The 57,671-nt window shown below is 64.3% G+C and carries 47 protein-coding genes and 1 pseudogene (2 of these 48 cut by a window edge); 31 read left to right on the top strand and 17 right to left on the bottom strand.

Going from position 1 to position 57,671, the window contains the following annotated elements:
* Together A9Z00_RS01565 and A9Z00_RS01560 are read left to right on the top strand one after the other, a co-directional pair.
* A protein-coding gene (locus A9Z00_RS01565) for a bifunctional helix-turn-helix transcriptional regulator/GNAT family N-acetyltransferase (protein WP_296973618.1) crosses the window boundary here: on the top strand, window positions 1–253 show its 3' portion. 677 nt of this gene lie to the left of the window's left edge; the window shows 253 of its 930 coding nt (coding positions 678–930); the start codon falls outside the window, past its left edge; the stop codon is at window positions 251–253.
* Between the two features lie 110 nt (window positions 254–363).
* Window positions 364–2,253 carry a site-specific DNA-methyltransferase gene (locus tag A9Z00_RS01560; protein ID WP_296973617.1) on the top strand — a complete coding sequence of 630 codons (1,890 nt, stop codon included), beginning with the start codon at window positions 364–366 and terminating at the stop codon, window positions 2,251–2,253.
* A 128-nt stretch (window positions 2,254–2,381) separates the two neighbouring features.
* On the opposite strand, the gene A9Z00_RS01555 is transcribed toward A9Z00_RS01560, so the two are convergent.
* Window positions 2,382–2,699, bottom strand: a complete 318-nt coding sequence (locus tag A9Z00_RS01555) for a hypothetical protein (protein ID WP_296973615.1) — start codon at window positions 2,697–2,699, stop codon at window positions 2,382–2,384.
* Between the two features lie 501 nt (window positions 2,700–3,200).
* On the opposite strand from A9Z00_RS01555, the gene A9Z00_RS01550 reads away from it, so the two are divergent.
* The 5 genes and pseudogenes from A9Z00_RS01550 (at window position 3,201) to A9Z00_RS01530 (ending at window position 8,967) form a co-directional block, all read left to right on the top strand.
* A complete protein-coding gene (locus A9Z00_RS01550; protein ID WP_296973613.1) occupies window positions 3,201–5,270 on the top strand; it encodes a helix-turn-helix domain-containing protein in 2,070 nt (689 codons plus the stop codon).
* 615 nt (window positions 5,271–5,885) lie between these two features.
* A pseudogene (locus A9Z00_RS15750) lies at window positions 5,886–7,090 on the top strand (Gfo/Idh/MocA family protein).
* Window positions 7,087–8,181 carry a Gfo/Idh/MocA family protein gene (locus A9Z00_RS01540; RefSeq protein WP_296973609.1) on the top strand — a complete coding sequence of 365 codons (1,095 nt, stop codon included), beginning with the start codon at window positions 7,087–7,089 and terminating at the stop codon, window positions 8,179–8,181. The pseudogene A9Z00_RS15750 and the gene A9Z00_RS01540 overlap by 4 nt, the downstream one beginning before the upstream one ends.
* Window positions 8,182–8,266: 85 nt before the next feature.
* Window positions 8,267–8,494, top strand: a complete 228-nt coding sequence (locus A9Z00_RS01535) for a hypothetical protein (protein ID WP_296973606.1) — start codon at window positions 8,267–8,269, stop codon at window positions 8,492–8,494.
* A 110-nt stretch (window positions 8,495–8,604) separates the two neighbouring features.
* The gene (locus tag A9Z00_RS01530) at window positions 8,605–8,967 is read left to right on the top strand and encodes a DUF423 domain-containing protein (RefSeq protein ID WP_296973604.1); all 363 of its coding nucleotides are present in this window, start codon (window positions 8,605–8,607) and stop codon (window positions 8,965–8,967) included.
* A gap of 104 nt (window positions 8,968–9,071) precedes the next feature.
* Here the strand turns inward: A9Z00_RS01530 and A9Z00_RS01525 are convergent, their stop codons facing one another.
* The 7 genes from A9Z00_RS01525 to A9Z00_RS01495 form a co-directional block, all read right to left on the bottom strand.
* Window positions 9,072–9,461 (bottom strand): NINE protein, encoded by a 390-nt coding sequence (locus tag A9Z00_RS01525; RefSeq protein WP_296973601.1) that lies wholly within the window; start codon window positions 9,459–9,461, stop codon window positions 9,072–9,074.
* A 6-nt stretch (window positions 9,462–9,467) separates the two neighbouring features.
* Complete coding sequence (locus tag A9Z00_RS01520) at window positions 9,468–9,809, bottom strand: TM2 domain-containing protein (protein ID WP_296973599.1); 342 nt, start codon at window positions 9,807–9,809, stop codon at window positions 9,468–9,470.
* Between the two features lie 337 nt (window positions 9,810–10,146).
* Window positions 10,147–11,196, bottom strand: a complete 1,050-nt coding sequence (locus A9Z00_RS01515; RefSeq protein WP_296973598.1) for an ABC transporter substrate-binding protein — start codon at window positions 11,194–11,196, stop codon at window positions 10,147–10,149.
* A 42-nt stretch (window positions 11,197–11,238) separates the two neighbouring features.
* Window positions 11,239–12,207, bottom strand: a complete 969-nt coding sequence (gene yjfF, locus A9Z00_RS01510; protein ID WP_296973596.1) for a galactofuranose ABC transporter, permease protein YjfF — start codon at window positions 12,205–12,207, stop codon at window positions 11,239–11,241.
* The gene (locus A9Z00_RS01505) at window positions 12,200–13,243 is read right to left on the bottom strand and encodes an ABC transporter permease (protein WP_296973594.1); all 1,044 of its coding nucleotides are present in this window, start codon (window positions 13,241–13,243) and stop codon (window positions 12,200–12,202) included. Before A9Z00_RS01505 ends, yjfF begins: the two co-directional genes overlap by 8 nt.
* A 4-nt stretch (window positions 13,244–13,247) precedes the next feature.
* Window positions 13,248–14,756, bottom strand: a complete 1,509-nt coding sequence (locus A9Z00_RS01500) for a sugar ABC transporter ATP-binding protein (RefSeq protein WP_296973593.1) — start codon at window positions 14,754–14,756, stop codon at window positions 13,248–13,250.
* A 96-nt stretch (window positions 14,757–14,852) separates the two neighbouring features.
* Window positions 14,853–15,902 carry an ABC transporter substrate-binding protein gene (locus tag A9Z00_RS01495; protein ID WP_296973592.1) on the bottom strand — a complete coding sequence of 350 codons (1,050 nt, stop codon included), beginning with the start codon at window positions 15,900–15,902 and terminating at the stop codon, window positions 14,853–14,855.
* Between the two features lie 250 nt (window positions 15,903–16,152).
* On the opposite strand from A9Z00_RS01495, the gene A9Z00_RS01490 reads away from it, so the two are divergent.
* The 3 genes from A9Z00_RS01490 to A9Z00_RS01480 are packed head-to-tail and all read left to right on the top strand — an operon-like array spanning window position 16,153 to window position 20,085.
* Window positions 16,153–17,991: a sensor histidine kinase gene (locus A9Z00_RS01490; protein ID WP_296973591.1), complete on the top strand. Its 1,839-nt coding sequence runs from the start codon at window positions 16,153–16,155 to the stop codon at window positions 17,989–17,991.
* Window positions 17,972–19,096 carry a response regulator transcription factor gene (locus tag A9Z00_RS01485; RefSeq protein WP_296973650.1) on the top strand — a complete coding sequence of 375 codons (1,125 nt, stop codon included), beginning with the start codon at window positions 17,972–17,974 and terminating at the stop codon, window positions 19,094–19,096. Before A9Z00_RS01490 ends, A9Z00_RS01485 begins: the two co-directional genes overlap by 20 nt.
* Entirely contained in the window at window positions 19,093–20,085 is a 993-nt protein-coding gene (locus A9Z00_RS01480; RefSeq protein ID WP_296973590.1) for a sugar ABC transporter substrate-binding protein, read from the top strand. Before A9Z00_RS01485 ends, A9Z00_RS01480 begins: the two co-directional genes overlap by 4 nt.
* Window positions 20,086–20,176: 91 nt before the next feature.
* Here the strand turns inward: A9Z00_RS01480 and A9Z00_RS01475 are convergent, their stop codons facing one another.
* A complete protein-coding gene (locus A9Z00_RS01475; RefSeq protein WP_296973588.1) occupies window positions 20,177–20,569 on the bottom strand; it encodes a VOC family protein in 393 nt (130 codons plus the stop codon).
* Window positions 20,570–20,822: 253 nt separating this feature from the next.
* On the opposite strand from A9Z00_RS01475, the gene A9Z00_RS01470 reads away from it, so the two are divergent.
* From A9Z00_RS01470 to A9Z00_RS01415, 12 genes are all read left to right on the top strand, one after another.
* Complete coding sequence (locus A9Z00_RS01470) at window positions 20,823–22,466, top strand: MFS transporter (protein WP_296973587.1); 1,644 nt, start codon at window positions 20,823–20,825, stop codon at window positions 22,464–22,466.
* A gap of 375 nt (window positions 22,467–22,841) precedes the next feature.
* A complete protein-coding gene (locus A9Z00_RS01465; protein WP_296973585.1) occupies window positions 22,842–24,035 on the top strand; it encodes an MFS transporter in 1,194 nt (397 codons plus the stop codon).
* 156 nt (window positions 24,036–24,191) lie between these two features.
* A complete protein-coding gene (locus A9Z00_RS01460; protein ID WP_296973583.1) occupies window positions 24,192–24,968 on the top strand; it encodes a TerC family protein in 777 nt (258 codons plus the stop codon).
* A 257-nt stretch (window positions 24,969–25,225) separates the two neighbouring features.
* Window positions 25,226–26,752: a malate dehydrogenase (quinone) gene (gene mqo, locus A9Z00_RS01455; protein WP_296973580.1), complete on the top strand. Its 1,527-nt coding sequence runs from the start codon at window positions 25,226–25,228 to the stop codon at window positions 26,750–26,752.
* Between the two features lie 348 nt (window positions 26,753–27,100).
* Window positions 27,101–27,781 (top strand): hypothetical protein, encoded by a 681-nt coding sequence (locus A9Z00_RS01450; protein ID WP_296973579.1) that lies wholly within the window; start codon window positions 27,101–27,103, stop codon window positions 27,779–27,781.
* A 4-nt stretch (window positions 27,782–27,785) separates the two neighbouring features.
* Window positions 27,786–28,670: a glycosyltransferase family 8 protein gene (locus A9Z00_RS01445; protein WP_296973577.1), complete on the top strand. Its 885-nt coding sequence runs from the start codon at window positions 27,786–27,788 to the stop codon at window positions 28,668–28,670.
* Window positions 28,671–28,731: 61 nt separating this feature from the next.
* Window positions 28,732–29,535, top strand: a complete 804-nt coding sequence (locus A9Z00_RS01440; RefSeq protein WP_296973575.1) for a LysM peptidoglycan-binding domain-containing protein — start codon at window positions 28,732–28,734, stop codon at window positions 29,533–29,535.
* 310 nt (window positions 29,536–29,845) lie between these two features.
* A complete protein-coding gene (locus A9Z00_RS01435; protein ID WP_296973574.1) occupies window positions 29,846–30,190 on the top strand; it encodes a hypothetical protein in 345 nt (114 codons plus the stop codon).
* The gene (locus A9Z00_RS01430) at window positions 30,187–31,539 is read left to right on the top strand and encodes a right-handed parallel beta-helix repeat-containing protein (protein WP_296973573.1); all 1,353 of its coding nucleotides are present in this window, start codon (window positions 30,187–30,189) and stop codon (window positions 31,537–31,539) included. The genes A9Z00_RS01435 and A9Z00_RS01430 overlap by 4 nt, the downstream gene beginning before the upstream one ends.
* Window positions 31,536–32,372 (top strand): nitrous oxide reductase accessory protein NosL, encoded by an 837-nt coding sequence (locus A9Z00_RS01425; protein ID WP_296973571.1) that lies wholly within the window; start codon window positions 31,536–31,538, stop codon window positions 32,370–32,372. The genes A9Z00_RS01430 and A9Z00_RS01425 overlap by 4 nt, the downstream gene beginning before the upstream one ends.
* Entirely contained in the window at window positions 32,365–33,177 is an 813-nt protein-coding gene (locus tag A9Z00_RS01420; RefSeq protein WP_296973648.1) for an ABC transporter permease, read from the top strand. The genes A9Z00_RS01425 and A9Z00_RS01420 overlap by 8 nt, the downstream gene beginning before the upstream one ends.
* Window positions 33,170–33,895 (top strand): ABC transporter ATP-binding protein, encoded by a 726-nt coding sequence (locus A9Z00_RS01415; RefSeq protein ID WP_296973568.1) that lies wholly within the window; start codon window positions 33,170–33,172, stop codon window positions 33,893–33,895. Before A9Z00_RS01420 ends, A9Z00_RS01415 begins: the two co-directional genes overlap by 8 nt.
* A gap of 81 nt (window positions 33,896–33,976) precedes the next feature.
* On the opposite strand, the gene A9Z00_RS01410 is transcribed toward A9Z00_RS01415, so the two are convergent.
* From A9Z00_RS01410 to A9Z00_RS01400, 3 genes are read right to left on the bottom strand one after another with little or no spacing between them, the layout of a single operon-like run.
* Window positions 33,977–34,984 carry a FecCD family ABC transporter permease gene (locus A9Z00_RS01410; protein WP_296973566.1) on the bottom strand — a complete coding sequence of 336 codons (1,008 nt, stop codon included), beginning with the start codon at window positions 34,982–34,984 and terminating at the stop codon, window positions 33,977–33,979.
* The gene (locus tag A9Z00_RS01405; protein ID WP_483316247.1) at window positions 34,981–35,991 is read right to left on the bottom strand and encodes a FecCD family ABC transporter permease; all 1,011 of its coding nucleotides are present in this window, start codon (window positions 35,989–35,991) and stop codon (window positions 34,981–34,983) included. The genes A9Z00_RS01410 and A9Z00_RS01405 overlap by 4 nt, the downstream gene beginning before the upstream one ends.
* A gap of 21 nt (window positions 35,992–36,012) precedes the next feature.
* Entirely contained in the window at window positions 36,013–36,915 is a 903-nt protein-coding gene (locus tag A9Z00_RS01400; protein ID WP_296973565.1) for an iron-hydroxamate ABC transporter substrate-binding protein, read from the bottom strand.
* 272 nt (window positions 36,916–37,187) lie between these two features.
* Between A9Z00_RS01400 and A9Z00_RS01395 the strand changes: the two genes are divergently transcribed.
* The gene (locus tag A9Z00_RS01395; protein WP_296973563.1) at window positions 37,188–37,736 is read left to right on the top strand and encodes an AAC(3) family N-acetyltransferase; all 549 of its coding nucleotides are present in this window, start codon (window positions 37,188–37,190) and stop codon (window positions 37,734–37,736) included.
* A 63-nt stretch (window positions 37,737–37,799) separates the two neighbouring features.
* Here the strand turns inward: A9Z00_RS01395 and A9Z00_RS01390 are convergent, their stop codons facing one another.
* Entirely contained in the window at window positions 37,800–38,558 is a 759-nt protein-coding gene (locus A9Z00_RS01390; protein WP_296973561.1) for an SDR family oxidoreductase, read from the bottom strand.
* 500 nt (window positions 38,559–39,058) lie between these two features.
* On the bottom strand, window positions 39,059–39,940 hold the full coding sequence (locus tag A9Z00_RS01385; RefSeq protein ID WP_296973560.1) for a LysR family transcriptional regulator: 882 nt from the start codon (window positions 39,938–39,940) through the stop codon (window positions 39,059–39,061).
* 118 nt (window positions 39,941–40,058) lie between these two features.
* Between A9Z00_RS01385 and A9Z00_RS01380 the strand changes: the two genes are divergently transcribed.
* Complete coding sequence (locus A9Z00_RS01380; protein ID WP_296973558.1) at window positions 40,059–40,730, top strand: type 1 glutamine amidotransferase domain-containing protein; 672 nt, start codon at window positions 40,059–40,061, stop codon at window positions 40,728–40,730.
* Window positions 40,731–40,915: 185 nt separating this feature from the next.
* Here the strand turns inward: A9Z00_RS01380 and A9Z00_RS01375 are convergent, their stop codons facing one another.
* Together A9Z00_RS01375 and A9Z00_RS01370 are read right to left on the bottom strand one after the other, a co-directional pair.
* Window positions 40,916–41,833: an aldo/keto reductase gene (locus A9Z00_RS01375; protein ID WP_296973555.1), complete on the bottom strand. Its 918-nt coding sequence runs from the start codon at window positions 41,831–41,833 to the stop codon at window positions 40,916–40,918.
* A 133-nt stretch (window positions 41,834–41,966) separates the two neighbouring features.
* Window positions 41,967–43,088 (bottom strand): LLM class flavin-dependent oxidoreductase, encoded by a 1,122-nt coding sequence (locus A9Z00_RS01370; protein ID WP_296973553.1) that lies wholly within the window; start codon window positions 43,086–43,088, stop codon window positions 41,967–41,969.
* Between the two features lie 307 nt (window positions 43,089–43,395).
* Between A9Z00_RS01370 and A9Z00_RS01365 the strand changes: the two genes are divergently transcribed.
* The 6 genes from A9Z00_RS01365 to A9Z00_RS01340 all read left to right on the top strand — a co-directional run bounded on the left by A9Z00_RS01365 (window position 43,396) and on the right by A9Z00_RS01340 (window position 53,223).
* Window positions 43,396–45,936 (top strand): LamG-like jellyroll fold domain-containing protein, encoded by a 2,541-nt coding sequence (locus A9Z00_RS01365; protein WP_296973551.1) that lies wholly within the window; start codon window positions 43,396–43,398, stop codon window positions 45,934–45,936.
* Between the two features lie 330 nt (window positions 45,937–46,266).
* Window positions 46,267–48,192 (top strand): assimilatory sulfite reductase (NADPH) flavoprotein subunit, encoded by a 1,926-nt coding sequence (locus A9Z00_RS01360; RefSeq protein WP_296973549.1) that lies wholly within the window; start codon window positions 46,267–46,269, stop codon window positions 48,190–48,192.
* 45 nt (window positions 48,193–48,237) lie between these two features.
* The gene (gene cysI / locus A9Z00_RS01355) at window positions 48,238–49,959 is read left to right on the top strand and encodes an assimilatory sulfite reductase (NADPH) hemoprotein subunit (RefSeq protein WP_296973548.1); all 1,722 of its coding nucleotides are present in this window, start codon (window positions 48,238–48,240) and stop codon (window positions 49,957–49,959) included.
* 425 nt (window positions 49,960–50,384) lie between these two features.
* Complete coding sequence (locus A9Z00_RS01350) at window positions 50,385–50,816, top strand: MarR family winged helix-turn-helix transcriptional regulator (RefSeq protein ID WP_296973545.1); 432 nt, start codon at window positions 50,385–50,387, stop codon at window positions 50,814–50,816.
* 47 nt (window positions 50,817–50,863) lie between these two features.
* Complete coding sequence (locus A9Z00_RS01345; protein ID WP_296973643.1) at window positions 50,864–52,477, top strand: MDR family MFS transporter; 1,614 nt, start codon at window positions 50,864–50,866, stop codon at window positions 52,475–52,477.
* A gap of 215 nt (window positions 52,478–52,692) precedes the next feature.
* Window positions 52,693–53,223 (top strand): DoxX family membrane protein, encoded by a 531-nt coding sequence (locus A9Z00_RS01340; RefSeq protein ID WP_296973544.1) that lies wholly within the window; start codon window positions 52,693–52,695, stop codon window positions 53,221–53,223.
* Between the two features lie 44 nt (window positions 53,224–53,267).
* Here the strand turns inward: A9Z00_RS01340 and A9Z00_RS01335 are convergent, their stop codons facing one another.
* Complete coding sequence (locus tag A9Z00_RS01335) at window positions 53,268–55,403, bottom strand: TaqI-like C-terminal specificity domain-containing protein (RefSeq protein WP_296973541.1); 2,136 nt, start codon at window positions 55,401–55,403, stop codon at window positions 53,268–53,270.
* A gap of 268 nt (window positions 55,404–55,671) precedes the next feature.
* Between A9Z00_RS01335 and A9Z00_RS01330 the strand changes: the two genes are divergently transcribed.
* Window positions 55,672–57,671, top strand: partial view of an endo-1,4-beta-xylanase gene (locus tag A9Z00_RS01330; protein WP_296973539.1) — the 5' end (the start) only. It continues 2,419 nt past the right edge of the window; the window shows 2,000 of its 4,419 coding nt (coding positions 1–2,000); its start codon is at window positions 55,672–55,674; the stop codon falls past the right edge of the window.

Genomic DNA, 57,671 nt, shown 5'->3' with positions numbered 1-57,671 from the left:
GGAAGTCGCCAAGCTTCGCCTGCTGCTGGTCGACCCGAAGGCCCGCGGGTTGGGATTGGGCAAGCGTCTCGTCGACGAGTGCATCCGGTTCGCGAGGCGCAAGGGATACAGGAAAATGACGCTGTGGACCAACCACGTGCTGGTGGCGGCGAGGAATATCTACCGGAAGGCCGGATTTGTGCTTGTCAAGGAGGAGCCGCACCACGACTTCGGCCCCGAGCTGATCGGGGAGACGTGGGAACTGCAGCTGTGATCCGGGGCCGGGGCGAAGCGGCTGATGCGGACGGCGCCGCGGGGACAGGGAATCCCGGTCCGCGCGGCGAAGAATACAGGGCATGCCATTCCGACGAAACGGAGCCGATCATGAAGAGACTGACGATGCGTTCGACCGATGCGACGGACGTCAACATCGCGAAAATCGCGGCGCTGTTCCCCCACGTGATCACCGAAACCCGGGACGAGCGGGGCGAGGTGGTGCGGGCGGTCGATTTTGACCTGCTGAGGCAGGAGCTGTCCCGCGCGTTGGTGGAAGGGGAGCGGGAGCGGTATCAGCTGACCTGGCCGGGGAAGCGGGAGGCCGTCCTCGCCGCGAACGTGCCGACGAACAAGACGCTGCGTCCGGTCCGGGAGGAGAGCGCGGACTGGGACCGCACGCGGAATCTGTACATCGAGGGCGACAACCTGGAAGCGCTGAAGCTGCTGCAGGAGGCGTACCTCAACAAGGTCAAGTGCATCTACATCGACCCGCCGTACAACACGGGGCGGGATTCCATCTACCGGGACAATTTCCGGGCAACGGTCCGGGATTATCTCGCGGAGACCGGGCAGGTCGACGAGCTCGGCAACCGGCTCGTCCCGAACACGGAGGCGAATGGCCGGTTCCACAGCGACTGGCTCTCGATGATGTACGCCCGGCTCAAAGTGGCGCGGAATCTGCTCCGGGACGACGGCGTGATCTTCATCAGCATCGACGATCACGAAGCGGCCAATCTGCGCGTCATCTGCGACGAGATTTTCGGCCGGGACAACTTCGTCGCCACGATCATCTGGGAGAAGGTCTACAGCCCGCGCATGGACGTCATCGGCTTCTCCACCTCCCACGACTACGTCCTCTGCTATGTGAAGGGGGACCCCGCGGCGGTGAAGCGGGAGCCGTTCGAGCAGAACAAGCGGCAGTTCCATTTCGTCGACAAGGCGACCGGGCGGCGCTACCGGAGGCGCAGCATCCGGAAAGAAGGGAGCAACTCGCTCCGGTCGGACGCGCCGAACTCGTACTTCCCGCTGGAAGCGCCGGACGGCACGCTCGTCTATCCGATCAAGCCGGACGGCACCGAAGGCTGCTGGCGGTGGAGCCGGGAGACGTACGAGGAGAACCTGAAGCGCGGGCTGGTCGAGTGGGTGAAGACCGAGGCGGGCTGGCAGGTGTACGCGAAGCAGTTCCTCGACGAGGAGGCGACGAAGCCGCCGGAGACGATCTGGCGCCACCAGGAGGCGGGCCACACCCACGGCGCGGCGGAGGAACTGAAGAAGCTGCTGGGCGGGCGGTTCTTCGACAGCCCGAAGCCGAAGGAGCTGATCATGAAGATGCTGACGCTCGCGACGGATCGGGACGGAGCGCACATTGTGCTCGACTTCTTCTCCGGTTCCGCGACGACGGCCCATGCCGTGATGGAGCTCAACGCGAGGGACGGCGGCAACCGGCGGTTCATCCTCGTCCAGCTGCCCGAGCCGACGGACGAGCGGTCCGAGGCGCGCAGGGCGGGCTACCGCACGATCTGCGACATCGGCCGGGAGCGGATCCGACGCGCCGCGGAGAAGATCCGGCGGGAGACGGGCGCCGACATCGATTACGGTTTCCGGGTGTTCCGCGTCGACTCGTCGAACCTGAAGGACGTCTGGTACGCGCCGGACGAGCTTCGGCAAATGGATCTGTTCGATCTCGCTTCCAACATCAAGGAAGACCGCACCGGGGAAGACCTGCTGATCCAGGTCATGCTCGAGCTGGGGCTCGATCTGTCGCTCCCGATGGAGACGAGGCGGGTGGACGGCAGGACCGTCCATGTGGCCGGCGGAAATGAACTGGCCGCCTGCTTCGACGAGGATGCGCCGGAGGCCGTGATTCGGGAGATGGCCGCGCTGCGGCCGAGGTTCGCCGTCTTCCGCGACGCCGGATTCCGGGACGACGCCGCGCGCATCAACGCCGGCGAGTTGTTCAAGGCGCTCTCCCCCGGCACGGAGATTCGCGTGCTGTGAGGCGGCGAAGACGTCGCGCGAGGATAAAAAGGGGATGGAATCGGCCGCCATCCCCGAAGCCCAATCGATGGGAGTTTGGCGATGAAGCGGATGTGGCGATGCGCTTGCGGAAGGGTGGGTGCTGAAGCTTACCGCACGGCTTCGCCGACGGCGGCGAGCACTTTGCCGACGAAGGCCGGATTGCCCCAGAGGATGTAGCGGCCCTTCTTCTCCTTGTTGTCGAAGTAGTACTGGAACTTCGCCCTGCCCCGGGTCGGGTCGTCCTGGTTCATGTGCCGCATGATGACCTCGGAGATCCGGAGCGCTTCCTCGTTGCCGACGTAGCAGTCGAGGACCGTGCATACCTGGAGCTTCCCGTCCACTTCGCTGTCCTTGCCGTCGACGAACGCCTTGACGACGTCCATCGCTTCAGCCTTGTACGCTTCCAGCCGGCCTCCGATGAACACCTCCGCATCCTCCTTCCGGATTCGCCATTCGCCGCGAACGCAGTTCATGGGTGAGTGCCGCCGCGCGAAGGAGCCGTGAGCGGTGGCGAAACATCCGGTCGACGCCGGGCTGCTGAAGGAACCCGGGCCCCGCCGGCGGAGGGGCCTCTCCACGATTCTGTTCATTTGCCGCGGCGGATGCCGGAAGCGGGCCGTTCCCCGCGGGGAGCGGCCCGTTTTCATGACCTTGTGAAAAAACGTTAGCCCATGAAAAATGTTAATTCGCCTCGTCATGCGACCTGGTTTATTTTTATCATGAAAGGAGCAATCCCATTAAAGGTGCCATCCTGTTTTTAAGATGGAGAGCGCTTTCATGAGGATGAACTGGTTCTACCGCATGATCCTGTCCTACACGCCGATCTTCTTCGTGGCGATCTCCTCGATGATTTTTATTTTTTTCTGATTCTGAACAATGCCACCAGGGCGCAATACATCGAAACGAACAAAGCGATTCTGAAGCGCATGGTCTACAATTCCGACGCCAACCTCATGCTCATCGAACGCAACATTGCCGGCGAACTGTTGACGAACGGCGCCATCCAGGACCACTTTGCGGAGCGTCCGAAAAGCGCCCATGACCATTACAAGCTGCAAAAGGAACTCATCGAGCTGAAATCCCGGCTGCCGTATCTGAACACGATCTATCTTTACAACGAGGCGGAGCAAAACATCATTTCCGACCAGGGTTCCTATCATCTGGATGCGTTCGGCGACAAGGCGTTTCTCTTGTCCCATTATTCCCGGGAGATTCCCGAACGCTGGCACGCGCCCAGGGAATTCGCCTACGCCGATTCCGACCCCCGCAAGCCGAAGGTGATTTCCCTGGTGAAGCTGTACGAAGAGGGACACGAAATCAAGGGAGCCATGGTGGTCAATGTCTACCTCGACTCGTTCCTGGAATATCTGAACAGCTTCAGCAAGAACGGCGACTCGCCCGTGAGGCTGGAGGAAGAGAGCGAAGCTCCGGACAAGGCGAAAGCTTCGCCCGTCACGGTTCGCTCGGATTACACGGGATGGACGTACCGGTACGAAGGGGTGTACGTCAACCGGTTTGAGGCGCTGTCCCTTCTGTCCAGCGCATGGATGATCATCCTGATCGTCATCATCATCCTGGCCCTGGCGGGCTTCACGATCGTCACGCACATGCATTACAAACCGATCCAGTCCATCGCGGCCAAAGTCGCCCGGTATGTGAACCGAAAGAGCGGAGAACTCGGGATCAGGAGTGCGAGCAACGAATTCGATTTCATTGAATCGGCACTTGACCAGCTGCTGCAGCGGTCGATGGCTTACGAAAGCCTGCACAAGGAAGAAAGCATGCTGAAACGCCAGCGTCTTTTCCACGATCTGCTGGCCGGGCATCAGATCATGACGGATGACGAGTTCCGGCGCCGTCTGGAGGAACTGGAACTGCCGCATCCCTATGAGCGTTTGAGTGTGCTTGTCGCGGAAATTGACGATTATGCAGGCTTTGTCTCCAAATACAAGTTGCAGGATCAGCATCTGCTCAAATTCATCATCGAGAGCGCGTTTCATGATCTGGGGCATCAAAACGGCACCTTTGTCTGGCATGTCTGGATCGAACCGCATCAAATCGCTTTCGTCATTCATTTGGTCCAGTCCGGGCAGCAAGAAGCCAAGACGGGCAAGGCGTTTGCGGAAGAATTCCATAGGTGGATTCAGAAGCATCTGGATCTGACCATCACGATCGGCGTGGGCGCCGACTCCGATACCATTGAGACCATCGCCGAATCGTTCCGCAATGCGCAGGAGAACCTCGCGCTTAAGCCGATCTTCGGCAAGGGATCGATCATTGACAACCGCAGGAGCGCCGGCAAGCGGAACCTTGACAACGAAGCGTATCTGCAGGCTTTGAAAAGCGCCGCCCAGTCTTTCCGGATGAACGAGAGCGAATGGCGGGAGAAGCTGGCCCGGATGTTCGCCGAGCTGAAAGAGACACGGTTCACCAAGCGGGATATGGCCTCGCTCGTCAACTGTTTCGTGCAGCAGATGGGCAGGGCGATATCCGGTCTGTCCCCGGCCATTCGGGAACAGTGGACCGAGAAGTACCGTCCGCGGTTTGATGAATGGAACCGGACGACGGAGACGCTGGAAGAGCTGGAAACCCTGGTCATGGACACGCTAGCGCAGCTGGAAAGCGCCGTGGACGAAGAGCGCAAGGCGCGCAGACACCACAGCATCGCGCTGCAGGCGAAGCATTACATCGACGCGCATTACATGGATCCCGATCTCTCCCTTTCCCGGGTCAGCGATCATCTGAACATGCAGCCCAGCACGCTCAGCCAATTGTTCAAGGAAGAATTCGGGGAGAAATTTATCGATTACGTGCTGAAGGTGCGCATGCGTCATGCCAAGAGACTGCTGATCGAAACGGACGATTCCATTCAATCGATTGCGGAGCAGATCGGATACCAGAACGTCATTTCCTTCTACCGGGCTTTCAAGAAGGATCAGAACATTCCTCCCGGAGAGTATCGCAACCTGCACCGGGCGAATCCGGTCCGGGAGTGACAGGAGAGGGTCAAGATGGCAAATGCGATACGCGGACTTGCCGCGCTGATCGGCTTGCTCTGTCTGCTGCTTGCGGAGGGCTGCGGCGACGACCTGCGGCCGGTTTCATCGTGGAGCGAGGAGGAGGACAGCGATTGGACCGTCCTTCGCGTCGAGCTGTTCGACCGCAATGACACACCGCCCGGAGCGCCGCCCATCACGGACAATTTCATGACGCAATACATCCGGGAAAATTTCGGCAATCCGAACCGGATCAAGGTGGAGTTTGTGACGATTCCGAGATCGGAAGAAGTGCGGCGGCTGGATATGCTGATGGCCGCGAACCAGGCTCCCGACATCGTCTTCACCTATGACATGCCGTTGTTCTACAAGTATGCCAGCCAGGGCAAATTGACGGATCTGGCCCCGTACATTGAGGAACACGGCCGCGACCTCCGGCGGGTGCTGGGCGAAGAGGTATTGGACGAAGGCCGCTTCGACGGGAAGCAGCTCGCCATTCCGGCCCGAAGGGTGCTCAGGGCGCACAGCACGTCCGTGATCCGTCAGGACTGGCTGGACATGCTGGGCATTCCGCTGCCGGAAACGACGGAGCAGTTCTACGAGGCGCTGGTGGCGATGAGCTCCGTTTTTGAAGGGGGAGAGGAAGCCGTTCTGGGTGTGGGCATCATCGGCGCCGGCGCGATATCGCCGGCGCATATCCAGGCGTATCTCGAATTTCGGGATCGTTGCAAAATCGTGGCGGTCTGTGATCTGTACGAGGAGAAAGCCAGGCGCAGAATCGGGGAGTACGGGCTGGAAGCGGAAGCCTACGTGGATTACGGAAAGCTGCTCGAACGCGAGGACATCGGCCTTGTCTCGGTGTGCACCCCGCCGTACACCCACGCGGAGATCGCGATGGACGTCATGCGCGCGGGCAAGCATGTGATCGTGGAGAAGCCGATGGCGTCTTCGCTGGAAGAATGCGACGCGATGATCGAAGTCGCGAAACAATGCGGCAAGGTCCTGTCGGTCATCGCCCAGAACCGGTTCACGACGCCGATGATGAAGCTGAAGGCGGTGCTGGATACGGGGCTGGTCGGTCCGATCGTGCACGCCCAGGTCGATTCGTACTGGTGGCGGGGTTACAGTTATTATGACCTGTGGTGGCGCGGCACCTGGGAGAAGGAAGGGGGCGGCTGCACGCTGAACCACGCCGTGCACCATATTGACCTTTTCCAGTGGATGGCCGGGATGCCCTCCGAAATCACGGCAGTGATGTCCAACACGTCCCATGACAACGCGGAGGTCGAGGATCTGTCGATCGCGATCGCCCGTTATGACAACGGCATGCTGGCCCAGATTACAAGCTCCGTGGTGCATCACGGAGAAGAGCAGCAGCTTGTCTTCCAGGGCAGGCGCGCGCGGGTGTCCGCTCCGTGGAAGCCGGTCGCATCCAGGTCCAGGCCGAACGGATTTCCGGATCGGGACGCCGAACTGGAAGCGGAGCTCCGGAAAGTCTATGACGAATTGCCCGAATTGCAGTATGAAGGGCACCGGGGACAAATTCTGGATGTGCTGAACGCCATCGAGCACGGCACTCCCGTCCTGGTGGACGGAATTCAGGGCAGGCGGACGCTGAACTCATCACGGCGATTTATCAATCCGCCAGCACCGGAAGCACGGTCAGACTGCCGATCGGACCGGACAGTCCCTTCTATACGCGGGAGGGGATTCTGAAGAACGCGGTCCATTTTTATGAGAAGAAAAACAGCGTGGAGAACTTCCAGGACAATACGATTACCTGGGGCGGAAGCGGACGGGATCGGAGGACGGACCAATGACGGACAAGCGTGACGGCATGAACTACGCGCCGAAGGGGAAGCAGAACCGGGTGGTCGGCCCGGGCGAGTTCCGGTTCGCGGCGATCGGGCTCGATCATGGCCACATTTACGGCATGTGCAACGGCTTGATCGAGGCGGGCGGCGAGCTGGCGGCCGTCTACGATCCGGATCCGGCCAAGGTGGAGCGGTTCCTTGCCGCTTTCCCCGGGACGAAGGCGGCGCGGTCGGAGCAGGAAATTCTGCAGGATGCGTCGATCCGGTTGATTGCCAGCGCGTGCATTCCTTCCGAGCGGTGCGCGCTCGGGTTGCGGGCGCACGATCACGGCAAGCATTTCTTCGCGGACAAGCCGGCGTTCACGACGCTGGAGCAATTGGCGATGGCGCGCCGGAAGGTGAAGGAGACCGGTCTGAAATGGGGCATCTACTACAGCGAGCGGCTGCATGTGGAGTGCGCGGTGTACGCGGGCCGGCTGATCGAGGAAGGTGCGATCGGGCGCGTCGTGCAGGTGATCGGCACCGGGCCGCACCGCGCGAATGCCGCGAGCCGGCCGGCCTGGTTTTTCGATCCCGCGCATACCGGCGGCATACTGTGTGACATCGGCAGCCATCAGATCGAGCAATTCCTGACCTACGCCGGCGCCAGGGACGCGAAGGTGCTGCACAGCAAGGTGGGCAACTACCGGTTCAAGGAATATCCCCGGTTCGAGGATTTCGGCGATGCCACTTTGGTGGCCGACAACGGGGCGACGTTCTATTTCCGGGTCGACTGGCTGACCCCCGACGGCTTGCGCGCCTGGGGCGACGGACGCACCCTTATCCTCGGCACGGAAGGTTACATCGAGCTCCGAAAATACATCGACATTGCCCGCGACGAATCGGGCGACCATCTCTATCTGGTCAACCGGGAAGGGGAGCGGTATATTGATTGCAAGGGCAAGGTCGGCTTCCCGTTCTTCGGCCGGTTCATTCTCGATATCCTGAACGGCACCGAGCACGCCATGACGCAGGAGCATGCCTTCAAGGCCGCGGAGCTGTGCCTGGAAGCGCAGAGGCTGGCGGTGCGGATCGAAACGGACGGGTACCCGAAATGACGGCGGCCAGGGTTGCTTTGGCTTGGTGGAAGGCGTAAGGATGGCGGCGGCCATCCCCCAAAGTTCAATCTATGGGAATCGGGCGATGCGGGAAGCCGCGGAGAAGCTGGACGGGGAAGTGTATCGCATCCATCTGGAAGGCCAGCCGGAGCACGTGAAGCCATATGTGCAATTCTTCCCGCAGAACATGACGGGCAACTCCTTCATACGCCCCTATGTGCTGAAGGTCCTGGTCGACGCCGGGCTGCTGAAGGAGCCGGAACCGCACCGTCGGAAGGGCATCTCCACGATCCTGTTCATCGATCGGGATTGATTTGCCGCACGGGCCGTCCCCTGCGCGGGACGGCCCGTGTTGATTTTCGGTGCGGCACGGGTTCAAAATGGAATCGGATAAGGCGGACGGAAGGAGGATGGACGGCGGATATGGAGACGTTTGTCGCGCTGGGCGGCATTCTGATGGCGATTGGCGTGGCGCTGGGCGCGTTCGGCGCGCATGCGCTGAAGGACAGGCTGCCGCCGGACAGGCTTGCCACATTCCGGACGGGCGTGCAGTACCATCTCATCCACGCGCTCGGCCTGATCGCGGTCGGTATCCTGGCCGGCGAATATCCGGATGCCGGCATGATCGAAGCGGCCGGCTGGCTGCTGGCGCTGGGGATCGCGCTGTTCAGCGGCAGCCTGTACGTCCTCAGTGTCAAAAGAATCCGCTGGCTCGGTCCGGTCACACCGCTTGGCGGACTGTCGTTTATCGTCGGGTGGGCGCTGCTGGCGGCCGGCGTGCTGTGAGCGGGAAGCGGACTATCCCGTCCTCCTTCGGGAGAGGCGGGATCGTTTTGTATAAAACCGGAAGGGAGCCTCGACGCAAGTTCGAAGCTCCCTTTGTCACGAGATCAGGATTTGCCCGTCAATCTGCGGATAATCTCGGCTTCCCGCGCCTCGTTCCATTCCCGCACCATGCGGGGCATGAGGAACAGGTCGACGATGATCCAGATGAACAGCACCAGGCCCGCGAGCAGCATGATCAGGATGAAGAAGATGGACGCGGCCGTCAAATCCTCGTCATCGCCGGTCATGATGAAAGCCAGGAAGTAGCACATGACGGCAATCAAAAAAAGGATCAGCTGAATCGTTCCGCTGACATGCCGCTTCAGATAGAATCGGTGTACGCCCAGATGCCCGCCCAGCAGCAGCAAATACGCGAGCCCCAGCGATTTCTCCACGTGCCGCATCTCGCTCTGCAGCACGAGGAGCTGTTCAAGCGTAAGATCGTGCTTCTTCATGGTCCATCAGAAGGTGTGGGGAGCCGGCGGACCCTGTTCGGCAATCATTTGCGAGACGAGGCGGTACTCCAGCTCGCGGTTGTGCTCCTTCACCCAGTTGTGGAGCAGGAAGGCGTCCACCACCCACCAGATGAAGGTGACGAAAATTCCAATGATCGTGATGCTCAGGATGAGCTGGGCGATCGCCGAACCCGTCCGCTTCATGTAGAACCGGTGGCCTCCGAGGAAGCCGAGGAAGTACCACAGCACATAAGCGACGATCATGTTCTTGCCCTGATTCTTGATTTCGGATTCCACGATCATGAGCTGTCTGGCATCAAGCCTGCTTTTCATGGCGATCAAGTCCATGCGCACCAATCACCTCAAAATAAAAAATGTGGGCGGCCATCACCACAAGACAGCTTAACAAGCGATTCAAATCTTGACAAGTATCCGCATTGATGGACAACTCCGGAGCCGCAAAGCGCCATGCAATCCGTGGACATGGGATCGACGGCGGGGTCGTGCGAAAGCCGTTACGCCGCTTACGCCTTTATCATATGAGGCGGAGAGGAGACTATGCCCCGGGAATGAATACGGGTGGTGACGCCGTAAAAAGCGGGTGGAATCCGTAAAGGCGCAATCAAGCGAAAATCCCCTCGCCCAACGCGAGGGGGACTTTTTCATGCTTCCGCGGGAAGGCCGGTCAATACTGGCGGTTGGCCACTTCCTTCTCCGCGAGCACCTCGGTGAACACGCTTTCCGGCGGGACGATCCGCTTCGGCAGCGTGCGGCCTTCGTAGATTTCCCGGACGGCCTGCATCAGGATCGGGCCGAGGAGCGGATTGCATTCCACCACGCAGTTGATTTTGCCCTCCACCATCATCTCGAATGCCTTGCGCGTGCCGTCCACCGAAATGATGACGATGTCTTTTCCGGGCCTCAGCCCGTATGCCTCGATCGCCTCGATGGCGCCCAGCGCCATGTCGTCGTTGTGCGCGAACAGCACATCGATCTCGCCGCCGCTCTCCCGCAAAAATTGGCGCATGACTTCGGCGCCCTTCTCCACGGTGAAGTCGGCCGGGGCCGAATACACGATGTTCATGTCCGGCCGCTCCCGGATGATGTCCCGAAAGCCCCGGCCGCGCTCGATGGAAGGGGAGGATCCTTCCGTGCCCTGAAGCTCCGCGATGATGACGGGACCGGGGTCGTTGCGCTTTTTGTCCAGCAAATATTTGCCCGCCTTGCGGCCTTCTTCGTAGAAATCCGCGCCGATGAACGTGACATACAGGGAAGGATCGCTGATCTGGACGGCGCGGTCGGACAGGATGACCGGAATGCCGGCCTGCCTCGCCTCGGTCAGGATGTCCTCCCAGCCCGTCTCGATGACGGGGGCGAAGGCGATCACGTCGACCTTCCGCTCGATGAAGCGGCGGATCGCTTCGATCTGCTTCTCCTGCGATTGCTCCGCGTTGTCGAAGAGCAGCTCGATGTCCGCTTCCTTCGCGGCCTCCCGGATCGATCGCGTGTTGGCGTTGCGCCAGTCGCTCTCGGAGCCGAGCTGGGAGAATCCGAGCACGATCCTTCGCTTCTCCCCGGCGATGGCTTCGGACGGGAGATCGGGGGACCGGGACTCGTCCGCTTCCGGCCGCGGATCGGCCGGCGCCGCCGCTTCGCGGCTGCAGCCCGCGAGCAGGACGCAGCAGACGATGAGCAGATGGACCAAGGCCATGCCCGTTCGGTTTGACCCGAGCATTCGCATCCCCTCCCCGAATCCCATTATAGCCCACAAGACAGCCTACACGGATCGGCCCCGGGCGGTACGCGCGGTGAAAACCCGCTGCAGCAGGATGAACAGGAACAGCAGCAGGCCGATGACCATCTTCGTCCACCAGGAGCTGAGCGTGCCCTCGAAGGTGATGATCGTCTGGATGACGCCCTGGATGAGGACGCCGAAGAACGTGCCGATCACATAGCCGGAGCCGCCGGTCAAGAGCGTCCCCCCGATCACGACCGCCGCGATGGCGTCCAGTTCCAGTCCGACCGCGTGCAGGCCGTATCCCGAGAGCATATAGAACGTGAACACGACCCCGCCGAGCGCGGAGCAGAAGCCGCTGAACGCGTAGACGAGCATTTTCGTCCGCGCCACCGGAAGCCCCATCAGCACCGCCGACGATTCGCTGCCCCCGATCGCGTAGGTGTTGCGTCCGAAGCGGGTGTAATGCGCGAGATATACCGCCAGCAGCACGACCAGCAGGGCGATCACGACGCCGATCGAGATGAAGCTGCCGCCGGGCAGACGGATTTTGGCCAGCGCCATCTTCGTATAGAACGGATGGTTGATCGAGATCGTATCGATGCTGATCACATAGCAGAGCCCCCGGGCGAGGAACATGCCGGCCAGGGTGACGATGAACGGCTGGATCTGAAAGTAATGGATGATCGCGCCCATCATCCAGCCGAACGAGGTGCCGACGGCCAGCACGAGCGGAATGACGGCCGCCGGCGGCCAGCCGGCCTGCATGATGAGGCTCGCGGACAGCATGGTGGTCAGCGCCACCATCGAACCGACGGACAGATCGATGCCGCCCGACAGGATGACGAACGTCATGCCGACGGCCACGATCAGCAGGAAGGCGTTGTCGATGAGCAGGTTCATGAACACCTGCGTCGAGAGAAATCCCGGATACCGGAGCGAACCGGCCAGGAACATGAGGATGAACAGGCCGATCGTCACCAGAAGCGGGATATATTTGCGATCAACCATGTCGGCTCACCTCCTGCCGGGATGCGACGGGCTTCCGGGGCACGCCGCGCGCGGCGATGGCGCGGCGGAACGAAGGGGACTGGATCAGGCAGACGGCCAGCACGACGAACGCCTTGACGACGAGCGTGATTTCCGGCGGCACGCCCAGCATGTAGATCGTGGTCGTCAGCGTCTGGATCAGCAGCGCGCCGACCAGGGTGCCGGCGAGCGAGAACCGGCCGCCGGCGAGCGAAGTGCCGCCGATCACGACGGCGAGAATGGCGTCCAGCTCGATCCACAGCCCGGCGTTGTTGCCGTCCGCGCTGGAGACGTTCGAGCTGGTGATCAGCCCGGCGATGCCGGCGCACAGCGCGCAGAACATGTACACCGCAAGCAGGATCGAGCGGGAACGGATCCCGGCCAGCCGGCTCGCCGCCGGGTTGCAGCCGATCGCCTCGATGAACATGCCGAGCGACGTCCGGCGGGTCATCCAGGCGGCGAACAGGAAAACCAGGGCCGCCAGATAGACGGAGAACGGCAAGGTGAAGAGCCATCCGGCGCCGATGAAATGGTACGGCTTGCTCGTCACCGTGATGATCTGCCCGCTCGTGATGAGCTGCGCGATGCCGCGGCCGGCGACCATCAGAATGAGCGTGGCGATGATCGGCTGGATGCCCGCTCCGGCCACCAGCAGCCCGTTCCACAGGCCGAGCGCGACGGAGACGGCGAGCGCCAGCAGGACGGCGCCGAGCACCAGGTGCAGCGATTGCTGGTCGGCGCCCCGGCTGATCGTCAGGCAGGCCATCGCGCCGGAGATGGCGACGAGCGAGCCGACCGACAGATCGATTCCCCGCGTGGCGATGACCAGCGTCATCCCGACCGCGACGATGGCCAGGGGAGAGCCGAAGTTCAGGATGTCGATCAGGCTGCCGTACAGGTGGCCGTTCTGGTAACGGATCGCGAAAAATTCCGGCTTGAGCAGCAGGTTGATCAGCAGCAGGCCGCCGAGCGCGGCCAGCGGCCAGAACAGGTGGCTGTTTCTCCATCGGAACGGCATGGCGTCACCCTCCCGCGATCGCCTGCATGATCGCCGATTGCCGGATCTCTACGCCGGCCAGGTGCCGCACGTGGCGCCGGTCGCGCAGGACGGCGACGCGGCTGCTGACGCGGATGACCTCCTCCAGCTCGGAGGAGATGAAGAGCACGGCCATGCCCTTTTCCGACAGCGACAGCACCAGCCGCTGGATCTCGGCCTTTGCGCCGACGTCGATGCCGCGGGTCGGCTCATCCAGAATGAGCAGCCGCGGGTTCATGAGCAGCCAGCGGGCAAGGATCACCTTCTGCTGATTGCCGCCGGACAGATTGCGGATGAGCTGTTCGGGGTCGGCGGGCCGGATGTCGAGCGCCCGGATGTATTCGTCGGCGATCTCCTCCTGCCGCCTGCGGGACAGCGCGCGGAACCAGCCGCGGTGCGCCTGCAGCGCCAGAATGATGTTCTCCCGCACGGTCAGATCCTCGATGATGCCTTCGGCCTTCCGGTTCTCCGAGCAGAAGGCGATGCCCCGGTCGATCGCCTTGCGCGGCGAATCCAGCTTCGCTTCCCTGCCTTCCACGAAACACTTCCCCTGATCGGCGCGGTCGGCGCCGAACAGCAGCCGGGCCGTCTCCGTTCGTCCCGATCCCAGGAGGCCGGCCAATCCGACGATCTCGCCGCTTCCGATGGCCAGATCGAACGGCTCGACGCCTCCCTTGCGCCCCAGCCCGGCCGCTTGCAGAAAGGGACGTTCCCCGCCGGCGGACGGGGGGGTCCGCTTCGGCAGGCTGCCGAGCAAATCGAGGTCCTTGCCGATCATCTTCTGCACGAGCTCCACGCGCGGCAGCTCACGGGTCGGGTATTCGCCGATGAACCGGCCGTTGCGCAGAATCGTGATCCGGTCGGACACTTCGTACACCTGGTCGAGGAAATGGGTGACGAACAGGATGGCGAGCCCCTGCCGCTTCAGATGGCGCATGATCGCGAAGAGCCGGTTCACCTCGTCCCGGTCGAGGGAGGACGTCGGCTCGTCCAGGATGAGCAGCCGGGCCGAGATGTTGAGGGCGCGGGCGATCGCGACGAGCTGCTGGACGGCGATCGAAAAGCTTCCCAGCGGCCGGGTGACGTCGAGCTTCACGTTGAGCCGTTCCGCAAGCAGCGCTTCGGCGGCGCGGTTCATCGCCCGCCACGAAATGCGGCCGAACTTCCGCGGCTCCCGGCCGATGAAGATGTTCTCGGCCACGGACAGGTTCGGGCACAGATGGATCTCCTGATAGACCGTGCTGATGCCGGCCTGCTGCGCTTCGAGCGGGCTTCTCGGGTGAAACGGCCTGCCCTCCCATTCCACCTCGCCCCCGTCGATCGGATAGACGCCGGTCAGCACCTTGATCAGCGTCGATTTGCCGGCGCCGTTCTCGCCCATCAGGGCATGCACTTCCCCGGCGAACATCCGGAAGTCGACGCCGTTCAGCGCGTGGACGCCGGGGAACCGTTTGTGAATGCCGGTCATTTTCAGGATCGGTCGGTTTTCGCTCATGCTGCCGCCTCCTGTACGAAGGGTGAAGGACAAGGCCGTCCCGTCCCGATGCGTGGGACGGGACGGCCGTCTGTCAAGCCGCCGCCGGAAGGCGGATCAGTATTTGCGGTACGGCAGGGCGGCTTTCGCTTCTTCCGACGTGAACGCTCCTTCCTCGGTGACGATCCGTTTCGGCACTTCCCTGCCTTCCACCACCGCGATCACGGCTTCCATGAGCTGCGGTCCGAGGAGGGGATTGCACTCCACGATGAAGTTGATCTTGCCTTCCGCCGCGGCCTGCATGCCGTCCCGGATGGCGTCGACCGTAATGATGATGATGTCCTTGCCCGGCACGAGCCCGGCCGCTTCGATCGCCTGGATCGCGCCGAGCCCCATGTCGTCGTTGTGGGCGTACAGCACGTCGATGTCCTTGTGCGCCTGCAGGAACGACTGCATGACTTCCTTGCCCTTCGCCCGGGTGAAGTCGCCGGTCTGCGACGCGATGATCCGGAGGTTCGGATTTTCCCTGATGACCTCTTCGAATCCGGCCTTCCGGTCGATCGCGGGAGCCGATCCGGTCGTCCCCTGCAGTTCGACGATGTTGACCGGTTCCGTGGCATCCTTGAATTGCTCCAGCAGCCAGCGCCCGGCGCGGCGGCCCTCCTCCACGAAATCCGAGCCGATGAACGTGACGTACAGCGATTCGTCATCCGAGTCGATGGCGCGGTCGGTCAGGATGACGGGGATGCCGGCTTCCTTCGCCTCCCGCAGCACCGTCTCCCAGCCCGACTCGACGACCGGCGAGAACGCGATGACGTCGACCTTCTGCTGGATGAACGAGCGGATGGCCTTGATCTGGTTCTCCTGCTTCTGCTGCGCGTCGGAAAATTTCAGCTCGATGCCCGCCGCGGCCGCGGCTTCCTTGATCGATTCCGTGTTCGCCGTGCGCCAGCCGCTTTCCGCGCCGACCTGGGAGAAGCCGAGGACGATCTTTTTGCCCGCGCCGGAGGACGAGCCGCCGCCTGATTCGGTGCTTTGTGTCGACGGGCCGTTCGAATCGGAACCGCCGCCTCCGCCGCCTGACGAGGGTTGGTTGCCGCCGCCGCACGCCGTGACGATCAGACAGGCGGCCAGCAGCACAATGGGCAAGATCTTCCGTACGTTCACTTTCGTTTACCTCCCTGCATCCGACATCTGCGTGCAGCGCACACCCCCATCATAAAACGCTTCCAATCCGGAAAAATACGGAGACACAAGGGAGAATGGTGTGCTTTTTTTTGGCGATTCGGAGGCAGGGGGCGGAAAGGTGGGGCGGTTTGTTGAAATGGTAGAATTTTTTATTTTTGCATACGCTTTCAACGTTTCCTGATATAGAATACGGGTATAAGACTTGCAGGGAGAAGGTACGGACCCCGACATGCGAAACCCGGCGCATTGGATGTTCTCCAGTCTGCGGGTCAAGATGCTCGCGATGTTCGTGATGCTGACGCTCGTTCCGCTGATCGCCGTCGGCATCGTCTCGTACCAGAAATCGTTCCGGACGATTTCCGAGCACAGCAAGGCCGCCTTTCAGCTCGCCGCGGACCGGCTCGCCCGGGACATCGACGTGCTCTTCCAGGACACGGCGCGTCTGCTCGAGCTGGAGAACCACCAGGCCGTGCTCCGCTATCTGTTCTCCCAGAACGATGCCTACGACGACGCGAAGGATATCCTGCAGGCCTTCGACCTCTACCGCAAAACGTACCGGAACGAGAGCGTGCTGAACATTTCGATGGTGAATCTGTACGGCCGGGGCATCAGCGAGCGGAAGGGCGTGTTCGCCCTGAGCCAGAATCCGCTCCGCAACCCGCATTTTCAATATTTGATGAACGCGCCGGACGAGGTGCTCATCGTGCCGCCCGACGAGTCGCTGCCGCAGGATCGGCTGGACGGCTCCCGGTACGATTCGGAGAACGTCGTGTCGATCATGACGACGATCAAGCAGCGGATCACCCGCGAGGTGATCGGGTTCATCGTCATCGATTTGGATGCCGATACGGTGATGAATTACATCCGGGACGCGATGTCCGGACACGTCGGGTATTTCTTCGTGGCGGATCCGTCCGGCAAGCCGCTGTTCGCCACGGGGTTCGATCCGTCCGACGAACGGCTGTTTCCGCCCGCCTCGGCGTTTGCCCACCGTCTGGACCGGAAATCGGGCAGTTTCGTGGAAGACGGGCCGGGCGGGCCGATGCTGGTCACCTATACGACCTCGGATGATACCGGCTGGAAAATGATCGGCATGGCGCTCCTGCGCGACATTGTGCGGGACGCCTACGAAATCCGGCGGCTCATCTTCCTGAGCGTCGGGCTCAGCATCGTGTTCACGATCGGCCTCCATGTCTATATCACGTCGCGGCTGACCCGGCCGATCCAGATCCTGAAGCACAAGATGCGCAAGGCGGCCTCGGGCTTTCTCGAAGTGAAGGTGAAGCCCGCCGGCAACGACGAGCTGGCCGATCTCGGCAACAGCTTCAACCTGATGATCGAGCAGATCAAGATGCTCATGGAACGCAGCATCCGCGAGCGTGAGCAGGTCCAGAAGGCGGAGCTTCGCACGCTGCAGGCGCAGATCAATCCCCATTTCCTCTACAACTCGCTCGATTCGATCGTCTGGATGGCGGAGGCGGGAAAAACCCGCGAAGTGATCCGGCTGGTGCAGGCGCTGTCCCGTTTTTTCCGCATCAGTCTGAGCAAGGGACGGGATCTCATCTCCGTCGGGGAAGAGGTGGAGCATGTCCGCAACTATCTCGTCATCCAGCAGATGCGCTATTCCGACATCCTGGAATACGAGATCGACGTTCCGCCCGAGCTTCGGACCGTTCCGATTCTGAAAATGACGCTCCAGCCGATTGTGGAAAACGCGCTGTACCACGGAATCAAGAACAAGCGGGGAAAGGGGCGGATCCGGATCACCGGCGCCCCCGGCCGGGACCGGACGCTGCGGCTGCTCGTCACGGACAACGGCATCGGCATGAGCGAAGGGAAGCTCGCCGAGCTCCGGCTTCTGCTGGAGGATCATCCGCCGCCGCAGGGAGAGGGCGAGCCGGAGAGCGGCTTCGGACTCCTCAATGTGCAGCGGCGCCTTCGCCTGTACTACGGCCCGCAATACGGCATCGCCATCGACAGCCGGGAGGGCGTCGGCACGATGGTGGAAATCACGATTCCGGTTCAAGGGGGGATGCCGCTTGAAGAAAGTGTTCCTGGTGGACGATGAGATTGTCATCCGGGAAAACATGCGGACCTGCATCGATTGGGAAAAGGAAGGGTTCGAATACTGCGGCGACGCGCCCGACGGGGAGATGGCCCTCCCGCTCATCGAGAAATTGAAACCGGACATTCTGATCACCGACATCCGCATGCCGTTCATGAACGGCCTGGAACTGAGCGCGATCGTGCGCAAAATGCTGCCCGGCATCAAAATCATCATTCTGAGCGGCCATGACGAATTCGAGTACGCCCGGCAGGCCATCCGCATCGGGGTGGAAGAGTACTGCCTGAAGCCGGTCAGCGCCGAGGACATCATCCGGGTGCTGAAGATCGTCAGCGCGAAGGACCATCCGCATGAGGAGAAGCGGGCCCCGGCGGGCGTGGCGGACCGGGCGGGCTTTCTCGGCGATGACCTGCCGGATCAGCCCGGCATCGATCGGGCGGGGTACATGGAGTTTCTGAAGGTCGGCACGCCGGAGCAGAAGGAGACGCACATCCGCCGCATCGCGCAGGACCTGCGGAACGTGGACTGGGAGTCGTCGCTCTATGGGTTTTTCCTGCTGCATGACCTGACCGTGAGCGTGTTCCGGGAGGCGAAGGAACAATTCGGCGAGCATGTCCGGCCGGATGACTGGCTGCAGGAGATGAAGAGCCGGATCAGCAGCATCCGCTCCTGGGAAGAGGCCTGCGCCTATCTGGGCCGGCTCGCGGAACTGTTCTGGCATTGGCGCTCGCAGGCCAGCGACCGCTACGGCGCCCTGATCGCGCGGGTGAAGCAATATGTGCAGGAACATTACGGCGAAGAGGGGCTGTCGCTGAACGACGCGGCGAAGCATGTCAATGTCAGCCCGAGCCACCTGAGCAAGGTGTTCAGCCAGGTGACCGGCATGACGTTCATCGAATATTTGATGGAAACCCGGATCAAGAAGGCGATGGAGCTCTTGCTGTCGACCGGGGCCAAATCCTACGAGATCGCGAGCCGGGTGGGCTATCAGGATTCGCATTATTTCTCCAATGTGTTCAAGCGGATGACGGGCATGACGATCCGCGATTTTCGCAAGCGGGGCAGGGTGGAACCTCCGGAGCTCCGGCGGGAAGGAGGACGGCATTGAAGCGGAAATCGTGGAAGCGGACGGCCGTGAAGGTGATGAGGGCGGCGCCGGTCCTGATCCTGCTGACGGCGGCGGCGCTCTCCGGCTGCCGGGAGCAGCCGCCGTCCCGCGCAAGCGCGCCTTCGGTTTCCGAAGCGAAAGCGGCGCCGGCGCGGACCTTCGGCATCATCTATCCGATGGCGGACGCCTACTATGAGGCGGTGACGGAGAGCGCCGCGCGGGCGGCGGAGGCGGCGGGCGTGCGGCTGATCATCAAGGCGCCCGACGAGGCGAATCTGGAGCAGCAGATCCGGATGATGGAGACGATGATCAAGCAGGGCGTGGACGGCATTGCGATCAGCCCGATCCATTCGGACATGCTGGCGCCGGTCATCGACAAGGCCGTGGACGCCGGAATCCCCGTCATCTGTTTCGAATCGGACGCTCCGGACAGCCGGCGGCTGTCCTATATCGGAACGGACAACATCCGGGCCGGCGAGCGAATGGGCGAGGCCATTGACGGATTGCTGAAGGGACGCGGGATGATCCTGGTGTCGACCGGGTTCTCGGACAGCCTGCATTTGCGCGAGCGCCTGGAAGGATTCCTCGGCTATATCCATCGCGAGACGGACATCGACGTGCTGGAGGTGCGCTACAACGAGGGCATCCCCGGGCAGGCGCTGACGGAATTGGAGGGCATGATCGACGATCATCCGCACTTCGACGCGTTCGTTGCCCTCGACTTCGTGTCCGGGGCGACCTCCGTCCTGGTGTGGAAGGCGATGGGGCTGAACCGGTACGCGCTGACCTTCGGCCTGATGCCCGATATCACCGAGGCGTTGCGCAACGGACAGATCACGATGGCGATCTCCCTGAACGAACATCGCTGGGGAACCCTGATCGTCGAACAGCTCCTGAAGGCCTGCAACGGGGAGGAGATTCCCGGCTTTGTGGATACGGGGATCACGCTGGTTGACGCCGGGACGGCCGGGCGGAAAACCGGCGGATGAGAAGCGGAATCCCCCTCGGATCGAGGGGGAGGGGGGCCGGACGCTCCGGGCCTGCGGAGCCGTCCGTCCGCCGCGGGGTGAGGCATCCCGCTCAGCGCTGGAAGAATTCGATCCATTCATTCTCGGGACCGTAAATGAAGAAATAGCGATGTCCGTTCGGCAGCGTGGTGATCGAGTCGAAACCGGGGACCAAGGATACGCCGTCGAGCTTCCGGATGCGCTCGTATTCGGCCTCGATATCGTCCACGGTGAATGCGACGTGATGGACCTTGCCCTCGTTCGGCAGGTTGTCGTTGTACCCCTGGATCAGTTCGATCTCCGTCTCGTCGGAACCGCCGAATCCGAGGAACGCGAGCTCCAGCACGCCGTTTGGATGGGTGAAGCGGCTTTTTACCTCGAGTCCGACGACCTCCGTGTAGAAGCGGATGCTCGCTTCCAGATCCTTCACGATGATCCCCACATGATCGATCCTTTTGCGCGCCATGGCGACGACCTCCTCCGGGATGGCTTGCACTTCCATCGTAAGCATCAAATTCTAAGTAGTCAAGTAAGAATAATGGGAATAAAATGACCGCAACCTGGTGCGATGGCGGAAATCGGCATGCAAACCCGCTTTGCCTATGGTCGCCCGTTGATGTAGAATAACGTTGTGCTTGAAAGTAACGCTTGTGTCACATTGAACGCGGGTTTTTTCCGGAGATACTGTAACAATACCAAAAGGGTAAGGGTGAGGCGGCTTGAGCAAATCCGGCAAATCGCATTTCTGGGCGCTGCTGCTGTTCTCCGTCGGCGTCTTCATGGCGGCGCTCGACAACGGGATCATCAGCTCGGCGCTGACGACGATCAACCGGCACTTTGACGTGTCGGACAACTGGGGCGCCTGGGGCGTCACGATCTACACGCTGGGCCTCGCGATCAGCCTGCCGATCGCGGGCAAGCTGTCCGACCGGTACGGCCGCAAGCGGCTGTTCATCGCGGAGATCATCCTGTTCGGCCTCGGCTCCCTGTTCGTGGCGCTCAGTCCGACGTTCGAGCTGTATTTGGCGTCGCGCTTCATCCAGGCGCTGGGCGGCGGAGGCATTTTCATCATCGGCAACTCGCACATCCTGAGCACGGTCGAGCCCGACAAGCAGGCGAAATATCTCGGGATGCTCGGCGGGATGAACGGAATCGCGGCCATTCTGGGCCCGAACATCGGCTCCTTCCTGCTCGACTGGACGGGGAACTGGCACATCCTGTTCCTGATCAACGTGCCGATCGCCGTCGCGCTCGTGATCCTGGGGCTCATGCGGCTGCCGGAGTCGGCGGACCCGAACACGGGACGGCTGGATCTGCCCGGAACCGTCATCCTGTCGCTGGCGATTCTGTCGCTGATGTACGGCCTTACGAACATCGACGTCGATTTCTGGGCAAGCTTCAGGGAATGGGACGTCTCCGCCTTCATCGGGGCAGGCGTGGTTCTGTTCATCATCCTGCTTCTGTACGAGTCGGCGCTGGAGCGCCGCAAGTCGGGTGACCCGATCCTGCCGATGACGCTGGTCAGACAGCCACGGTATCTGATGGTGCTGCTCATCGGCATGCTGTCCGGCGGGATGCTGGCGGGCATGATTTTCATTCCGGGCTTCACGGAGAACGTGCTCGGCATCGAGGCGGAGAAATCCGGCTACTGGATGACGCCGCTGGCGCTCGCATCGGGGATCGGCGCAGGCATGGGCGGCATGATGGTGTCGAAACGCGGTCCCATTTTCACCGTCGTGCTGTCCGGGGTCGTGACGGCGGTCGGCTTCGCCCTGTTCCCGCTGTGGACGGAACTGAAGTGGCAGTTCATCATCTCCAGCATGATCGCCGGCGTCGGCATCGGGATCATCCTCGGCGCGCCGCTCAACATCCTGGCGACCGAAGGCCTTCAGTCGAACAAGGGCACGGCGCTGGCGTCACTCTCGCTGCTGCGCCAGATCGGCATGACGATCATGCCGACGATCTACGCCGGATTTATCGCGCGCGGCTTCAACAACATGGGCGAGCTGTTCCGGACGGAATTTCGCGACATTCTGAACGCGAATGTCGAGAAGGCGAATCTGTCGCAGGAGGCGATGAACGAGCTGGCGGAGATCGGCCGGCATATGGCGTCCGGAGGCGGGGAATCCGTGAGCGCCGGTCAAATCGCGGAAATGATCGGCCGGATTCAGGATCCGGCGCTCCGGGAAGTGATCCGCGACAGCGTCGCCGAGATCACGCGGATGGCTGCGGAGAACGGCTACGGCGGCCTGTACTGGTCGGCGGCCGCGCTGGGCGTGCTCGTCATCGCCGCGGCGTTCATCCTGGCGCCGATGCGTCGGAACATCGCGGTGCCGGCGGCGGAAGGTTCAGGCATGGAATGATAGCGAAAGGACATTCGCATGCGGATGGCGGATGTCCTTTTTTCATTGCGGCTTCAGCGGCTTGCGCGGGTCGTGCGCAACGGCTTCTGCGCGGAGCTGTGCCGGAACCGTTGCGCCGGCGGGCAGCTGGCATGGGGGTGTTTCGATCCGGTTCCGGAACGCTCTATAATAATCGTGGGAAAAGGGCATCCCGGAGGAAGCCGTCGAGGCTGTCCGGGCGGCGGGAAAAATCTCGCCGATCCGTATTTCTGACCGGTCCGACTCATGTTATAATAATCCCATTTGAAAAAGTTGAACAAGCGCATTTCCTTCCCGCGGGCTTGCGCAGGAACGCGCTTGGACACGGCTGAATTTGCGGCAACGGGAGACATCCGAATGGCCACCCTGCTCCTCATCGTCATCTATCTGGTGTTCATCAGCCTCGGACTGCCGGATTCCCTGCTCGGCGCGGCGTGGCCCGTCATGCGGGACGATCTGGGAGCGCCCCTCGGCATGGCGGGGGTGCTGTCCGTCACGGTCACGATCGGCACGATCGTCTCCGCCCTGTCCACGAGCCGCGTCGTCCGGCGCTTCGGCACGGCGCGTGTCACGCTGATCAGCGTCGCGATGACGGCCGGCGCGCTGCTCGGCTTCTCGATCGCGCCGTCCGTCCTGTGGCTCGCGGTCTGCTGCGTTCCGCTCGGACTCGGCGCAGGCGCCGTCGATTCCGCGCTCAATCATTACGTCGCGGGACACTACGCCGCCCGCCACATGAGCTGGCTGCACTGCTTCTGGGGCGTCGGCGTGACGGTCAGCCCGATGATCATGGCCGCGTACCTGGAAGACGGCGCGTGGAGGGGCGGGTACCTGACCGTCGGCCTCATCCAGAGCGCCATCGCGGCGATCCTGCTGCTCTCCCTTCCCCTGTGGAGCAGGATGGAGCGGCGGAACGGCGACGAAGCGGCGGGGGACGGGGCGCCGGCTTCCGAAGAGCGGGACGGGAAGCCGAAGAACGCGGCCGCCATCAAATTCGCGCTCGCGACGTTCCTGTTCTACTGCGGCGTGGAGGTGACGGCGGGCCTGTGGGGCAGCAGCTATCTGGTCAACGCGAAGGGGCTTTCGGCCGACGAAGCGGCCCTGTGGGTCTCCATCTACTTCGCCGGCATCACGATCGGGAGATTCGTGAACGGCTTCGTCACCTACCGGTACAGCAACAAGACGCTGATCCGGGCGGGCGAGCTGCTGGCGCTGGCCGGCACGCTGCTCCTTGCGCTGCCGCTGCCGACGGCGTTTTCGCTTGCAGGCTTTCTGATCACCGGCCTGGGATTGGCCCCGATCTTCCCGAGCATGCTGCACGAGACGCCGGTCCGGTTCGGCGAGGCCCACGCCGGCAGGATCATGGGCTGGCAGATGGCGACCGCCTATACGGGCGCCGCGTTGCTGCCGCCGCTGTTCGGCTGGCTGGCCGGCCATATCACGATCCATTTCTTCCCGTCGTACCTCGCGCTGATGGCGGCGGCCATGCTGCTGGCAACGGAGCGGTTGAACGCGCTGACGGCGCGCCGGAGCGGACATGCGGCGGGCAAATGAATGGTGGAAAGAAACCCGCTTGGAAGGGAACCGTATTAAAGAATGTCGGTTGTTCACGCGGACCGTTGACGGCAGGCCGTTCATGCCGGCGCGGCGGCTGCGGTCGGGAATCGTCCGGACGAATCACGGAGCCGACTGGTGAGGGAGGAACGTTCGTTGAACATCTGGCTGGAGTATGTGTGGGCGCTTTTGATCCTCGTCGTGCTCGAAGGGCTGCTGTCGGCGGACAATGCGCTGGTGCTCGCGGTCATCGCGAAGCATCTTCCGGACAAACAGAAGACGAAGGCGATCAATTACGGCATCCTGATGGCCCTCGGCTTCCGGTTCGCCGCCCTGTTCGTGATCTCGTTCATCGCGAACGTGTGGCAGGTGCAGGCGATCGGCGCCCTGTACCTCCTCTATCTCGGACTCAAGCACGTCATTCGGGATTTTCTGGGGAAGAAGGAGGAGCCCAAGGAGCAGGAGGAGGAGAAAACGTCGCCCGCCAGAGGCTTCTGGAGCACGGTCGGCAAGATCGCGTTCGCCGATCTGGTCTTCGCGATCGACTCGATCCTCGCCGCGGTCGCACTCGCGCTCGGCCTGCCGGACTCGCCGTTCGGCAACTTCGGGGGCATGGACGCCGCCCAGTTCACCGTCGTCGTGCTCGGCGGCATCGCCGGCCTGGTGCTGATCAAGTTCGCCGCCGAGCTGTTCATCCGTCTGCTCGAAAAGCGTCCGGCGCTTGAGACGACGGCCTACGCCATCGTGGCCTGGGTCGGCGTGAAGCTGGCCGTCATCACACTGGCCCACGAAGACATCGGCGTGATTGATCACCATTTCCCGCACAGCACGGTCTGGACCGTTACGTTCTACGGCGTGTTGATCGCGCTCGCGCTGATCGGCTGGTTCTCGCCCGCGAACCGGCGGGCCGAGCGGAAAGCGGAACAGCACTGAAGGACGTGCGGGACATCCCGTTAACGGCTTCACGGCGCGGCTTGACGGCGAAAGGATGCCATGCCGCGGACAACAGCTGTTCATCCTTGGATGGACAGCTTTTTTCTTTATCTTTCAATCTGAAACCAATAATGCTACACTAGGGGGAGAACGACGGATTCGGAGACGATTGCGAGACTTCACGGCGCCCCGGCTTGCTGCGGCGCCTGTCTTGTGTCCGCAAATCGCAAAAACGGAAAGGCTGGAGACGATCAACCATGGGCGACAGACGAAATCGCGCGGATGTCATCCTGATCGGCGCGGGCATCATGAGCGCGACGCTCGGCACGATGCTCAAGGAACTGGCGCCGGAGTGGGACATCCTGGTGCTCGAACGGCGCTCGCGGCCGGGCGAGGAAAGCTCGAACGAATGGAACAACGCGGGCACCGGCCACGCGTCGCTGTGCGAGCTCAACTACACGACCGAGAAGGCTGACGGCTCGATCGACATCAGCAAGGCGATCAAGGTCAACGAGGACTTCCAGCTCTCCCGGCAGTTCTGGGCGTACCTCGTGCGGCGCGGCCTCATCCGCGATCCGCAGCAGTTCATCATGCCCGTGCCGCACATGAGCTTCGTGCAGGGCGAGAAGGACGTCGCCTTCCTGAAGAAGCGGCATGAGGCAATGTCGAAGAACCCGCTGTTCGAAGGCATGGAATTTTCCGACGATCCGGACCGGCTGGCGGAATGGATTCCGCTGATGATGGAGGGCCGCACGATCGACCGGCCGATCGCGGCGACCCGGATCGAATCGGGGACGGACGTCAACTTCGGCGCGCTGACGCGCCTCCTGTTCGACCATCTGAAGGAGCGGGGCGCGGAGATCCTGTACCACCGCCAGGTCGAGGACATGAAGCGGAAGGGCGGCGCCTGGGAGCTGAAGGTGCGCCATACGGAGAGCGGCGCCGTCGAGCGGTACGAGGCCCCGTTTGTGTTCATCGGCGCGGGCGGCGGCAGCCTCCTGCTGCTGCAGAAATCCGGCATCGCCGAGGGCCGCGGCATCGGCGGCTTCCCGGTCAGCGGCCTGTTCATGGTCTGCCGGAATCCGGAGCTGGCCGAACGGCATTACGCGAAGGTGTACGGCAAGGCGGCGATCGGCGCTCCGCCGATGTCGGTGCCGCACCTCGACACGCGGTTCATCGACGGCAAGCCGTCGCTGCTCTTCGGCCCGTTCGCGGGCTTCACGCCGAAGTTCCTGAAGTACGGCTCGAATCTCGACCTGCTGAAATCCGTCAAGCCGCACAACCTGGTCACGCTGATCGCGGCGGGATTCAAGAACATGTCGCTGACGGCGTACCTGATCCGGCAGCTCATGCTGACGAAGGAGCAGCGCGTCGAGGAGCTGCGGCAGTTCGTTCCGACGGCGCGCGGCGAGGACTGGGACCTGATCGTCGCCGGTCAGCGCGTGCAGATCATCAAGGATACGGAAGCCGGCGGGCGAGGCACGCTGCAGTTCGGCACCGAGGTGATCAGCGCGGCCGACGGATCGGTCGCGGCGCTGCTGGGAGCGTCGCCGGGTGCTTCGACCTCCGTGGCGATCATGCTGGAGGTGATCCGGCGCTGCTTCCCGAACCGGCTGGACGGCTGGCGCGAGAAGATCGCCGAAATGGTGCCGTCCTGGGGCATCAAGCTGTCCGGGAACCCGGACCTCGTCCGCGAGCTGCATGAAGAGACGACGAAGACGCTCGGACTGGACCGCGTCGTGCATCCCGCCGCGCGGAAGCAGGCGGCCGCCGCGACCAGCTGATCGTTTCCGTCCGGCACGAAGGCGGACCGTGACGTCCGAACGGCGTCGCGGTCGGTCTTCTTTGTTTTTCGGAAAAAGGCCGCGCCGCGTGCGTCGCGTGCGTATGGTATAATGAAGGGCAAAGGTGAGTGGAAACGCATTCGCATGTTCGGCCGGCCCGACGGTTTCCGCCGGAATGGATGTCGCCGCGGCGGCCCCGCGGCTTTCGGGGAGAAGCGTGTCCCGTGCCTCGGCGCCGCGGGACGCCGTTCTGTCCGCCGATTCGGCGGGGATTCCCGTATAACCGCGGACCGGCGGGGCCATGATGGGAAGAACGACGCCATTCTTCCGTCATGGCAGGTGTTACAGATGAACGCCGTTTTGCATCCGATGCTGGCTCTGGCGTATGCGGTGCTGATCGGGTACGGCATGGCCGTCCGGCGCCGCGGCGCCCCCGCCGGCCTGTGCCTCGCGCTGCTCGCGGTCACCGCCGCGCTGATGTGGGACAATCTCGTGCTCGCCGCCGGCGCGTGGGCGGAAGCGGGCGAAGGCTTCGAGCGGGTGCACATCAGCCGCTTCCTGCTGCACGCCTGCGTCACGCCGCTGCTCGTGCCCGCCTCGCTGGCGTTCGTCCGGCTGGCCGGAGCGGAATGGGCGGGCCGGGCGTGGGCGGTGACGGCGGCTGCCCTTCTGACGATCGGACTGATTGCGCTTGAGCTTGCGGTTTCCGTGGCGCGTCTCCGCCTGGAACCGGTCTTCGACCACGGCATCCTGACCTACGTGCCCGCCGGGAGGTCCGCGGCGGGCGGCTGGATGATCGCCGTCGTCATGGCCGCGCTGCTCGCCGCCGGCTGGATCGTCTTCCGCCGCGGCGGGCCGGCCGCGCCGCTCGCGGCATCGCTCGCGATGCTGTGCGGCGGGGGCCTCGCGCCGCTCGTCGGCGTCCCGTCCCTGCACAACCTGTTCGAGCTTGCCCTCGCGGCGTCTCTGTGGTTCGCCCTGGACCGAATGGCCGTCCGCACGCCGCGGTTGTCAAGGACTGGGGGGTGAAGCCATGAACATCCTCGTAACACTCAACGCCAATTATCTATGGCCGCTGACCACCATGCTCACCTCGCTCTTCGTGAACAATCCTGGCGAGCGGTTCACGGTATACCTCATGCACTCGAGCATCGACGACGCCCCGCTGGAACGGCTCGGCGCCTATATCGCGCGGAACGGCGGCCGGCTGGAGGTCATCCGCGTGGACGACGGGGCGTTTGCGGACGCGCCGGTGCTCCTGCATTACACGAAAGAGATGTATTACCGGCTGCTGGCGCACCGCTTCCTGCCCGCCGGGATCGACCGCATCCTGTATCTCGATCCCGACATCCTCGTGCTGAATCCGATCCGGCCGCTGTACGAGACCGATCTGGACGGCTATCTGTACGCCGCGTGCTATCACGACAAATACATCAAGGAGATCAACCGCATCCGGCTGATGCCCTACGACATCGATTATTATTTCAACTCGGGCATGCTGCTGATGAACCTGCCGCTCCTTCGCGAGCACGTCCTGGAGGACGTCATCTACCAGTTCGTCGAGAAGAACCGCACGCGGCTGCTCATGCCCGACCAGGACATCCTGAACGCCCTCTATTCGAAAAAAATCAAACCGCTGGACGAGATCCTGTACAACTACGACGCCCGCTTCTACCTGTACTACAAACTCAAGACGAACGGGCTGTGCGACATGGACTTCGTGATCAACCGCACCGTCATCCTCCATTTCTGCGGCAAGAAGAAGCCCTGGACCCGCGCGTACAGCGGCCGGTTCCTCGCGCTGTACAAGCATTACGAGCGGCTGACGCGGCTCGGCCTCGAAGCCGTGGACGCGGCGTCCGCTTCCGCGCCGGAGCCGGCGACGGAGGCCGGACCGTTCGCTCCCGTTCCGGAATAGGCACCCGTGCATGGGCGTCCGCATAGGATGGGGAAAAACCCATCCGACAGGAGGACGTGCGATGCCGATATCACCGGGTACCCACGCGGTGTACACCGTTCGTCCGGGAGATTCGCCGTACTCGATCGCGAATCAGTTCGGCTCGTCCCTGGCCGATCTCCAGCGGTCGAACGCGCTGTACCCGCCGGTTACGGATCCCGGGCTCATCTACCCGGGCCAGAAACTGCTCGTCCGCGTGCCGGGCACTTCGCAGGAGAGTGTCGTGCTGCACCAGGTGACGGAAGGGGATACGCTCTTCCGGCTCGGGGAGCGCTACTCCGCCGGCGTTGACATGCTGGCGGCGCTGAACCGGATGGAGCAGCCGGACATCCTGAGGGTCGCGCAGCTCGTCTACATCCCCGCCTTCGTATACGAAGTGGAACCGGGGGACACGCTCTGGCGGATCGGGATCCGGTTCGGGGCGTCCCTGAACGAGCTGGCGTGCGCGAACGCGGGCCGCGCCGGCTTCTCGCCGGACGTGCCTTTTCCCGGCTACAAGCTGGTCGTTCCGCTGCCGTCTTCGACCAACATCGTCGTCTTCCGGCCGCTGCCCGGTACGCGCGTCGCCGCGGGCACGCCCCTCGCCGGCAGAGCCCGGGAATTCGAGGCGAACCTGCTGTACCGGATCCGGGACGACGCGGGCCGGATCGTCGCGCGCGAGCGGGTGGTCACGGCGTCGGAGGGCGCGCCGGCGTTCGGCACCTTCAGCGCGCCGCTCGTCTTCGACGCGGCGCCGGCGACGCCGGCGGGAAAGATCCAGGTCTATACGCGCAGCCCGCGGGACGGCAGCATCCAGGATCTCGTCGAAGTCCCCGTCCTGTTCTGAACCGCATCCCCCGTGCGCAAAATGGAACGCCAAACCGTGCATACTACGGTTTGGCGTTTCTTTGTGCGCATCGTTCAAGGAATGTCCACAACTCCTGGCCCTTCTTGGTCATGCGGAAGCGCGCCGCGCGTTCTACGATGGATGCAGGAGGGTTCGGGAAGGCGGTGACAACATGCTGACAAAGTCCGGACACTCGGCTGCGGAACGCCGGATGAAGCGGGAAACGGCGGAGTCCGCCGCGGCGCGCGGAACGCCCGGAACCGCCGGGCCGCGAAGCACGCGGCGGAAGGCGCCGGGATGGCTGGCGGCGGTGGCGCTGTTGGTCCTGCTGGCGGCGTGCTCGCGCGAGAATTTGCAGCAGATCGGTCTGATCGGCATCGAAGGGACGCTCGCGGTCGAGCCGGCGGAGATCGAGGCCGGCGGGACGGTGTCGATGAAGGCGGTGTTCACCGGCGTGGAGCTGGACGAGAACGCGAACGTCCAGTTCGTCGTCATCGCGGACGGACAGCCGACCACGCTGAAACACCGCTTCGAGGGCGACAACACGTACACGGCCGAGCATACGTTCGACAAGCCGGGCGTCTACGACGTCGATCTCCATCTGTATTACGAAGACGTGCACATCTACAAAAAGAAGCAGGTGACGGTGCGATGACGCGGACCGGCCCCGGCCTGCGGCTGCGGCGGACGGTGGCGATCGCGCTGATCGCGGCGCTCGCGCTGGCCGCGCCGCCGGCGCTTCGGCCGGCCGCCGCGGCGGAGGAGCCGATTCCGCTGCAGCCGCTCGTCGACGCGGCGCCGGAGGGCGCCGTGCTGCGGCTTGAGCCCGGCGCATACGCCGGTCCCGCCGCGATCGGCAAGCCGCTGATGATCGAAGCGGCGGCGGACGGCGCCGTGACGATCGTGAATGCGGGGGAACGGCCCGCGGTCACGGTGACGGCGCCGGGCGTGAGCCTGCGCGGGCTTGCGATCGTGCAGACGGGCGGGCGCGACAGCCCGGCGGTGCTCGTCACGGCGCCCGGCGTCCTGCTCGACGGGCTCGACATCGAGACGGAGGGCTTCGGCATCCGCCTCGAGCGGGCCGACCGGACGATCGTGCGCGGCAGCGCGGTCCGCTCCGCGCAGCCGCCGGGCGGCCGGTTCACGGAGCGGAAGAACGGCATCGACCTGTACGAGACCGACGGCGCGGTGATCGAGCACAACACGGTCGTCGCGATGTATGACGCGATCTACATCGAGAACAGCGACGACGTGCGGATCACCGGCAACACCGTCGAGTCGTCGCGCTACGGCATCCACGTCATGTATTCCGACCGCACGGTCATCACCGGCAACACCGGACGGATGAACGTGACCGGCGCGATGGTGATGACGGCGGAAGGCGTGCTGGTCGAGGAGAACCTTTTTGAAAAGCAGAGCGAGAACGTCAACTCCCAGGGCATCCTGCTGTTCGCGGTCCGGCATTCGGTCGTGCGCGGCAACGCCGTCTCCGGCAACCGGGTCGGGATTTTCGTGGAAAGCTCGTCGGACAACCGGATCGAGGACAACGAGATCCGGGACAATTTCATGGGGATGCAGCTCCTCGATTCGGAGGGCAACCTGATCACGGGGAACCGGTGGATCGGCAACGTCGCGGACGCGGGCGCGAAAGCAAGCAACGCAAACCGGATCGAGCGGAATTTCTGGGACGCGTTCAGCGGCCTCGACGCGGACGGCGACGGCGCCAGCGATCTTCCGTACGCCGTCAACCCGTTCTTCCTGTCGCTGACGGAGCGGCGGCCGGTGTTCCAAATCCTGTTCCAGTCGCCGGGCATGAAGTTTCTCGAGGGGCTGTACGGCGCGGACCGGAGCGGCTGGGCGGCCGACGCCGCGCCGCTCATGAAGCCCGGCCGCGGGACGGAAGGTGCGGGCAGGGAGACGGGACGGGCCGCGGGGGTCGCGGGAGCGGGCCTGCTGGCGTTGTCCTGCGCCATCATCATCCTGGCTAGGAGGAGAGCGACATGAGCTATCGTCGGGTTGCGGTGACGCTTGCGTTCGTCATGGCAGCCTTCCTTAGTGTGGCATGCGGCAAAAACGAATATGCGGCGCGGGCGGTGAACGAGGAGACGGACCGGTGCGCGCAATGCAACATGGCCGTCGCGGACGATGCGCACGCGACGCAGATCGTGCTCAAGGACGGGCGGGCGCTCATTTTCGACGACATCGGCTGCATGTACGCGTGGATGGCGGAAAACGGCGACGACGAGGTCGGACAGGCGTTCGTCCGCGATTATCACGACCTCGGATGGATCAAGCTGGAGAAGGCGTACCACGTCTACGACGCGTCGTTCCGGACGCCGATGGCGTACGGCGTGCTGTCGTTCGCGAGCAAGTCCGACGCCGAGGCGTTCATCGCGGAGCAGGGAAAGGGCGTCCTCATGACGGCGGACGACCTGTCCGGCCATTCGTGGGAACGGAACCGTGACATGATGGAAGGCATGGAAGAGCACGGCCACGGAGCCGACGGCGCGATGCACGGAGAAGACGGCGCACACGATGGCATGGATGCGGGCGGGCACGATGCCGTCCACGGCGGCGAGGCCGTGCATGGGCAGGAGGGCGGACATGAAGGCGACGGCGCAGCCGGTGCCCCGGCCGGCGGCCATGAAGCCGGCGCGATGCCGGAAGACGGCGCGGCTCACGGCGGCATGGCCATGCAGGAAGCGGGTCAAGGCACGGGCAGCGGTGACGGCCATGGCGATGCCGCCGGCGGCGAAGGCGCAGATGTTCACGGCGGCCCCGCCCGCGGTGCCGGCCCGGCGGGCGACGCGGTGGCCGCGGGTGACGCGCATGCTTGAGGTGGCGGTCCGGGAAATCCGGACCGGCTTCCGCAATCCGTGGGCGTACTCGTTCCTGGCGCTGTTCGCGCTGTTCATGCTCGCCCTGCTGCTGATCAACGCGCAGGGGTACGTGCGGGGATATTCCGGCGTGACGGGCACGATGCTGAACCTCGTCCTGTACCTGCTGCCGCTCATGACGCTGATGCTGGGGTCTTTTTCCCTGACGGGCGAGAAGGAAGACGGCGGCTGGGAGCTGCTCTCCACCTACCCGCTGACGACGGGCGCCTGGCTGCTCGGCAAGTACGCCGGCCTCGCCGTCGTGCTGCTCGCGATCGCGGCGTTCGGCTTCGGCCTCGCGGGCGTCGCCGGCTGGGCGGCGGGCAGCGGGTTCGGCTTCCGGACGTACGTCGTGCTGCTCGCGTTCTCGGTATGCCTCGCGCTGATGTATCTCGGACTTGCGATGCTCGTCGGCGCGCTGGCCCGCAACCGGTGGCAGGCGCTCACGATCTCCGCCGCCGTCTGGTTTTTCACGGTCATGGCCTGGCCGGCGGTCATCATCGCGGTGCTCGGCATGCTGCCGTATCCGTGGATCCGGCCGGGTGTCTCCGTGCTGACGCTGTTCAACCCGGCCGAGCTGGCCCGGATCTTCGCGGTCGTCAAGCTCGGCGGCGGTTCGATGTTCGGGGCGGACTACGCGGGCTGGGTGACGTGGTTGCGCGGGGGGCGCGGAACCTGGGCGTTCGCCGGCGTCTGCCTCGCCTGGATCGGGGGCTGCCTCGGGTTGTCCGGATGGCTGTGGGAGAGGGGGCGCAGGCGTGGCTGAACCGGTGCTGGTCATGGAACACGTGCGGAAATCGATGCGCCGGCAGGCGGTCATCCGGGATGTCAGCCTCGCGGCGGAAGCGGGGCAGGTGATCGCGCTGCTCGGCGGCAACGGCGCGGGCAAGAGCACGATCCTGCGGCTGATCGCCGGCATCCTGCACCCGGACGCGGGGGAGATCCGTGTCGGCGGGCTGCGCTGGAAGGACGACCGGCTGGCGTATGCCGAACGGATCGGCTACATGCCCGACGACTTCCGGTTTCCCGGCGGTCTCACGGCGATGGAGACGATGGCGTTCTGGGCGAAGCTGCGCGGCCTGCCGAAGAGCCGGGCGGCCGAGGCGCTGGCCGAAGTGGGGCTCGCGGACACCGGGAAGAAGCCGGTGGCGTCGTTCTCGAAGGGGATGCGGCAGCGCGTGCTGTTCGCGCAGGCGCTGCTCGCGCGGCCGCCGCTCGTCCTGCTCGACGAGCCGACGAACGGGCTCGACCCGTACTGGATGGAGAGCTTCATCCGGCTCGTGCGCGAGGCGGCGGAGCGGGGGCAGACGGTACTGTTCTCGACGCACCAGCTCGAGATCGCGGAGGCTGCGGCCGACCGCATTGTCTTCCTGCGGGACGGTGCCGTGATCCACGATATCGCCGCGGGCGGGGGCGGCGCGGACGGGCCGCAGGCGCTGCGCGAGGCGTTCATGCGGATGTACGGCATACCGGTACGCCGGTGACGGCGGCGGGCGATGACCCGTCCGGCAGGTTGCACGCCCGCACATCAAGGGCCGGACTTCGGAAGGGAAGTCCGGCCCGATTTATCTGCGCATGAGCAGGTACAGGAAGTACGGCGCGCCGATCAGCGCCGCCATCGTGCCGGCCGCGATGCCCTCGGCCCCGCCGGTGTTGCGGCCGATCGTGTCCGCAACGAGCAGCAGCCAGCCGCCGATGAGAATCGCGAGCGGGATGGACAGCTGGTGACGCGGCCCGACGATCCGCTTCGCGATGTGCGGCGCCATCAGACCGACGAAGGCGATGGCGCCCGTCATCGAGACGGCGGCGGCGGCCAGCGCGACGGCCGCGAGCAGCAGCCAGGCGCGCTCGCGCGTGAGCGGCACGCCCAGGCCGATCGCCTCCGGTTCCCCGAGCTCGAGCAGGTTCAGCCGGCGGGCGCGCAGCAGCACGAACGGCACGAGCACGGCGAGCCACGGCAGCAGCGCGAGCACGAACGGCCAGTCCGCGCCCCAGATGCTGCCGGCCAGCCATTTCTTGATGAAATCGACCTTGAACCGGTCGACGGACGAGATCAGCACGATCATGAGCCCCGAGAGCGCGATCGAGGTGCCGGCGCCGATCAGCACGAGCCGCAGCGGATGCAGCCCGGACCCGCGGCGGTATGCCGCCAGCCAGATCAGGAGCGCGGTCGTCAGCGCGCCGGCGAAGGCGACGGCCGGCACCAGCCAGACGAAGACGCCGGCGTCGATCGGGAAGAACATGTAGTAGACCGTCACGGCGACGCCCGCGCCGGAGTTGATGCCGATGATGCCGGGATCGGCCAGCTCGTTGCGGGTGATCCCCTGCAGAATCGCGCCGGACAGCGCGAGCGCCATGCCGGCGAGCAGCGTGATCGCGATGCGCGGCAGCCGGATCGAGAACAGCACGTATTCTTCCTTGAACGTGCCCTGGCCGAGGAGTGTCGGGATCAGCCGGTCGAACGAGAGCGAGGCCTGTCCGAGCCCCATGCCCGCGACGGCGGTGACCGCGATCAGGCCGAACAGGCCGACCAGCCAGAGACGCTGCTTGCGGATCAGCTCCCTCGCCATCATGACCGTTGCCCCCCTTGGCGCGCGATGATCAGGAAGAACGGAATGCCGAGCACGGCGATGATCGCCGCCGTCGGCACTTCATAGGGTTTGCCGATCGTCCGGGCGAGCGTGTCGGCGAGCAGCAGCAGCGAGGCGCCCGCTACCGCCGCCATCGGCAGGACGCGCCGGTAGTCGGTGCCGACGAGCGCCCGCGCGATATGCGGCACCATCAGGCCGATGAACGCCATGTTGCCGACAAGGGCGACGGACACGCCGGCCAGCAGGATGACGACGCAGGACAGCACGGCCTTGACGAGGGCCGTGCGCTGCCCGAGCCCGACGGCGACGTCCTCGCTCAAGGAGAGCACCATGAGCTGCCGGGCATACAGCATCGCGGCGATCAGACCGGCGACGACGACCGGCAAGACGACGTCAAGCTGCCGCCACGTCGTGCCCATGATGCCGCCCGCCGTCCACATCGAGACGTCCTTCGACACCTTGAAGGCGATGCCGATCGCATCGGCGAGCGCGTACAGGAAGAACGAGACGCTTGATCCCGCCAGCACGAGCCGGAGCGGGGACCAGCCGTCCCGGCGCGACGCGCCGAGACCGAGGACGAGCAGCATGCCGAGCGCTGCGCCGATCGCGCCCGCGACCGTCATGCCGAAGTAGCCGAGGGAGGGGAAAAACGCAAATCCGATCGCCAGCGCCAGGTTCGCGCCCGCGGTAATGCCGAGCAGCCCGGGATCGGCGAGCGGGTTGCGCGTCATCCCCTGCATGATCGCCCCGGCGGTCGCCAGCGCCGCGCCGACGGCCATCGCGGCGATCTCCCGCGGCAGCCGGATCTCCCGGATGATCAGAATCCGGTCATTGACTTCCCGGGAGAACAGCGCTTTCCAAACATCGCGAAAAGGGATGTCCGCCGCGCCGTATACGAGCGACACGACGAACATCCCGGCCATGACCGCCGCACCGGCGGCCAGCGTCCATCCGAACGCCGCCCGGCGCGGGCGGACCGCAAGCTTCAGCACGAAGCGTCATCCTTTCCGTCACGGGCTGTTCAGGAAGAAGTCCTCGAACAGCTCGAGCTGCATTTCGAGGGTGTAGGGGTCGGTGAACGATGCGCCCTCGCCGGTCATTTCGAGCACCCGGCCGTTCTTCACGGCGGGAATGTTCTTGTACGTCTCGGTGTCCTGGAAGGACGTGTCGGCGTTCGAATATTTGCTGATGATCAGGTAGTCGCCGACGAATTCCGGCAGCACCTCGGGCGACAGCGCGTAGTAGCCGGCCTCGAGGGCGTGCTCCTTCACCTTCTCCGGCATGCCGAGGTTCATTTCCTGGTACAGCAGCTCCGTGCCGCGCGCCCAGTTGTTGCCGAACACGTAGATCGACTTGTCGTACACCTCGATGACGGTGACGGTGGCGTCCTCGCCGATCTTCGCCCTGATTTTCGCGCCGGCCTCTTCCAGCCGCTTTTTGAAGGCGTCCACCCACTCGCGGGCTTCCTTCTCCTTGTTGACCGCCTTGCCGATTTCGATGTGCATGTCGAAAATGTCGCGCGCGCCCCAGGTATACGTGACGGTGGGGGCGATTTCTCTTATTCTGTCCAGGTTCTTGGCGGTCGACAGCGCCACGATCAGGTCGGGGTCAAGTTCGATGAGCTTTTCCAGATTTTCTTCCGACGCTTCCTCCACATCCTTGAGCATCTCGGCGAACTGCACGGCGTTCTTCGACCAGATGTCGGCGCCGATAACGGGCACGCCGAGGTGCAGCAGGTTGCCGGTGAAACCGGACAGGGAGACGACGCGCCGGGGATTCGCCGGCACTTCGACCGGTCCGGTCTCCGATTCGTAGAGGATCGTATCGCCCCGGGACGATTTCGGATTTCCTCCGCCGCATGCCGTGACGACGAGCGTCAGCACCAGCAGGAGGGGGAACAGCATCTTGCGCATGAAGGCTCCACTCCTTGAACGTCGAAATGACAACCCGTTTTCGCAACGAATGATAATGATTATCAGTTTCGCCATAATGATGATAGCGGCGCGGCGTGCGCTTGTCAATGGCATTTTCATGGCGTTTCGGGCGGGGCGCCTTTTCAGCGGAACAAGCGGGCGGCGGCGTCCATCGAAACATGCGGCGAAACATTCGGGCGAAACGTGCGGGCGGAGGTTTTTTCAACGGCGGATGGCGGGAAGCAGGGAACGGATGCGGCGGCGGCGAAGGGATGCAGACAGGATGGGAGTGGCCCGCGTTTGATCCGGCGGTGACGCCCACCCGGGGAATGGGGCGGATCGCCGAGCTGTTCCGCACGTATCCCGGGACGAGGCGGTCCGGGCATCCCCAGGCGTCGTTCACCGCGAACGGGCGGCACGCGGAGGCGATTGCGGCCGAACACCCGCTCAGCCCGAAGTTCGGCATGGGTTCCCCGCTCGGCCGGCTGTACGAACTGCGCGCGAAGGTGCTGCTGCTCGGCGTCGGCTATCATGCGTGCACCGGTTTTCACCTGGCCGAGACGATGATACCGACGACGCCGGTCAAGCGGGACGGGGCGGCGATCCGGGAAAACGGCGAGCGGGTTTGGCGCTGGTTCGAGGACTATGACTACGACGCGGATGATTTCGGGGAGCTGGGCCGGGAGATGGAGCGAACCGTTCCGGTCCGGAAGGGGACGGTCGGGCAGGCGGACTGCCGGCTGTTCGGCTTGCGGGAGGCCGTTGATTTCGCCGTGCGGTGGATGACGGACAACCGGCGGAAAAAGCGAAATGGAACCTGAGCGGTTCCATTTCGCGCGCATGGGCAAGGGGCGGATGCGAAGATCCACATGCGATCCTGCCCGTCAATATGCGGTCCAGCCCGCGTCGGCCACGATGACGGCGCCGTTTACGAAGCTTGCGTCATCCGAGGCGAGGAACAGCGCGATCGTCGCAATTTCTTCCGGCTTGCCCGAGCGCGGGTTGTTGTTTGCCCCGGACATCGCCTTGCCCATGCCGAACTGGCTCGGATTGTTCATCGTGGTGCCGATGTTCGTCTCGACGCCGCCCGGCGCGATCGCGTTGCAGCGGATCCCGTATTCGCCGTATTGGAAGCCGACGTTCTTCGTGAAGCCGATGAGGGCGTGCTTCGAAGCCGTATAGGTCGCGCCCGCCCGCGAACCCTGCAGGCCGCCGATCGAAGCGATGTTGACGATGGCGCCGCTTTTCTTCTCCATGAAGATCGGCAGCACTTTGCGGGTCGTGCGCATCGGGCCGGTCGTGTTGACCGCGAAGACGCGTTCCCACAGCTCGTCGGTGATTTCGGCCGCCGGCACGAAGTTGTCCATGATGCCCGCGTTGTTGATCAGGATGTCGACGGTGCCGTACGTCTTGACGGCCGTGTCGATGAGATGCTGCACGTCTTCTTCCTTCGCCACGTTGGCCGTGACGGCGATCGCCGTGCCGCCCTTCTCCGTGATTCCTTTGACGACAGCCTGGACGCCTTCGGCGTTCAGGTCGGATGCGACAACCTTGGCGCCTTCCTGCGCGAACAGCTCGGCGATGGCCTTGCCCATGCCGGATGCCGCGCCGGTGACAATGGCGACTTTACCGGACAGTTTCATGTTCGGAGTGCCTCCTCTCGAATTGGGAACGTTCCATGAACAAATATATCAAGGATTTGGAAACGGCCGATGTGACTGGCATCACAACCCGGTGACGGCGATGGAGCGTTCGTCCGGATACGCGCCGACGCGGATTTCGGGTGCCGCTCCGGCCGATGCGGACAGTCCGGCCGATCGACACCCCGGGCCTGTCCGGCGCCTCGACGCAGCCGCATGGCTTCTTCGGCCGCCCGCCGGCCCGGCGTCGTCATGGCGTCGAAGCGGCCGCCTGCCGGCGGGCTCCGGTCCGGGGCCCCGGCGCACCGGACAAGCTCCGGTTACGACCGCGCGGCCATTTCCACATCTTCCTTCGCAATGTCCGGTCCGACACCCCGTATAGCTTGCCCCGTTTATGCCGTAAGCTTGCGACAGGGGCAGCGACTTCGGTTCCCCGGCGCGGTGACCGGCACGGTCGGAAGCCCCGGTATCCTTGATGGCATGGCGGCTGAAGCGCGGCGCCATTAGCATGAATTTGCGACGGCCGCGGCGAGCGCGTCCGCGAACGCCGAGAGCCGCTCGTCGCCGCTGTCCGCCGACCGGCGGACGAGCCACAAGTCGTTCACGACCGGTTTGTCCGGCACATGGAGCACGTGCAAGCGCCCGGCCTCGAGCTCTTCCCGGACAAGGTAGTCCGGCAGCACGCTGACGCCGAGCCCGCGCAGCACCATCGTCTTGATGACGCGCAGATCGGGCACGATGTAGTCCGGCAGGATCGCGCAGCGGACGCCGAAGGCCTGCATCCAGAAGCGGCGGATCATCGGCAGGTCGGAGCCGTAGCTGATCCACCGCTCCTTCTCCAGCGCGATGCGGACCGCCTCGGCGTCCGCACCGGGCGGGACGTCGAGCGGCCGGATGCCGACCGCCAGGAACGTCTCGACGGCGAGCCGGGAGAAGACGAGCCCGGACGTCGCGACGTGCTGCGTGGCCACGAGCAGGTCCAGCTCGCCGTCCTGCAGGAGGCGCAGCAGGGGCCGCGTCTCGCCGAACGTCAGGATGAGCCGGTACGGCGATTCCGGCAGCGCGGGGATGATTCGCTCGTGCATGAATTCGTGCGGACCGCCGAGCCGGAGGACGGGCGCCCGTCCCGGCTGCTTGAAGACGTCGTCCACCCGCTCGAGGCGGTCGACGGCCGGCGCAATCTGTGCGTAGAGCAGTTTGGCGCGCTCGGTCGGCACCATGCGGCGGGGAGTCCGGCGGAACAGCGGCTCGCCGACCTCGGCCTCCAGCGCAGCGAGATGCTGGCTGAGCGCCGGCTGGGTCATGTAGCGGGCGGCCGCGGCGGCGGAGACGGAACCATGCCGGTAGATGGCGACGAAGGAACGGAACCACTCGAAGTCAGCCATAAAAATTTTAATACCACCATGCGTTTTTCTTTATTTGGATTATAGCAGCGCATCGCATACACTGGAAGCGTGGCAGCCGGCTGCGAAACATGCATTTTCCCGGAAGAGGGGGATGGTTATGGCGGAGCGTCATGTGCTCATGGTGGTGACGAGCTGCGGCGAAATGCCGACGGGAGAGAAGACGGGGATTTGGCTGTCCGAATTTGCGGAACCTTATGAAGTGTTCCGTGAATCGGGCTTTCGGATTACGGTGGCGAGCGTGAGGGGCGGCAAGGCGCCGATCGACCCGCGCAGCCTGACGCCGGAGACGGAAGCGAAGTGGGCGGATGCGATCCGCGTGCTGGACGAGACGGTCCCGGTCGATTCGGTCGGCGCGGAAGGATTCGACGCGCTCTTCCTGCCGGGAGGACACGGCACGATGTTCGACCTGCCGGAGAACGGGAAGCTCCGGGAGCTCATCCGGACGCTCTTCGAATCGGGACGGCCGGTCGGCGCCGTCTGCCACGGTCCGGCCGGTCTCGTCGGCGTGAAGCTGTCCGACGGCACGCCCCTCGTGAAGGGCCGGAAGGTGACGGCGTTCACGAACGAGGAGGAGCGCGCCGTGAAGCTCGACCAGGTGATGCCGTTCCTGCTCGAGGACCGGCTGCGGCAGATCGGCGCGGCATTCATTGCCGCGGAGAAATGGGCCAACCACGTCGAGGTGGACGGCAAGCTGGTGACGGGCCAAAACCCGCAGTCCGGCGAGGCGGCGGCGCGGAAGCTCGCGGAGCTGGTGCTGTCCGCAACATAACGCTGCGGACCACGTTTATCCGGCCGCGTCACAGGGGCCGCAACGGTACACGGTACCGTTAACGGGCCAGTCCGCCGCGCTACGGTATGCTCCAACGGTACGTGATACCGTTGGAGGGCGAGATGGAGGATCACGGCAAAATGATCGGCCGATCGGGACCCACCATCCCGATCGGCCGGTTTTCGTTACGGCAGCACATTCCCCGCCGCGCGGTAGATCTCGTACCACTCCTCGCGGGACAGCCACACGTCGCTCGCCTTGCAGCAGTCCCGCAGGCGGTCGAGGTTCATCGTGCCGATGACCGGCTGCATCTTCGCCGGATGGCGGAGCAGCCACGCGATCGCGATCGTCGTCTTCGAGACGCCGTGATTCGCCGCGATCTCGTCGAGCTTCCGGTTCAGCTCCGGGAACTTCGGATTGTCCAGGAAGACGCCCTCGAAGAACCCGTACTGGAACGGCGACCACGGCTGGATCGTGATGTCGTGCAGGCGGCAGTAGTCGAGGACGCTGCCGTCGCGGTCAACCGCCAAATCGTTTTCCATGTTGACGTTGATGCCCTGCGAGATCATCGTCGCGTTCGTGATGCTGAGCTGGAGCTGGTTCGCGACGATCGGCTGGCGCACGTATCGCCTGAGCAGCTCGATCTGCAGCGGCTTGTGGTTCGACACGCCGAACCAGCGCACCTTGCCCGAGGCGTGCAGCCGGTCGAACGCCTCCGCCACTTCCTCGGGCTCGACGAGCGCGTCCGGACGGTGGAGCAGCAGCACGTCAAGGTAGTCCGTCTTCAGCCGCTTCAGGATGCCGTCGACGGACGACAGGATGTGTTCCTTCGAGAAATCGTACATTCCCTTGCGGATGCCGACCTTCGACTGCAGGATCATGGTGGAGCGGATTTCGGCGTTCATGCCGATCGCGTCCGCGAAGAGTTCCTCGCAGGCCCCGCCTCCGTAGATGTCCGCGTGATCGAAGAAATTTGCGCCCTCCTCGAGCGCCGCGCGGATGAATTGTTCCGCCTCCCGCTTGTCCAGACGGTTGATGCGCATGCAGCCGACCGCGATGACGGGCACCTGGAGCGTGCTGGTGCCGAGCTGAATGGTACGCATGATCGGATGGCCTCCCGGATGAGCATTTGACGGTTCCCGGCCCGGAAAATTGCGCAACGTCCGCGCCGGCCGCCGTGAATGCGTGTTCAAGAAGATTGTGGCATAACCCGTCCGTCCGGTTCAAGGAAAAAGCTTACGTTCCTTCCCCGTTGCTCCCCGCTTTTCCGCCATTTCCCGCCAGTTCCTTCCGCACGAGCGGCGCCACCCGCGTGCCGAGCAGCTCGATCGCGCGCAGCACGTCCTTGTGCGGCATCGTGCCGACGTTGACATGGAGGAAGAAGCGCGTGATGCCGAGGTTCCGGTGCAGCAGGACGATTTTCTCCGCGACGTATTCGGGATCGCCGACGTAGAGCGCGCCCCGCAGGCTGCGCGCCGCGTCGTAGGTCTCGCGGGTGTACGGCGGCCATCCCCGCTCCCGGCCGATCTTGTTCATTTGCGCCATGGTCGGCAGGAAGAACTTCTCGGCCGCCTCCTCGGTCGTATCCGCGACGAAGCCGTGCGAATGCGTCGCGATCTGCAGCTTCGAGACGTCATGGCCGGCCTGCTCCGCGGCGCGCTTGTACAGTTCGACGAGCGGCCGGAACCGCTCCGGCATGCCGCCGATGATCGCGAAGCAGACGGGAAGGCCCAGCAGGCCGGCGCGGTAGGCCGATTCCGGGTTGCCGCCCGTCGCGATCCAGACGGGCAGCGGGTTCTGCACGGCGCGCGGATAGACGCCGCGGCCGTCGATCGCGGGCCGGAATTTGCCGCGCCAGGTCACGATCTCGTTCCGGCAGACTTCGAGCAGCAGCTCCAGCTTCTCGGTGAACAGCTCGTCGTAATCCTCCAGCCTGTATCCGAACAGCGGGAACGATTCGATGAACGAGCCGCGTCCCGCCATGATCTCCGCCCGGCCGTTCGAGAGGGCGTCCAGCGTCGCGAATTGCTGGTAGACGCGGACGGGGTCGTCCGAGGACAGGACGGTCACGGCGCTCGTGAGCCGGATCCGCTTCGTGAGCGGCGCGGCGGCCGCCAGCACGACGGCCGGGGCGGAGCAGGCGTAATCGGGCCGGTGGTGCTCGCCGACGCCGTACACGTCCAGGCCGGCCTGGTCGGCGACGACGATTTCCTCCACCGCGCGGCGAATCCGCTCCGCGTGGCTGATCCGCTCGCCCGTCACCGGGTCGGGCGTCGCCTCGAGGAACGTGCTGATGCCGATCTCGATGCCTCCGGGCGGATGGTCGTAACGCTCCGTTGTGCTGCCTTGTTCGGTCATGTCTGTCGCCTCCTTCGATACTTCCAGTGTACTTGAGCCGAAGCCGTTCCACAAATATTCCCGCCGGACGGGCGGGCCTGCGGTCACGGGGGAGATGGGTCCGCCGTCCGCAACCTCGTGTCGAATGATGCGCAAAAATGAGAATCCATGATCAAAAACAACAAATCAAATTGATGCCCCCGAGGCCTTGTTGTATGTTGAAAGGAAATGAGAGCGATTTCATTGCGTTGCGCATCATGGGGCGACAGGTGTTATGCACAGGCGTTATACTCCGATTTTCTCCAAAACCGACTGGAGGGATGTGTTCATGCGTCGCCGACATCCGCTTGCCATCCTGCTGACGTGCCTGCTGCTGACGGTGCTGGCCGCGCCGGCGCACGCCGGGGGCCAAGGCCCGGGCACCGGCAACAACCCGGGCCGGCCGGCGGACAATCCGCCGCCGTCGTACACCGAAGTGTCGGTGCACGACCCGTCCATCGTCAAGCACGGCGACACGTACTACGTGTTCGGCTCGCACATCGAAGCGGCGAAATCGGCCGACCTGATGAACTGGACGCGGTTCACGAACGGCTACACGACGCCGGGCAACGTGCTGTACGGCGATCTGTCCGCGAACCTTGCCGGCTCCTTCGCCTGGGCGGGCGAGAACGACGCCGACAGCCTCGGCGGTTATGCCGTCTGGGCACCGGACGTCATCTGGAACGAGCATTTTGAGAACCCGGACGGCACGAAGGGCGCCTGGCTGATCTACTACAGCGTGTCGTCGACCTACATCCGCTCGGCGATCGGCATCGCCGCGGCCAAACGGATCGAAGGTCCTTACACCTACGTCGACACGATCGTCTATTCCGGTTTCACCCGCGACGAAGCGTACGACGCGAACAGCCGGGTGAACAAGAAGTGGACGAACACGAACCTGCCCGGGCTCATCGAAAGCGGCGTCCTGGACGGGCCGAATCCGGACTGGTTCAACGCGGACGGCTCGTACAACAACGCCCTGTATCCGAACGCGATCGACGCGAACGTGTTCTTTGACAAGGACGGCCGGCTCTGGATGGCGTACGGCTCGTGGTCGGGGGGCATTTTCATCCTGGAGCTGGACAAGCGGACGGGACGGCCAATCCATCCGGGCAGGGACGGTACGACGCCCGACGGCCGGATGATCGACCGGTACTTCGGCACGAAGATCGCCGGCGGCTACACGAAATCGGGCGAAGGCCCGTACATCGTCCACGACCGGGAGACGGATTTCTATTATCTCTTTATGTCCTACGGCTGGCTCGGCTCGGACGGCGGATACAACATCCGGGTGTTCCGCTCGAAGCGGCCGGACGGGCCGTATGTGGACACGCTCGGGCAAAACGCCGTGCTGCCGGGCAACGTCGACCACACCCCCTACGGCATCAAGCTGATGGGCAACTTCCTGTTCGAGCGGCGCGTCGGCGAACCCGGCGACGGGATCGGCTACGGCTACGTTTCGCCCGGCCACAACTCGGTCCTTTACGACAAGGCGACGGGCAAACGATTCCTCGTGTTCCATACGCGCTTTCCCGGCAAGGGCGAGATTCACGAGGTCCGCGTCCACCAGCTTTTCCTGAACAAGAAAGGGTGGCCGGTCGCCGCGCCGTACCGCTACGCCGGCGAGCAACTCGAGAAGGTGAACCGGCAGGACCTGATCGGCGAATACCGGTACATCAACCACGGCAAGGCGTATTCGGCCGCGGTCGAACGGTCGGGCTACATCCGGCTGAATCCGGACAACACGATCAGCGGCGACGTCCGGGGCAGGTGGAAAAAGACGGGCCACTACGACGCGGAACTGACGATCGACGGCAAGACGTACGACGGCGTATTCGTGAAGCAGTGGGACCCGGTGTCGGAAGCCTGGGTGATGACGTTCACCGCCGTTTCGGATGAAGGCGTGGCGATCTGGGGCAGCAGGCTGGAAGAACGGACCGCCGCGCAGATCGTGCAGGATATCGTGGCCGACCTATCGCTCGGCGATACGAGCGCCGTCACCGGCAATCTGACCCTGCCGACGGAAGGGACGCGCCGCGCGCGGATTGCATGGACGACGTCCGAACCGGGCGTCGTGACGGAGACCGGTGTCGTGACGCGGCCGCCGGCGGGAGCGGAACCGGCCTCGGCGGTGCTGACCGCAACGATCACGTACGGGTCGGAGCGCGCGGTGAAGGCATTCCCGATCACGGTGCTGCCGCGCCGCCCGGCGACGCTGACCGCGCATTACGCCTTTGAGGACAATCTGGACGATGCCACGGGGCGTTTCGGCTCCGGCACCTTGACCGGCGACCGGATCGACAAGACGGGCGGCGCCATCGGTTTTGCGGACGGCAAGATCGGCCGCGCCGCCGTGTTCGACGGCGCGTCGGGCGTCCGGCTGCCGGACGGGCTGATCCGGGGCGACGCGTATTCCGTGTCGGTCTGGCTGAAGCCGGAGCGGCTGACGATGTACACGACGACGTTCTTCGGCGCGCGCAGCCCCGAGAGCTGGGTCAGCCTCGTGCCGCTCGGACCGGTCGGCGGGCAGACGATGGTCTGGTCCGGCAGCGACTGGTACGACGGCGTCACGGGGCTCACGATTCCGACCGGCGAATGGTCGCATCTTGCGTTCACGGTGGACGGTGGCGAGCTCGTCGTCTACGTGAACGGGGAAGAGCGGTTCCGGGGCGCGAACTTCCCGCACGTGTTCACCGTACCGGATGCGGTCTTCGCGCTCGGCGTGAACTGGTGGGACCCGCCCTATCAGGGTTTGATGGACGAGCTGCGCATCTACGAAGGCGCGTTGTCGCCGTCCGACGTCGCCGATTTGGCGGCCGCGGGCGGTTGATGACCCAAGGGGTCGGGAACTCCGCGAAGCCGAAGCGAAAAGGCGGCGGCTGCATAACCGACACTTCCGGGGCAAAGCCGGCGCAAGGCCCGAAGGTCTTCCGCCGGCTTTCCTGTCGGCCCCGATTGGCCGGCCCGGCCGGTCGAATGCGGCGGCTTCCGTTCCCTCGGGGGCGGAGGTCCTTTCATTTATATCAAATTCTGATAAATCCCATAAGATCAATTTGATTGAATCCTGCCCCGCGCTGTGCTACTCTAAATAAATAATGCATATCAATTTACTCGGAATACGAGGCATGAAGACGGAACGCAACACAGCGGGGTGGATACGTTGGTGCTTCACGAGACGAACAGTCCGTTCAGCCGGGAGCAGGCGGAGCTGCTCAACAAGCTGCTGCCGACGCTGACGGACGGACAGCGCTTCTGGCTGTGCGGCTATCTGGCCGCAACCTTGAGCGGCGCCTCCGCGGCGGCGCCGGCGCCCGCCGCGCAGGCGGCTGCGGGCGGGACGGTCGCGTCCCCGGCGGCCCCGCAGGCGGCCGCGCCCCAGGCGGCGTCCGCCGCGCCCGCGGTGCCGGCGCTGCCGAAGGAAGCGACCGTGCTTTACGGTTCGCAGACCGGCAACAGCAAGAAGGTGGCGAACCAGCTGGCCGAGCGGCTGAAGGGGGCGGGCTACGAGGTCACGGTCAGCGCCATGAACGATTTCAAGACGAACGCGCTGAAGAAGGTGACCCGTCTGTTCATCGTCGTCAGCACGCACGGCGAAGGCGAGCCGCCGGACAACGCCCTCTCCTTCTACGAATTCCTCCACAGCAAGCGGGCGCCGCGGCTCGACGGCCTGCCGTTTTCGGTGCTGGCGCTCGGCGACACGTCCTACGAGAAGTTCTGCCAGACCGGCAAGGATTTCGACAAGCGGCTGGAGGAGCTCGGCGGCCGGCGGATCGCGCCGCGCGTCGACTGCGACGTCGACTTCGAGGATGCGGCGAACGGATGGATCGAGAGCGTGCTCGCCGCGCTGGCGGACGAGGAGGCGGCTTCGGCGGCCGGAGCCGTCCCGGCCGGCGGAGCTTCAGGCGCGGCCGAAGCGGCCGTCGCCGCGGCGGTTCCGTCGGCTCCTGCGGCCCCGGCGGCGGCCTATTCCCGTTCGAATCCGTTCCGCGCCGCGGTGCTCGAGAACCTGAACCTGAACGGCCGCGGCTCCGACCGCGAGACGCGCCACGTCGAGCTCTCGCTCGAAGGATCGGGGCTGACCTACGAGCCGGGCGACGCCCTCGGCATCTATCCGGAGAACCGCCCGCAGCTCGTCGAGGAGCTGATCGAGGCGGCGGGCTGGAAGGCGGACGAACCCGTGCCGGCCGGCAAGGACGGCGAGCTGCCGCTTCGGGAGGCGCTCATCCGGCACTATGAGATCACGGTGCTGACGAAGCCGCTGCTTGAGCAGGCGGCGGAGCTGACGGGCCATCCGAAGCTGAAGGAGCTGACGGCGCCGGGCCGCGAGCAGGCGCTGCGCGAATACATCGCGGGGCGCGATCTCGTCGACTTGATCCGCGATTTCGAACTGAAGGGCGTGCCGGCGAAGACGTTCGTGCCGATCCTCCGGAAAATTCCGCCGCGGCTCTATTCGATCGCGAGCAGCCTGAAGGCGCACCCGGACGAAGCGCATCTCACGATCCGCAAGGTCGTCTACGAGGCGCACGGCCGCACGCGGTACGGCGTCTGCTCGACCTACGTCGCCGAACGGGCCGAACCGGGCTCGGAGCTTCCGGTCTTTGTGCAGCAGAACGAGAACTTCCGGCTGCCCGCCGACCCGGACGCGCCGATCATCATGATCGGTCCGGGCACGGGCGTCGCGCCGTTCCGGGCGTTCCTCGAGGAGCGGGAGGAGACCGGAGCCGGAGGCAAGTCGTGGCTGTTTTTCGGCGACCGGCATTTCTTCACCGACTTCCTCTACCAGGTCGAGTGGCAGCGCTGGCTGAAGAACGGCGTGCTGACGCGGATGGATGTCGCGTTCTCCCGCGACCAGGAACGCAAAATCTACGTGCAGCACCGGATGCTCGAGAAGGCGAAGGAGCTGTACGCATGGCTCGAGGAAGGCGCGTACGTCTATGTCTGCGGCGACAAGTCGCGGATGGCGCAGGACGTCCACGCGGCGCTCGAGACGGTCATCCGCCGGGAGGGCGGGCTGAGCGAGGACGAGGCCGCCGAGTATCTGAAGCGGATGCAGCAGGAGCGCCGCTATCAGCGCGACGTTTACTGATGAAGCCTGCCTGAAACCTTACGTGCGAAAGCGAGGCAACGCGACATGTTCGGCAACAACCTGATGAACCCGAACAGCAAGCCCCACAGCGACGTCGAAGCGGTCAAGCGGAAGAGCCGCTACCTGCGGGGCACGCTGGCGGAGACGCTTGAAGATCCGCTGACCGGCTCGATTCCCGAGGATGACAACAAGCTGCTGAAATTTCACGGCAGCTACATGCAGGACGACCGGGACCTCCGGAACGAGCGGGCGAAGCAGAAGCTGGAACCGGCGTACCAGTTCATGGTGCGGGTGCGGGCGGCCGGCGGCATCATGACACCGCGGCAGTGGCTCGTGATGGACGAGCTCGCCCGAAAATACGGCAACGGCACGATCCGGCTCACGACGCGCCAGTCGATCCAGTTCCACGGCGTCATCAAATGGAATTTGAAGCGGCTGATCAGGGAAGTCAACGACGCGCTGCTCACGACAATCGCGGCGTGCGGCGACGTGAACCGGAACGTCATGTGCAACCCGAACCCGTATCAGTCGGAAGTGCACGCGGAAGTCTATGAGTGGGCGCAGGCGATCAGCCGGCACCTCGAACCGCGCACGCGGGCGTATGCCGAAATCTGGCTCGACGGGGAGAAGGTGTACGACAGCCGGGAAGGCGCGGAAGAGGAGCCGATCTACGGCCCCGTCTATCTGCCGCGCAAGTTCAAAATCGGCATCGCCGTCCCGCCGTCCAACGACGTCGACGTGTTCTCGCAGGATCTCGGCTTCATCGCGATCCACGAGAACGGCAGGCTGCTCGGCTTCAACGTCGTCGTCGGCGGCGGGATGGGCATGACCCACGGCGACCCGTCCACCTATCCGCAGATCGGCAAGGTGATCGGGTTCACCGTGCCGGAGCGGGTCGTCGACGTCGCGGAGAAGGTCGTCACGATCCAGCGCGACTACGGCGACCGCGCGAACCGGAAACACGCGCGCCTGAAGTACACGATTGACGACCGCGGGCTCGACTGGTTCACCGGCGAGCTGAACCGGCGCCTCGGCTGGGAGCTGGAGCCGGCGCGGCCGTACCGGTTCGAGCACAACGGCGACCGCTACGGCTGGGTGAAGGGCACGGGCGGCCGGTGGCATTTCACGCTGTTCATCCAGAACGGCCGGGTGAAGGACACGGAAGACTACAAGCTGATGACCGCGCTGCGGGAGATCGCGAAGATCCACACGGGCGATTTCCGGCTGACGCCGAACCAGAACCTGATCATCGGCAGCGTCACGAGCCGGAAGAAAAAGGAAATCGAGGCGCTCATCCGGGAGTACGGCATCACGGACGGGAAGAACTACTCCGCGCTGCGCCGCAACTCGATGGCCTGCGTCGCGCTGCCGACGTGCGGCCTCGCGATGGCCGAATCGGAGCGCTACCTGCCGACGCTGCTGGACAAGATCGAGGCGATTCTGGACGAGGCGGGCCTGCGCGACGAAGAGATCGTCATCCGCATGACCGGCTGTCCGAACGGATGCGCCCGCCCGGCGTTGGCCGAGATCGCCTTCATCGGCAAAGCGGTCGGCAAATACAACATGTACCTGGGCGGCGGTTTCGCCGGCGAGCGGCTCAACAAGCTGTACCGGGAGAACATCGGCGAGGAGGAGATCCTGCGCGAGCTCCGGCCGATCCTGTTCCACTACGCGCGGGAGCGGAAGGAAGGCGAGCGCTTCGGCGACTTCTGCATCCGCGCGGGCTATGTGACAGAAGTGAAGGACGGACGGGATTTCCACAGCTGAAAACCGCCGAAGCCGCGCGACGGCCGGCGGGGGCCGCGAGCCGTTCCCCGTCGGGCATGCGTCTCATGACAAGCGGAATGGTACGGACTCCGTGAAAGCGGGGTCCATTTTTTATGGTACGCCCGGCATGGGCTTCATCCCCGGCAGCCGTTTTCGGAGAGGACGACCGGCAGACGGATCATAATATAACCGCATATAGCCGCTCGGTTGACGCCGTCCTGCTCGGTGTTGCGGGCCCTGGAAAAATCATCCCCCGGGGAAAGCATGGCGCAGGGCCGGATGCGGGGCCGCGCGGATCATCCTTCCGGCGGGGATCCTCTCCACGTCGTCGGACCCCCTGTATTCGGGTTGACAACGATCCGGTCATCGGACTATATTTTTAAATCATATAAATATTAAACAGTTGAAAATATCGGGGTGTCACGATGGAGTCGGATGTCCGCAGGATCGCCGTGTCGTTGGTGAAGCTGCAAAAGCAGCTCAACGCCGCCCTGGCGCAGCATCCGGAGATGCCGGTCACGCTTCCGCAGCTCATGCTGCTGAATCTGACGCATCAGCACGGACCGTACCGGCTGACGGATCTCGCCACAAAAATCGAGGTGAAGCCGAGCGCCGTCACCGTGATGGTCGACCGGCTCGAGAAGCGCGGATTTGTCCGGCGCGTTCCGGATCCCGGCGACCGCCGTGCCGTGCTCGTCGAGGTGACGGAGGAGGGCCGGGGCGCGCTGCGCAAGGCGTGGAACCTGCGCGAGGAGCTGCTCGGCCGCGTCACGGCGCGTCTTGGGTCGGAAGAAGTGAAACTGCTTGCGGATTTGCTCGAGCGGCTGACCGGAGAGCGCGCGCGGACCGGCTTCTGAATCGGGACACCCGGAGACAAGGAGAGAAACCGCACCTTATGGATGCCATGGAAGATCTGTCGCCCAAACGCAAACTTACCATCATGATCGCCATCCTGGCCGCGATGTTCTTCGCCGCCATCAACCAGACGATCGTCAGCACGGCCATGCCGCGCATCATTGCCGTTCTGGAGGGCGTGGACTACTACACGTGGGTCATTACGATCTACATGCTGACGTCGACGATCGCGACCGTCCTCGTCGGGAAGCTGTCGGACATTTACGGGCGCAAGCCGTTCCTGCTCGGAGGGATCCTGTTCTTCCTGATCGGCGCGTTCCTGTGCGGCTTCTCGCAGAACATTCTGCAGCTCATCATGTTCCGGGGCATCCAGGGCATCGGCGCGGGCGTCATCATGTCCTCGGCCTTCACCGCCGTCGGCGACCTGTTCGCGCCGCGCGAGCGCGGCAAATGGAGCGGCATCATGATGTCCGCCTTCGGCTTCTCCAGCATTCTCGGCCCGACGCTGGGCGGATGGCTCGTCGATCACATGGACTGGCACTGGCTGTTCTGGATTTTCCTGCCGCTCGGCGTCGTCGCCTTCGCCCTCATTCTGGTGCTGTTCCCGAAGACGGCTCGTCGCGAATCCGAGACGATCGACTGGTTCGGCTCGCTGTTTCTCAGCCTCGCGATCATCGCGCTCCTGCTCGGGTTCTCCTGGGCCGGCACGCGCTATGACTGGGATTCGCCGCCGATCATCGGGCTGTTCGCGGCGGCGGCCTTCTTCACGGTCATTTTCGTATGGGTGGAAAAGAACGCCGGCAGCCCGGTTCTGCCGCTGTATCTTTTCCGCAACGACATCGTCACGATCTCCAACGTCATCGGCTTCCTGATGAACGCGGGCATGATGGGCGCGCTCATCTACATCTCGTTCTTCGTCCAGGGCGTCGAGGGCATCGCGCCGACGTACGCCGGATACGTGACGATCCCGATGTCGCTTTCGATGGTGATCATGAGCACGGTCATCGGCCGGTACATTACGAAGACCGGCAAATACAAGCGCTATGTGCTGATCGGCATGCCGATCATGATCATCGGGATGCTCATGATGGCGTTCATGGACAACGTCTGGACGGCGGTGGCCGCGATGCTCGTGTTCGGCGTCGGGCTCGGCGTCGGCATGCCCGTCTTCTCGCTGACGGTGCAGAATGCGGTCAGCCCGGCCGATCTGGGCGTCGCGACCGCATCCTCGCAGCTCTTCCGGAACATCGGCGGCACGATCGGGATCGCCGTGCTTGGCACGGTCATGTCGACGAGTCTGAAGGCGAACCTGAAGGAGAAAATGGCGCAAGGCGGGCAAGCGCCGGCGCAGTTCGACGAAGCGACACGGGAACAGCTCGCATCGCTGACGGACCCGAACATGCTGCTCGACCAGCCGAAGCTGAAGGAAACGATCGCGTCGCTGCCGGCGGATCTCCAGCCGATCGCGAACCGGATCGTCGAAGCGCTGCGCGAAGCGCTCGCCTCGTCGCTGACCGTCGTGTTCCTGTGGGGCACGGCAATCGTCGCCGCGGCGGCCCTGCTGACGTTCTTCCTGCGGGAAATTCCGCTGCGCACGTCGAACCGGATGCCGAAGGAGGCGGACGGGGCGCGCGTCGTGCAGCAACCGGAACCGGTTCGTTGAGCACCGGTTCGATCCGGCGGGGATCCGGCGATCCCCGCCCGGATGCATGGATTTGCGGAAAAATGTGAACCCTGTTATTGCGGAACTTGTCGAAAGCGTATACAATACACTAATCGATGTTTCATCGATTTGGCAACGGCGCCGTGCCCTGTCCCGAGGGCGGTGCCGGCCCGGGGTTCGAAACCGCGAATCAGATGCATCTGGAGGGATCGATCATGGCCAGAACAACGATCAACGTACCGGAAAACCCCGTATCGCATTTTCTGTTCAATGACACACGCTCGGCCTGGATTTGGCTCATCATCCGGCTGTACCTCGGCTGGAAATGGCTCGAAGCGGGCTGGCACAAGGTTACCTCGGACGCCTGGGTCGGAGCGAACGCCGGCGCGGCGGTGGAAGGGTTCGTCCGGAAGGCGGTGGAAGAGGACAGGGCGATCACCGGCTGGTACGCGTCGTTCCTGGAGAATGTCGCCCTGCCGAACGCGAAGGTGTTCGGCTATATGGTCGCCTTCGGCGAAGTGCTCGTCGGCCTCGGCCTCATCCTCGGGCTCCTGACGGGCATTGCGGCGTTCTTCGGCTCGTTCATGAACGTCAGCTTCCTGTTCGCGGGAACGCTGAGCACGAACCCGCTGCTGTTCATTCTGGCAACCTGGATCGTGCTCGCCTGGAAGGTCGCCGGTTGGTACGGCCTCGACCGCTGGGCGCTGCCGCTGCTCGGGACGCCGTGGGGCAGGGTCAGCCGGTAAGCCCGGCGCGGTGATACATACGGAAAAGGCTGCGATGCATCCGGTCATCGCAGCCTTTTTTTGTTGTGCGCGGCGCGGTTCAGCGTGGCCGGTGGGCCGATCCGGTTCGCGATCAGGCGGCGCTCGTCCTCGTCGAGCCCGTAGAGCGCCATGATGCGCCGGTCGATCGCCTCGTACAGCCCGAGCCGCTCCTCCGGATCCCCGCAGGCGATCAGCCGGTCGACGAGCGCGACGATCTCCTCCTGTTCCTCCGGCGGACACGCCGGAAGCGGCAGCGACTCGAGATGGCGCCGCAGCACCTTCACGGAAGCGTGCGCGAGGGCGTGGTAGAACCGGACGGGCCGGGAATTGAGCGCCGCGAGCACATATTTCAGGCGGTAGCCCGGCGCGCGCGGAATGATGATGTTCGCGCTGTTCAGCGTGAGCCGCTGCCGGTCGTCCCAGGCGAAGACGAGGTCCGAGCCGATGAACCGGTAGATCAGCTTCTCCGGGGCCCGGTAGAGCGCCTCGGGCGCGGTCTGCTGGAACCGGTCCGGTTCGAACAGGATATACCGCCCCGAATGGCCGAGACCGTAAGCGGACACGTCGGCGCCCCGCAGCACCGGCTCCCATCCCGGCGGGACCCCGGCCTCCGGGAACTCCCGCACGTGGGCGCGGTTGTCGCCGGTGACGATGCCGAGGGCGAAATCGCACCGGTCCTTGAGGCTCCAGACGCCGGGAGCGGCGCGCATCCGCTCGAGGACGGCGTGCTCCGCGCCCGAGGCGCGCACGTTGAACGCGCAGCCCGGGTTCGTTCGAAACCGCCGCTGCGCGATCGATTCGGTCCGGCCGCGCTCGTCCCGGACGGCGACGGTATGTTCCGGCGCGGGCGGACGTTTGCGCAGCGTCAGCGTGACGACCGGGCTGCTGACACCCGCGAACGGGGAGCCGGCCAGCGCGATCCCGAGCATCTCGGCATGCTCCGCGATGAGGCGGCGCGTCCCGGCGTGCCGGTCCACCGTGAGCAGCGATTCGGGCAGGACGTAGGCGAGCACGCCGCCGTCTTCGAGCCATGACAGGCCCGCCTCGATGAACAGGCCGAACGATTCCGTCCCGAAGGCGGACGCGGTCCGGAAGCGGCGTTGCAGCCGCTCCGCCTCCTCGGGTGCGAACCGGAACCCCCACGGCGGATTGCCGATGACCAGATCGTACCGGCCGTCGCCGGGAAATTCGGATGCCGGTGCGTGCAGCGCGTCCTGCCGGCGGATCGGGAATTCGGCCGGCAGCGCGCCTGATCCGTCCGGCTCGGCGAGCAGGGCCAGGTTGAGCCGCGCCAGGCATACGGCCGTATCGTCGATGTCGCAGCCCGCCAGCGTGCCGCGCTCCCGGAGCAGCCGGTCGGCTTCGCGGGGGTCGAGGCCGCGCGCGGTCAGCCGGCGCTTCAGCGCCAGAAAGACGCGGATCAGCACGTTGCCCGATCCGCAGCACGGGTCGATGACGCGCGGCAGGCCGCCGGTATCCGGCCATTCCCCGAGCGCGTCGTACACGAGCGATTCGACGATGGCGGACGGCGTGTAATAGGCGCCCGTCAGCTTGCGGCTGCGCAGGCGGGCGAGCGACAGGTGGACGAGGCCGAGGAGATCGTCGCCTTCCACGTAGACGACGGGGAGCTGCGCCAGCTCGCGCAGCCGGCGGAGCGCATCCCCGTCGGGCTGCGGGGAGCCCGTCCCGCCATCGGAACGATACAAGGCTTCGAGCAGCGGCCTGAAGCCGCCGGCATCCAGCCGGCCCCCCAGGTACCGCTCGGCCAGGCTTTCTCCACCAGGGGCGGGCTGCGCGGCGAGGTGTCCGCGGCTCATGAGCAGCTTGAGCGCCAGCTCCAGCAGCGCGAGCCGCGGGTCGAGCCGGTCCCCGGCGATCTCCGCCGCCTGCTTCGCCAGCTGTTCGTACGCCTTCGTCCGGACGTAGCCGGCCGGGACGAAGGCGCCGTCCGCCGCGGTCTTGTTGCGGCGGCTCCGAAGCCGCGCCATGCGGCCCGAATCGAGCGACTCCTTCAGCGCTTCGACTTCCGCCCGCTCGAAGGCGAGCGACCTTCCGACGCGGATGCCGCGCAGCCGCCCGGCCTTCGCCCAGTTGCGCACCGACGCGGTGGAAATCGACAGCATGCGGGCCGCTTCGGCGACCGTGATCCATTCCTTCACGATCGATCACCTCCCATCCCTGCGGCGCCCGTGCCGGCGGCCGCATCCGGCAGGCCGCGGCATCCGCCCGACGACCCCATTATAGCGGAAATCGCGGGCCGGATCGCGGGGCTCCTTTTCCGGCCGGCCCGCCGCCGCAGTGGTTGCGCATCTAAACTTTCCACAGGAAAATCTTAGATTCTTCATCTCCACAATATGGAACTTGCGGGTTATGATTGGTAGTTGAAATGAAAGCGCTTTATATCGAACAGGAGGTCGATCGGGTTTCATGCGATTCAAGCTGCGAAGATCATTGGCTTCACTGCTGGCGCTGCTTCTGCTGGTGCCCGGCGGCTTCGCCGCACCCGCCTTGGCGGAGGAGGGCGAAAACGTCGTCTATCATGAGACATTCGCGGATGGCATCGGCAAAACGGTCCAATCCGGCGACGCCAAACTTGAGCCCAAGACCGGCGTTTATTTCGCCGGCAACGAAGACGGCGGTGCGCTGTACGTGACAAATCGCAAGAATGCGTGGGACGCCGCGGATTATTATGTCCCGGATCCGATACAGATCGGGAACACGTACACCGTCACCGCGCTGGTCTACGCGGATCCGGCCGATATGGCAGGGCTGGACAAGCTGACGATCAGGGCTGCGGTCGTCATGCAGAACGATCAGTACCAGCAAGAGAAGTCGATCGAACTGAGCCCGGGCGTGCCGGCGACGTTGACCCACACGTTCACCGTGCCGGAGGGCGCGAAGTCGTTCCGCATCCAGACGGATGAGGCGGGCCGGACGGTTCCTTACTACATCGGCGACATCCGGTTTGTCCTGGTGAAGGAAGGAAGTTCGACCCAGCCGGGAGGCCGGGTGGTGCTTTACCAAAGCTTTGAAGACGACGATTACACCGGCTGGTCGCACAAACCCTGGGGCGGACAGGGAACGCTGGAGATTTCCGAGGAAGTCGCATCGGACGGCACCAAATCGCTGAAATTCACGAACCGAGAGAGCGCGGGCAGCCAACCGATGCTGAATCTGACCTACACGGTGAAGCCCGGCGGCATCTACGATCTTTCGCTGAAGGTGAGGCTCGGCAGCGGTTCGGGTGATTTCCACATCGCCTCCAAAATCGATTCGCCGCTGCTGGATAACATCTATCCCTGGCTGGTCGGTAACCAGGAGGTGTCGGACGAGGATTGGACGTTGTTCGAGGCCCGCGTCGAAATTCCGGCAGAAACGGAAGAAGTGCTGATCTGGATCGAGCCGGGCGAGGGCAACACGCTCACCTCGGACATCTACATCGACGAAGTGCTGATCGTCGAAGTCACGCCGCCCGCGGACGAGGAGCCGGGAGATGTCGACAAAAGCGGCCTTTTCGATGATTTCGAAAGCGGCATCGGGAACTGGGTACGGCGGTTTGCACCCGGAGAGGCCAGGACCGACGGCATCGAGGTGACGACGGAAGACAACCATACCCCGAACGGCAAACAGAGCCTGAAGACGACCGCAGAGCGGCAATATGACGGTCCGCTGCTCGACCTGCAGGGCAAGCTGGCCCGCGGTCACCAGTATGAATTCTCGGTCTGGGCGAAGATGGCCCCGGGCGAAGAGGCGACGGTCATCCGGATCAGCGTGCAATACGGCGAGAACAGCTTCGCCAACGTGTCGCCGAACGTGACGGTGACGGACCGGGAATGGGTGCAGCTCAGCGGCCGGTACACGCAGTCCGTGACGCCGGGCAGCCCGCTGAACGTCTACGTGGAAGTGGCGAACGATTACGGTGAGCCCCGCACCTTCCTGATCGACGATTTCGAGATGAAGTACATCGGTCCCGTGGCCGGCCCGAACCCGGATTTCACGCTGCCGTCGCTCAAGGACGTTTACAAGGACTACTTCCCGATCGGCACCATCATGAATCCGGGCAACTTCGACGACGAAGTCCGTTCGAAGATGCTCAAGCACCACTTCGCGATGCTGACCGCGGAGAACTTGATGAAGCCGGAGTACGCCTACAGGCCGGGTACCCGGGAATTCGACCTGACCGACGAGATCAGGCTGGCCGAGCAGGCGATCGCGAACGGCTTCAAGGTGCACGGCCACGTGCTGGTCTGGCATGCGCAGTCGCCGAACTGGCTGCACACGCAGGTGGACGCGAACGGCAATCCGCTCAGGGATGAGAACGGCAACGTCCTCTACCTGAGCCGGGAAGAAGCGCTGGACAATCTCCGCACCCACATCCGGACCGTCGTCGAGACGATCGGCGAGCGGGTCGTGTCCTGGGACGTCGT

The sequence above is a fragment of the Thermobacillus sp. ZCTH02-B1 genome, assembly GCF_002159085.1.
In the GTDB taxonomy this organism is placed as follows: Bacteria; Bacillota; Bacilli; order Paenibacillales; family Paenibacillaceae; genus Thermobacillus.
The sequence above is the reverse complement of the archived record's forward strand: the minus strand, read 5'-3'. Positions and strand labels throughout refer to the sequence as shown.

Bases quoted from the DNA above. Each gene is read 5' to 3' on its own strand.
- A9Z00_RS01425 (WP_296973571.1), top strand. From the start codon at position 31,536: ATGAGCTATCGTCGGGTTGCGGTGACGCTTGCGTTCGTCATGGCAGCC.
- A9Z00_RS01440 (WP_296973575.1), top strand. From the start codon at position 28,732: ATGCCGATATCACCGGGTACCCACGCGGTGTACACCGTTCGTCCGGGA.
- A9Z00_RS01345 (WP_296973643.1), top strand. From the start codon at position 50,864: ATGGAAGATCTGTCGCCCAAACGCAAACTTACCATCATGATCGCCATC.
- A9Z00_RS01375 (WP_296973555.1), bottom strand. From the start codon at position 41,833: ATGCGTACCATTCAGCTCGGCACCAGCACGCTCCAGGTGCCCGTCATC.
- A9Z00_RS01445 (WP_296973577.1), top strand. From the start codon at position 27,786: ATGAACATCCTCGTAACACTCAACGCCAATTATCTATGGCCGCTGACC.
- A9Z00_RS01350 (WP_296973545.1), top strand. From the start codon at position 50,385: ATGGAGTCGGATGTCCGCAGGATCGCCGTGTCGTTGGTGAAGCTGCAA.
- A9Z00_RS01340 (WP_296973544.1), top strand. From the start codon at position 52,693: ATGGCCAGAACAACGATCAACGTACCGGAAAACCCCGTATCGCATTTT.
- A9Z00_RS01530 (WP_296973604.1), top strand. From the start codon at position 8,605: ATGGAGACGTTTGTCGCGCTGGGCGGCATTCTGATGGCGATTGGCGTG.
- A9Z00_RS01365 (WP_296973551.1), top strand. From the start codon at position 43,396: ATGCGTCGCCGACATCCGCTTGCCATCCTGCTGACGTGCCTGCTGCTG.
- A9Z00_RS01390 (WP_296973561.1), bottom strand. From the start codon at position 38,558: ATGAAACTGTCCGGTAAAGTCGCCATTGTCACCGGCGCGGCATCCGGC.
- A9Z00_RS01400 (WP_296973565.1), bottom strand. From the start codon at position 36,915: ATGCGCAAGATGCTGTTCCCCCTCCTGCTGGTGCTGACGCTCGTCGTC.
- A9Z00_RS01370 (WP_296973553.1), bottom strand. From the start codon at position 43,088: ATGACCGAACAAGGCAGCACAACGGAGCGTTACGACCATCCGCCCGGA.
- A9Z00_RS01500 (WP_296973593.1), bottom strand. From the start codon at position 14,756: ATGAGCGAAAACCGACCGATCCTGAAAATGACCGGCATTCACAAACGG.
- A9Z00_RS01450 (WP_296973579.1), top strand. From the start codon at position 27,101: ATGAACGCCGTTTTGCATCCGATGCTGGCTCTGGCGTATGCGGTGCTG.
- A9Z00_RS01535 (WP_296973606.1), top strand. From the start codon at position 8,267: ATGCGGGAAGCCGCGGAGAAGCTGGACGGGGAAGTGTATCGCATCCAT.
- A9Z00_RS01430 (WP_296973573.1), top strand. From the start codon at position 30,187: ATGACGCGGACCGGCCCCGGCCTGCGGCTGCGGCGGACGGTGGCGATC.
- A9Z00_RS01410 (WP_296973566.1), bottom strand. From the start codon at position 34,984: ATGATGGCGAGGGAGCTGATCCGCAAGCAGCGTCTCTGGCTGGTCGGC.
- A9Z00_RS01505 (WP_296973594.1), bottom strand. From the start codon at position 13,243: ATGCCGTTCCGATGGAGAAACAGCCACCTGTTCTGGCCGCTGGCCGCG.
- A9Z00_RS01465 (WP_296973585.1), top strand. From the start codon at position 22,842: ATGGCCACCCTGCTCCTCATCGTCATCTATCTGGTGTTCATCAGCCTC.
- A9Z00_RS01560 (WP_296973617.1), top strand. From the start codon at position 364: ATGAAGAGACTGACGATGCGTTCGACCGATGCGACGGACGTCAACATC.
- A9Z00_RS01520 (WP_296973599.1), bottom strand. From the start codon at position 9,809: ATGGACTTGATCGCCATGAAAAGCAGGCTTGATGCCAGACAGCTCATG.
- cysI (WP_296973548.1), top strand. From the start codon at position 48,238: ATGTTCGGCAACAACCTGATGAACCCGAACAGCAAGCCCCACAGCGAC.
- A9Z00_RS01420 (WP_296973648.1), top strand. From the start codon at position 32,365: ATGCTTGAGGTGGCGGTCCGGGAAATCCGGACCGGCTTCCGCAATCCG.
- A9Z00_RS01380 (WP_296973558.1), top strand. From the start codon at position 40,059: ATGGCGGAGCGTCATGTGCTCATGGTGGTGACGAGCTGCGGCGAAATG.
- A9Z00_RS01475 (WP_296973588.1), bottom strand. From the start codon at position 20,569: ATGGCGCGCAAAAGGATCGATCATGTGGGGATCATCGTGAAGGATCTG.
- A9Z00_RS01385 (WP_296973560.1), bottom strand. From the start codon at position 39,940: ATGGCTGACTTCGAGTGGTTCCGTTCCTTCGTCGCCATCTACCGGCAT.
- A9Z00_RS01395 (WP_296973563.1), top strand. From the start codon at position 37,188: ATGCAGACAGGATGGGAGTGGCCCGCGTTTGATCCGGCGGTGACGCCC.
- A9Z00_RS01550 (WP_296973613.1), top strand. From the start codon at position 3,201: ATGGTCTACAATTCCGACGCCAACCTCATGCTCATCGAACGCAACATT.
- A9Z00_RS01490 (WP_296973591.1), top strand. From the start codon at position 16,153: ATGCGAAACCCGGCGCATTGGATGTTCTCCAGTCTGCGGGTCAAGATG.
- A9Z00_RS01515 (WP_296973598.1), bottom strand. From the start codon at position 11,196: ATGCTCGGGTCAAACCGAACGGGCATGGCCTTGGTCCATCTGCTCATC.
- A9Z00_RS01525 (WP_296973601.1), bottom strand. From the start codon at position 9,461: ATGAAGAAGCACGATCTTACGCTTGAACAGCTCCTCGTGCTGCAGAGC.
- yjfF (WP_296973596.1), bottom strand. From the start codon at position 12,207: ATGGTTGATCGCAAATATATCCCGCTTCTGGTGACGATCGGCCTGTTC.
- A9Z00_RS01540 (WP_296973609.1), top strand. From the start codon at position 7,087: ATGACGGACAAGCGTGACGGCATGAACTACGCGCCGAAGGGGAAGCAG.
- mqo (WP_296973580.1), top strand. From the start codon at position 25,226: ATGGGCGACAGACGAAATCGCGCGGATGTCATCCTGATCGGCGCGGGC.